Raw genomic sequence first — 57671 nt, 5'->3', positions numbered from 1 at the left:
CATTGGTGAAAATGGCCACACCCAGATGCTCCTCCGGTACCAGCATCACACGCGAGTAGAAGCCCTGTAGCGCGCCGCCGTGCATGGCAATCTTGCGGCCGTGGTAATCGCGTACATTGAAGCCGAGTGCATATGCATTGAAGCTAGGTTTGGTGGCCGCCAGCGCCGGCTTGGGATCGGTGATCTTGATCGGCGTCTGCTCACTGAAGATTTCGCGCAGCTGTTTAGCGCTCAGCACCTGCTTGCCGTCCGCCGACTTGCCCTCGTTGAGCAGCATATTCATCCACTTGGCGAAGTCTTCGGCATTGGTGTTGATGCCGATCGCACCGATGGCATTCTCCACCGGCATGTTCTTCACTACGCTGATTTTCTCGTTGATCTTGCTGTGCGGCGAAGAGTGATCGGCGGACTGGTACATCTGCGCCACGCTGGTGGTGGTGGTGGTCATGCCCAGTGGCGACAGGATGCGCTCGCGCACCGCCTCGCCCCAGCTCTTGCCGGTCTTTTGTGCGATGATCTTGCCCGCCACGATATACAGCAGGTTGTCGTAAGCGTAGGCGCTGCGGAAGCTGGTGGCCGGTTTCACATAGCGCAGGCGTTCAATGATTTCATCCGTGCTGAACGTTGTGGTCGGCCACCACATCAGATCACCGGCACCCAGACCCAGGCCGCTGCGGTGGGTCAGCAGATCGCGGATGGTCATCTCGCGCGTCACATACGAATCGTACATCGCGAAGTCCGGCAGATGCTTGATCACCGGATCGTCCCAGGACAGCTTGCCCTCATCCACCAGCATGGCCAGCGAAGCTGCCGTGAATGCCTTGGAGTTGGAAGCGATCTCGAACAGCGTCTTGTCCGTCACCGGCGCCGGATCACCCAGCTTGCGCACGCCGAAGCCCTTGGCCGCGATCACCTTGCCGTCCTTGACGATGGCGATGGCCATGCCAGGCACGTTGAAGGTTTTCAGGGCAGTGTTGACGTCGCGGTCCAGATCAAAGGCAGGCGCCGCGGCGGCAGCTGCAGAAACAATGGCTTCCGGCGCAGCGAAGGCAGGAAAGGACATGGCCGAGCAGGCCAGCATAACCAGCGCGGCAAGGGGCTTCTTCAGGTACATCAAGGTCTCCGGGTATTTCAGTTTTTCTTCATCAGCTTGTCCACCGACGCCTGGGTCTCAGGGTGGTAGCGCGGACGTGCCTTCAGGTAGAGCGATTTGCCCCACGAGGCTTCGGACGGGTTCTTCAGCATCGCGCCATACAGCGGCACCACGAACTTCTGGCGGCCCACATGCATCAGGAATACATTCAGCGGATCACGCACGTTGTAGCCCGCATGCACGGACGCCAGGTAGAAGCGGAACGCGATCTCATTGTTCTGCGATGTGCGCAGGCTATACGCTTCGTCCAGTTCCTTCAGCTGCGCGACATTGGCTTTCTGGTCGATGTCGTTCAGGAAGTGCATCCACTCCAGCGCGATCCAGTCCTTGGCGCCCAGTTCGATGGTCGGCAGCTCCCCCTTCAGCCACGCATCGCGCCTGGCGTCCAGCGCGGCCAGACGCGGCGAGGCAATGTGCTGGGCGCTGGCCGGAATGCCGGCGCCATACAGCCACTCATCCAGCTCGGCATCGCTCATCGCTTCCGGATGCTTCTCCAGCAGGTTCTTGCGCAGGTAAGTCACGAACTGCTCGGTGGTCGCGGACTGGAAGGCGTGCTGGTCGAACCAGCCGCGCAGGAATGGGTCGAACACGTCGCGGCCCACGCGGTCTTCCAGCGTGTGCAGCAGCCAGGCGCCTTTCGGATAAGCCAGGCCTTCGTCGGTGTAGTTGGCGGGGTTGGTGTCCGGATCACGCGTCAACAGCGACTGCTTGGCGGCCGGGATTTCCTTCAGCGAGGCCATGGCTTCTTCCTGCTCCACTTGCAGGTTCATGTCCGCCACTTCCTTGCCGTACAAGGCTTCCACGATGCGCGTGGTGACGTAGGTGGTGAAGCCTTCGTTCAGCCACCAGTGCTTCCACGATGCATTCGTCACCAGGTTGCCGGACCAGGAGTGCGCCAGTTCATGCGCGATCAGGTCGTTCAGGCTGCGGTCGCCGGCAATCATGGTCGGCGTGAGGAAGGTCATGCGCGGGTTTTCCATGCCGCCGATCGGGAAGGATGGCGGCAGCACCAGCATGTCGTAACGTCCCCAGCGATATGGGCCGTACAGGGATTCGGCAGCGGCCACCATTTTCTCGGTGTCCGCCAGCTCGTAGGCGGCAGCTTCAATGCGGCCTGGCTCCGCATACACGGCGGTGCGCGGCCCCAGATTGCGCAGTTCCAGTTCGCCGACGGCAATCGCCAGCAGATAGGATGGAATCGGCTGCGGCATGCGGAAATTCCAGCCGCCTGCGCCAGTCGCCTGCTGGTCGCCTTCAGCGCTCATCACCACGCGCATGCCTTGCGGCGCCTGGATGCGGGCGCTGTAGGTGAAGCGCACGGCCGGCGTATCCTGCACCGGCGCCCAGGAACGCGCATCGATCTGCTCCGACTGGCTGAACATGAAGGGGCGCTTGCCGGACAAGGTCTGCGCAGGCGTCAGCCATTGCAGTGCGCTCGCGGTAGGCGCGGTGTGATAATAGATGCGGACTTTTTCCGGCTGCGTCGCCAGCGCAATGCGCAGGGCCTGGCCCTTCTTCGCATCGGGACGATCCAGCATGTATGAGGCAGCACGCCAATGGCCGCTCGCATCCAGCGTCTGCACGCGCGCGATGCTCAGCTGGCGCGTATCCAGCACCAGGCTTTTGGCATTTTTATCAAGCCAGTTCAGGCTCAGTTCCGCATAACCATCGAGCGTCTTGCGCGCGAAATCGGCTTTCAGGTCGAGGTGCAGGTCGGTGGTGCGGACCTGGTCGTAACGCGCGTAGCTGAGCGGGTCCTGGGCCATTGCAGGCAAGGCCGCCACGCCGAGCAGCGCGGCGGCGATCGGGTTCAGTCTGAGCATGATTCCTCTTTTAGTAATGCGCCTGCTCCACGGCAGGCGCGGGAGAGGATAGCACAAAGCCCTCTCCTCAGCGGGGAACGCGGACCTCGACTTCGTGCTGGCCGTCGGTGGCTGTGAGCGGGATTTCAGCGGGCAGTATGCCGTCGCCGCGCACCACGCGGATCTTGTAGCTGGCGTTGCCGTGGCGGTAGCTGAGGGTGAAACCTTCCCAGTCGGCAGGGATGCGCGGCGACATCAGCAGCTTGTCCGGCTGGCGCGTCAGGCCCAGCAGGGATTCCACCATCAGGCGATACATCCAGCCGGAGGAGCCGGTGTACCAGCTCCAGCCGCCGCGGCCTACGTGCGGCGACACCGCATACACGTCGGCCGTCACGACGTAAGGCTCGACCTTGTAGAGATCCGGATGATCGCCGTGCTGCACGGGATTAATCATGCGCATCAACTCCCAGGCCTTCTCGATCTCGCCCAGCTTGGCGAAGGCCATCACGGTCCAGATGGCGGCGTGGGTGTACTGGCCACCGTTCTCGCGCACGCCCGGCACATATCCGCGGATATAGCCCGGATTCAGCGGCGATTTGTCGAACGGCGGATCGAGCAGCTGGATCAGGCCGAAGTCGCGCCGCACCAGGCGTTGGTCGACCTGCGCCATGGCGCCTTTCACGCGCTCCGGATCGGCAGCGCCGGACAGCACGCCCCAGCTCTGGGAAATCGAGTCGATCTGGCATTCCTCGTTCTCGTGCGAGCCGAGCGGCGTGCCATCGTCGAAATAGGCGCGGCGATACCATTGGCCGTCCCAGGCATTGGCTTCGATGTTCGCCGCTATCTTGTGCGCCTCCTCGCGGCATTCCTTGGCGAAGGCGTCGTCATGGCGCAGCTCCGCCACTTCAGCAAAGCGCTGCAGCACATCGATCAGGAACCAGGCCAGCCACACGCTCTCGCCCTTGCCTTCTTCGCCCACCTTGTCCATGCCATCGTTCCAGTCGCAGGAACCGATCAGCGGCAGGCCGTGTACGCCGAAACGCAGGCCGTTGCGGATGGCGCGCACACAATGCTCGTACAGGTCGCCCTGCTGCGCCGAGCGCGCCGGCATATCGTAATAAGAATCCTCTTCCGGTTTGACCGGACGGCCTTCCAGATAATGGGCTTTCTCGTCCAGCACCGACATATCGCCGGTGGTGGACACATAGCGCCATGCCGCCAGCGGCAGCCACAGATAGTCGTCCGAGCAGTGGGTGCGCACGCCGCGGTCCGATGGCGGGTGCCACCAGTGCTGCACATCGCCTTCCACGAACTGGTGGGCCGCGCACAGCAGCATGTGATCGCGCAGGATCTGCGGCTGGGTATGCACCATGGCCATCGCATCCTGCAGTTGGTCGCGGAAACCGAAGGCGCCGCCGGACTGGTAGTAGCCGCTGCGTGCCCACATGCGGCAGGCGATGGTCTGGTACATCAGCCAGCCGTTGGCGATCAGATCCAGCGCCGGTTCCGGCGTTTCCACCTGCACGGCGCTCAGCACCTTGTCCCAATGCGTGCGTACGGCATCCAGCGCGCCCACGGCCGCCTCGCGGCCGCCGTGGCGCGTGGCCATGGTCGATGCGTCTGCATTGCGGCGGCCGCCCATGCCCAGCACGAAGGCGATGGTGCGCTCTTCGCCCGGCAGCAGATCGAACGGCGCATTGATGGCTGCGCAGGAATCCAGGCCGGTACCCGCCTTGCCCGACAGACGTACGCGGCGCATGGCGGCCGGATTGGCCAGGCTGCCGTTGCGGCCGATGAACTCGGTGCGGTCGCAGGTCACGGTGCGCTGAGTAGCGTCCGCATTGAAGAAGGCGACGCGGCCGGAGAACTCGGTGTTGTAGGCGTTTCGCGCAAACAGCGCGCCGCTGACAGGGTCGATTTCGGTCACGAGGTGCATGCCCGATTTCGAACGCATATCGCCCAGCACCCACTCCACATAGCCAGTGACGGACAGGCGGCGCGGCACCGGCGACTCATTGCGCACGGTAACCAGGGTATAACGCACCGGCGCGTCCAGCGATACGAAGGTGGTCAGTTCGCTGGTGACGCCCGCCTCGCTGTGTTCGAACACGCTGTAGCCGAAACCGTGGCGCGTAACGTAGTCGCCCGTGCCGCGCGCCGGCAGCGCCATCGGCGACCAGAAGCGTCCACTCTGCTCGTCGCGGATGTAGAAGGCCTCGCCACTCAGGTCCGAGACAGGATCGTTATGCCATGGCGTGAGGCGGAATTCGTGGGCGTTCTCTTGCCAGGTGTAGGCCTGGCCGCTTTCCGAGATCACGGCGCCGAACTGCGGATTGGCGAGGATGTTGGACCATGGTGCCGGCGTGCGCTTGCCCTCGGCCGTTACGATCACATATTCGCGGCCGTCGGACGAGAAGCCGCCCAATCCATTCTCCAGCTGAAGCCCTTGCGGCAGGCGCGTCGACGGCCCTGCGTCCTCATACTCGCCGCGCGAATCCGACAGCAGCGGCGGCATGCGCAGCGGCGGCGCGGCGCCGCGTTTGAGCTGATCCGCCAGCGTGCCGCGTTCATCGCTCAGCACCGCACGTGCCACGGTCTGCAGCAGGATGCGGTCTTCCGGCGAGATGCCTTCCAGCGGACGCACGAAGATGCCGCCCGGTCGGTCGATCGATTGCGCATCGAGGCCGGAGGCGATCAGGCCCATGATCATGTCGTGCAGGGCCTGGCGATAACCGGAGACATCCTCGTACCAGATCACCAGATCGACCACCAGCCCTTTCAGGCGCCAGTATGCGTGGGCCTGCACCAGCTGGCGCGCCAGCTCAATGTTGCTGGAATCGCGGATGGTCATCAGCACGATCGGCAAGTCGCCAGAAATGGCGTAAGCCCACAGCCCGGACTGGCCACGCTGGTTGCGCGCCAGGATGGACGGTTCGGCGCGCAGCGCAGCATTCGGATAGATGACGTGATTGGCCAGGCGGCCATACAGCTGCGCATCCGACTCGGTTGCATTCAGCTGGCGCAGCACGACCTGGCTGTGGGTCCAGGCCAGTTCGAACACGCGGTCGGCCATGTGGCGGTCCTGATATTTATCGATCAGGTGCTGGGCGCCGTCGCGGTTGTCGGCCATGCCGGTGACGATGTCGGCAATCGCAGCCATGCCCGGCAGCAGCACGATGCGGTAGCGGATCGCCACCACCGGATCGAGCACCGAGCCTTCGCTATTGGACAGCGCGCCCGGTTCGCGCAAGGCCAGCGGCGCCTGCGCGGTATTGCCGCGGCCGATGAATCTGGCGCGGTCCGTTTCGTAAGACACTTCCTTGACCTGCGCATCGTGCATGGTCATCACGTGCACCAGGTAAGGCGTGGACTCGCCCTTGCCGCGCGGACGGCGGGTGCACAGGATGGCGCTTTCGTCTTCCACAATCTCGGTCTGCACAAACAGCTTGCTGAAGGCCGGGTGGGCGGCATCGGCAGCGGCGGGCGCCATTACCACTTCGGCAAAGCTGGTCAGTTCGATGGTGCGCGGATGGCTGGAATGGTTGGTGATGCGCGTGCGGCGCATTTCGATATCGTCTTCCGGCGACACCACGATTTCCGTGTAAAGCTCGATGTCGTTTTCGGTGCGGCGGAATTCGGCGCGGCCTTCCGAGAAGATCACTTCCATGCGCTTGGGTTCAGCCAGCGTTGGCTGCCAGGTGGTGGACCAGGTCTTGCCATCGTCTACATCCTGCACGTAGCAGAAGTTGCCCCAGTTGTCGCGCGTGCTGTCTTCGCGCCAGCGCGTCACGGACAGATCCTTCCAGCGGCTGTAGCTGCCGCCTGCATTGCTGACCATGACGTGGTAGCGGCCATTCGACAGCAGCTGGGTTTCCGGCACCGCCGTATTGGCCTGGTTCAGGATGCGCATCGGCGCCACCTGTTCCTGCGAGGTTGGGCGCAGCGCCGCCGCCTGCTCGGCGCTGGTCGAATAGAAGGCGCCGATGCGCGGGCTGCGTTCCTGCAGCACCAGCAAGGTCGATTGCAGCAGCGGGTCGGATTCGAAGCGGCGCTGCATCGGGCGGTCATTCAGCACATAGTTCAGGGCCAGCAGGCCCATGCCCTGGTGGTGCACCATGAAGGACTTGACGATGGCGTGGTTCTGCCCGCGCGGCAGACGCGCCGGCGTGTAGTCCACCGCCTCGTAGAAGCCATAGCGCCCCATGAAGCCGAGCGTCTGCATCTTCTGCAGGTTCTGGCAGGATGCATCCGGATCGACCATCAGTCCCAGCATGGTGGCATACGGTGCAATCACCAGGTCTTCACCCAGGCCACGCTTGAGGCCTATGCCCGGCACACCGAAGGCACGGTACTGGTAATTCAGATTGGCGTCAGTGGTGTTGTAGCCGGATTCGGAAATCCCCCACGGCACGCTGCGCTGTTTCGCATACTCGATCTGGGCCGCGACCACGGACTTGTAAGTCTGATCCAGCAAAGTGCTCGGATAAGTCGGCATCACCAGCAGCGGCATCAGGTATTCGAACATGGAGCCGGACCAGGACAGCAGCACTGGCTGGCCGTGCACGATGCACAGCTGGCGGCCCATGGCGAACCAGTGCTCCTGCGGCAGCTGGCCCTGGGCGATCGCGACAAAGCTGGCGAGGCGGATTTCGGAAGCCAGCAAATCGTAGCAAGCCGCATCAAGGCGGCGGTCCGTCAGGTTGTAGCCGATGGCCAGCAGCTTGGTGGTTGGATTGAACAGGAAGGCGTACTCCATGCGAGCAAACTCGCAAGCCTGGTGCGCCAGCTGGGCCAGATGCTCCAGCCGGTCGCGGGCTGTGGCAGCGCCCGGCTTCACCAGCACTTCCAGCTGCTGCTGGCGTTCGCGTTCCGCCGGGGCGAGATCCGACAGCGCCGCGCCTTGCAGCGGATAGCCCGCCAGCTCGCGCAGCGTGGGGACGCGGTCCAGGCTCGCATCCAGCACAGCACCCGGCGCCGCGGACAACCATGGCGCCAGCGCATTCAGCTCGTCCAGCGCGCAGCGGCACTGGGTCGCCAGGGCGCTGGCCCACATGCGCAGCGTAGCGTCGCTGTGCACACCGGCCTTGGGCAGGAAGGCTTCCGCCTCTGCGTGGGCGCGCTGTAGCCAGGCCTGCATGCCGGACAGGGTTGCCGGGACCGGCATCGGTACGCTGGTTGCCTCCAGCAGGGACGCCAGCGACTCCACCGGCGTGCTGCCGGATGGCGCCACCGATTCCGCCGCCTCCTGCAGCACGGCGCGGGTGGTGGCAATGCCCTGCAGGACTTGCGCGCCAACGATGGGGCGGTCGGCGATGTCGTGCAGGCCCGCCTGCAAGGTGAGCAAGTGCCCCGCCAGATTGCCGCTGTCCACCGTCGAAATATAGATGGGATGCAGGGGCTTCATCGACTGGGTGTCGTACCAGTTGTAGAAGTGGCCCAGGTGGCGTTCCAGCTGCCCCATGCTGCGTAGCGTGTTCTCGCAGCGCGAAATCAGCTGGCAGGTGGGGATATAGCCGAAGTCCCACGCCGTCAGGTTGGCCAGCAAGGCCATGCCGATATTGGTGGGCGAGGTGCGGTGCGCGACAACCTGCGTCGGATGTTCCTGCATATTATCGGGCGGCAGCCAGTTGTCTTCCGGGCCGACAAAGGTATCGAACCATGCCCAGGTGCGGCGTGCGACCTTGTGCAGGAAGAGATTCTGCTCTTCCTTGAGTTCTGCCGGAATGCGCGGAATGGGAAGACTGATCCACCATGCCACGATCGGCGATATCAGCCATGAAACGAGGAAGATCACGCCCGCCTGGAAGGCATGCGGATGCCAGCGTTCCAGCGCCACGCCGGCCACGATCGCGAGCAGCGGCGACACCCACATGGTGCGCCAGTTGCTGGCCATGCTGGTGCCGGATTGCGCCAGCGCCGACGCGCGCCATTGCAGCAGATGCTTGTGCGAGAACCACAGACGCCACAGGGTACGCACGACGGCGTCCAGGCTTACATAAGCCTCGTAAGGCAGGAACACCAGCGTCAGAAGCGCATGCGCGAAGTGCAGGCCGGTGCGGCGAATGGATGCCGGCAGGTGCTGGCTCCACAGCGTATCCGACGATTTGGCGACCAGGTCCCACAGGCCCGCCACAATCGGCGGCACGAACAGAATGGCCAGTACCGCGCAAGTCCAGAACCATGGATGCGGCAGGGCGATAAAGGCCAGCAGCAGCGATACCGTCAGCACCGGCGGCACCAGGCTGCGGCGCAGATTATCGAACAGCTTCCAGCGCGACAGCGCGGACAGGGGATTCGGCTCCTTGGCGCCAGACGCCAGCCTCACGCGCCCCTTGATCCAGGGCAGCAGCTGCCAGTCGCCGCGTATCCAGCGCTGGCGGCGGCCGACATCTTCGCGGTAGCGTGCCGGATAATTCTCGTAGAGCTGGGCGTCGCTCAGCAAGCCAGCCCGCAGATAGCAGCCTTCCAGCAGGTCGTGGCTGAGAATGCGGTTATCGGGGAAGCGCTGGCCCAGCACCTGTTCAAAGACGTCCACATCGTAAATGCCCTTGCCGATGAAGGAGCCTTCCGCGAACACGTCCTGGTACACATCGGACACGGTGCGGGTGTAAGGGTCGATGCCCGGCTCGCCGCCGCACAGGCGCTCATAGCGCGAGGCATCTTCGCTGGGCAGGCTGACCGACACGCGCGGCTGCAGGATGCCGTAGCCCTCCACCACGCGCTGCTTGCGCGGATCGACGTGCGGACGGTTCAGCGGGTGGCACATGGTCGCCACGAACTGACGAGCGGAATCACGCGGCAATTGCGTATCGGTATCCAGCGTGATCACATAGCGGAAGGTTTCCAGGTCGGCAGTCTCGCCCACCACCACACTGAAACAATCGCGTGCGCCGCCGCGCAGGTAGCGGTTCAGATCCGCCAGCTTGCCGCGCTTGCGCTCGTGGCCCATCCAGGCACGTTCGGAAGGATTCCAGCGGCGCGGACGGTGCAGCAACAGGAAAGGCGCAGCGCCGCCGTTGGTGTACTTCTGGTTCAACCGCTCGATACAGCCGCGTGCCTGCTCCAGCAGGACAGCATCGGCAGGCAGGATCTCTTCCTGCGCATCAGCGAAATCCGTCAGCAGACAGAATCGCAGATTCTCGTCGCGGTTGGCAAGGAAGCGCACTTCCAGTTGCTCGCACAACTCGTCCACATTATCGCGGCTGAAGAGCAAGGTCGGCACCACCACCAGCGCCCGCGCATTGGAGGGAATGCCGCTGCGGAAGTCCATACGCGGCAAGGGTTTCGGCCGCACCATCTGGGTCGCCGCCCAGTTGACCAGGGCCAGCGCCAGCTGGCTGCTGCCCATCAGGCCCAGTACGCCCACCACCACGAGTCCCCAGTCATCCAGCCCGCCGCGCACAGCGCGTTCCAGCATCAGGGCCGTCAGCACGATAGAGATTGCGCCTATCGCGCCCAGGTAGGACGACAGTGGCGCCGCGCGCAAGGTCTTGCGCATGGACGCCAGCACGGGCAAACGCACCTCCACCTTTTTCTCCAGCAGCATCAGCCCACTGCCGACCAGGTAGAAACCCACGTGGCTATGGCGCGGATCGCTGTTGCCGTGCACGCGCGCCAGCTCGATCGCCTGCTGCGCCACTTCCTGCTCGCTCAGCGCCGAATACTTGGCGAGCTTCTCGATCACGTGGCGGTACTGGTCGCGCGTGACGAAGTCCATGTCGCCATACACATCGGCAGGATCGAGGCGCAAGGTCTGCTCGACCGCGCTCATGGTTTCGACGAATTCCTGCCAATCCATGGTGCCGAGGAAGCGCAGGCTGCCGATACTGTTGGAGATCGATACCTGTTCGGCGGCCTGCATGTGGATCTCGGCCTGGATCTGGGCTTCGATGGTTTGTCCCGTTTCAGCCAGACGATAAGTGATCCAGTTCAGCGCCAGCGTCAGAACCGGGCTCTGGCCTTGCAGGCGGCGCGCCAGCTCGGCGACAAAGGCGCTGGTGATGGGCGGCTCGGAGCGCGCCATATCAGCCACCAGCAAAATCAGTCCGCTCGGATTCTTGTCCGCGATTTCCACCATCTGGTCGGCCCAGCTGTTGGCGAGATCGCGCTGGCGCCGGTTCTCCGCTACCCGCGCAGCGACGCGGCGCAGATTCTCGATCAGCGCCAAACGCAGCATGATCGGAATCGCCCACAACTCGCCCAGTTTCAGCGGTGCGACTTCCTGATAGGCCTCGACAAAGCGGCTCAGGCTTTCCGGATCGACGCGGCCATCGCCGTGGGCAATGATTTCCAGCGCGATCTGATAAACGCGCGGGGTGCCGGTCGGCGCGCCTTTCGCGAGACGCGGCAGCTCCTTGCTGTAATCCTTCGGCAGGTGGCGGCGGGCAATGCGGATCTGCTCTTCGATCAGGTAGTAATTGTCGAGCAGCCATTCGGAAGCGGGCGTGATCTGGCGGCCTTCCTTGACGGTGGCCGTCAGCTCCTCGCAGGTGTTGCTGATGACGGAAGCGTTCTCGCTCAGACGCGACAGCAAACGATCGCCGCCGCCACGCTCGCTCAGCTGATGATTCTTGGCCAGCGCGCGGCCATGACCGGCCATCTGCTGGGCGCTGAAGAGCTCACCACGCAGAGGCATTTCGGCGCTGTCTGGGTCGGTACTGCCGGAGAGATTTTCTTTGAAGCCGGCACGAGCCGCCGGCCAAAGATAGGGGTGCTCTTTCAAGGGAGGCCTCGCTGTTCTTATTGCCGCGCAATGCAGAAGTATGTCCCAAGCAATAGTAGTCAGGCGCACGGCTGGTGACTGTTCGCTAGCGTACATACCAGGCCGCAATGCGTGTATCCTTATGCCTCCGAGAAAAAAGCATTGCAATTGCACTAGATGAAGAAAAAGATTTTGCCCCTGTCCCTGCTGCTGGCGTTTGGCGCCGCGCAGGCTGCAGATGAAGCGCCGGCAGCCGCTGAAAAAGTGCTGCCCCAGGTTGAAGTGAAAGGCAGCGCCGCCCTCGAGGCGCGCCGCAACGACACCGCCACCAAGATCGTGGTGACGCAGGAAGAAATCCTGAAGAACGGCGACACCAGCATCGGCGAGGTGCTGAAGCGCCTGCCGGGCATCACCATCGGCGGCGTACAGGGCCGCGGCGGCGATATCCGCATGCGTGGCCTGGGCAGCGGCTACACCTCCATCATGCTGAACGGCGAACCGGCACCGCCGGGCTTCTCGCTCGATTCGCTGACGCCGGACATGATCGAGCGCATCGAAATCATGCGCGCGGCCACCGCCGAGTTCAGCACGCAGGCGATTGCGGGCGGCATCAATATCGTGCTGAAGCGTACCGTGCATACGGGGCAGACCGAGCTCAAGGCTGGCATGCAGTCGGAAAACGATCACCAGGGCGGCAGCGTGACCCTGCAGCTGTCCGATCGTAAAGGACCGTGGTCGTATGCGATTGGCGGCGGCGTGATCGATTCGCGTTTCAGCCGTCCAAGCCAGACGCTGACCGAAGGCGAGGATGCCAGCGGCAAATCCAATCTGCGCCGCGAAGGCCAGGACACCAGCTTTGGCAACTTCCGCCAGCTGAATCTGTCACCGCGCGTGAACTATGCGGTCGGGCCGGGCGACGTGATCACCTCGCAGACCTTCATCAACGTCAACCGCTTCAGCGTGGACAATGCTGAGCACATCGATACCGTGTATGGCGCGCTGCCGCCGTACAGCGCCACCACGGTGCACGTCGAATCGCGCTTTGAGCAATTCCGCGAAGACCTGAGCTGGGCGCGCAACCTGGGCGAAGGCCGCAAGCTGGACATGAAGCTGGGCGCCAACTACAACCACCGCTCGACCACGGCGCCCTCCGCGCAATACTGGGCGGACGGCACGCTGGCACTGGACCGGCTGATCTCGTCCGGCTCCACCGACAAGGGCTTCACCTCGACCGGCAAATACTCCACGCCGCTCTTCACCGGCCATTCGCTGGCCATGGGCTGGGACGTGGGCTACAGCAAGCGCAATGAAGCGCGCATCCAGCGCGAAAGCTCCACCGTGGGCGCGCGTGCGGAAAACCTGGACCAGTTCTACGATGCGGACGTGCGCCGCGCCGCCTTCTTCGCGCAGGACGAATGGAATGTGACGGACCGCTGGTCGGTGTACGTCGGCACGCGCTGGGAAGGCATCGAAGTGAAAAGCACGGGCAACGATTACGCGCCGGTGGACAACAAGTTCAATGTGCTGAGCCCACTGTTTCAAACGCTGTACAAGCTGGGCGAGCAGAAAAAAGACCAGGTGCGCCTGGGCGTGACGCGGACCTACAAAGCGCCGGGCGTAGGCGACCTGATTCCGCGCCGGTTTGCGTCGAACAACAACACGGCGACCTCGCCGGACCAGATGGGCAATCCGGACCTGAAGCCCGAACTGGCCTGGGGCCTGGACCTGGCATTCGAACACTACCTGGGCGACGGCGGCCTGCTAAGCGCATCGACCTTCATGCGCCGCATTGACGATATCACGCACCGCCGCGTGGATTTCATGAACGGGCTGTGGGTATCGCGGCCGGTGAACGATGGCGTGGCGAATACGCATGGCGTCGAACTGGAAGCCAAGTTGCCGCTGCGCGCGCTGATGAAGACCGCACCGGCGGTGGAGATGCGCGCGAACCTGTCGCGCAACTGGTCGACGCTGGATTCGGTGCCGGGTCCGAACAATCGCCTGGACCAGCAAACGCCGCTGAGTGGCACGGTGGGCGCGGACTGGAAACTGGACAAGCTGTCGCTGACGGCGGGCGGCAGTTTCAGCTTCCAATCGGGCGGGCCGGTGCGCATTTCGGACCAGCAGTACGCCTTCAGCTCCGCCAAGCGCGCGCTGGACTTGTACGCGCTGTGGAAGTTCACGCCGAAGCAGCAGCTGCGCGTATCGATGTCGAACGCCCTGCACCAGGATAACGTGGCCCAATCCAGCTACGCCGACACCTTCGGCGCGCTGCACGACACCACGATCACTCCCACCTTCGCCCAATTCCGCGCCCTCCTCGAAATCAAGCTCTAAAAGAAAAACCAAATAAAAAAAACGGCGGCACGAGGCCGCCGCGAACAGGATAGAACCGGTAACTCAGGCGGCCAGCGCCAGCGCGGGGCTGGCCAGGGCGAGGCCGCCGTTCAGGGTGTAGGCTTGGGCGTAGCCTAGGCGGCGCAGGCATTGCGCGGCTTTGGCGCTGCGGTTGCCGCTGCGGCAGAAGAAGACCAGCGGGACTTGCGGCTGGGCCGATAGCCACACCGGCAACTCGTCCGCCAGACGGCTGAGGGGGACACTCAAGGCCGAGCGTCCGCCGGGAATACAGGCCGCGTGCTCGAAGCGTTCGCGCACGTCAACCAGCAATGCATTCGGATGCGCCATCAGCAGCGCTTCCAGCGAGGCGCTGTCCAGCTGCATGCCGGCGAAGGAACCTCGCCCAGCCTGCGCTTCCGCACGCAGGCTGGTGCAGCAGGCATTCTGGGCTTCACGTGCGGGACACAGCAGCGTCTCCGGCGATACCCAGCGCGCCAGTTCGTGCGATGCCGCATCGCCCGTGAAGGCGTAGTTCACTTCCGATGCCGACAGACGTTCGCTGCCTTCGCCCAGCAGATAAGCCAGCTGGGTGTGATTCAACGCCACGCGCTGCAGCAGTTGTCCGCCGAGACGCAGGGCGTCGCCGTCCACCGGCCACGCTCCGCCATCGCGCGTGCTCAGACGCGCGGTCAGCGTGTAGCCGTGGCGGCGCAGCAGGCCATCCACGCGCGCCGCCAGTTCCGGCTGATGATCGATCACCACGCAGTGGCGCGATTCTTCGTCGCATACCAGCCAGGTGTGGACGCCGTCCGCAGTCAGCTGCAGTACGCCACCCAGGGTTTCAGTTTCGGCCGCGGCATCGGCCAGCAGGCCGGATGCGCTCAGCGCGTGGCCGCAGCGTTCGATGCGCGCACAGGCTTCAGCAATCGTGGCTTCATCGACCAGCGGACCAAAGGACATGCGCACCGCGCTCGCGCTGCGCCATTCCGGCAAACCCATGGCATCCAGCACATAGCTCGGCGCGGCCTTGGCGGCGGAGCATGCGCTGCCCGCGCTGACGCGCACGTTGGCGGCRTCGAATACGTCCAGCAGCTCCTTGCTCGACAGGCCAGGCACGGAGAAATTCAAAGTCGTCGGCAGCGCCTTGTCGAACGGCGCGTTGAAGACGATGCCCGGCAGCGCGCGTTTCAGACTGTCGGCCAGACGAGTACGGAAACCTTGCAGTTCACTGTGGGTGCGGAAGGTCCCGCCCTGTTCCAGCGCAGCCAGTACGGCGCCCAGCGCTGCGATACCAGCCATGTTTTCGGTGCCGGAGCGATTGCCCGATTCCTGTCCGCCGCCCATGATCAGCGGCGTGTACGGCGCGCCTTCGCGCACGTACAGCATGCCTATGCCTTTCGGTGCATACAGCTTGTGACCGGAGAACGGTGCGTAGTCGATGCGCGTGGCCTGCAGGTTCAGCGCCAGCTTGCCCAAGCCCTGCACGCAATCCACCATCCACAGCGCTTTCGAATCCTTCATCAGCGCTTCGATGCCGGCCAGGTCGGACGTCACGCCGGTTTCATTGTTCGCCGCCATGGTGCAGACGAAGGCCGCTTCCGGCAGCAGCTCGCGCAGCGCTTGCAGGTCGTGACGGCCTTCGCCGTCGACCGGCAGCCTGGCCAGTTCGAAATCCAGTCCGAGCAGACGGTTCCAGTGCTCCAGCGCCTGCGGCACGGCTTTGTGCTCGGTGGCGCCGTACACCAGCAGCGATCCGACCGGCTCACCGCGCTGACGCCGCTCACGCAATGCGCACAGGGCGGACAGCACCGCCGTCTGGATGCCCTCGGTGGCGCCGCTATTGAACATCAGGCGTCCGTTACCGGCACCGAGCAGGCGCACGGCGCGTTGACGCGCGGCGTCCATCATGGCCTTGGCTTTCAGGCCGGTGGCGTGGGTGCTGCTTGGATTGCCAAAACAATCACGCATCGCCGCCATCGCCGCTTCAATGGCGGCGGGCAGGACGCAGGTGGTGGCATTGCCGTCGAGGTAGATTTCCGTGCTCATAGGGATAGCTTAAGCGTTAGACCGGAAGTATTTATTCCAAATTCTCCCCATGCAACGTAATATTTAGCATATCCATGCTACTTTTGCGAGTTTAATAGAATGAGTGAACTTGACCGCTTTGATTACGCTATCCTGGGTGCCCTGCAGGTGGATGGCACTCTGTCCGTGGCTGACCTGGCGGAAAAGGTAGGTTTATCCTCGACGCCCTGCTGGAAACGCCTGAAACGACTGGAGGAGGAAGGCTATATCGACCGCCGCGTGGCCATCGTCAACCGACGCAAAGCGGGACTTCCGGTTACCGTTTTCGTCAGCGTGCGCACCAGCCAGCATGATGAGAAGTGGCTGGCCAGGTTTGCCGCTGGCGTGATCGCCCTGCCCGAGGTGCAGGAATTCCACCGCATGAGCGGCGATGTGGACTACTTGCTGAAGGTGGTCACGACCGACATCGAAGGCTACGACCGTTTTTACAAAAAGTTAATCAAAGTCGCTAACCTGACAGGCGTTTCCTCGGCGTTTTCAATGGAGCAAATCAAATATACAACCTCGCTGCCGCTGCACCTTGTCTCAACAGGCGTGGGATAATGGCGGGATGTTTAAAGCCTTCCTGCCCGTCAAAAATACCACCAGCCCTGTTGAAAGACTCCGCGCCTGTGGCGGCGCGCTGATTGGGCTTTTACTCACCGCCTTGTGTGCGCACTTCCTGCTGGGCGATCACGCCATCTGGCTGGTCGCGCCGATTGGTGCATCTTCCGTGCTGGTATTTGCCCTGCCTGCCAGCCCGATGGCGCAGCCGTGGGCGGTATTCGGCGGGAATGTGGTGTCCGGCCTCGCCGGCGCTGCCTGCGTGAAGTTCCTCGGCACCGATCCGTATGTTGGCGCAGCGGCTGCTGCGGCGGCGATTGCGTCGATGTTTGCGCTGCGCTGCCTGCATCCTCCGGGAGGTGCGGTGGCGCTGACCACCGTGATCGGCGGATCGGCCATTCATCAGATGGGTTTTGGTTTCGCACTGGGTCCGGTGGCGATCAACTGCGTGCTGCTGCTCGTGGCGGGCATCATCTACAACAACCTGACGGGCAAACGCTATCCGCACGCGCAGATTCTGACGCATCCCAATCCACACGCGACCAAGGACGACGTCCCCACTGTGCGCATGGGCTTCCGCCCGGAAGATCTGGATGCGGTACTGAAGCAGCACAACGAGGTACTGGACATCAGCCGCGATGACCTGGAAGAGATCTTCCTGAAAACGGAGATGCGCGCCTACCAGCGCCGCTTCGGCGCCATCAACTGCGGCGAGATCATGTCGAAGGATGTGGTGACGGCGGAATTCGCAACGCCGCTGGCACAAGCCTGGAAGGATATCCGCGGCCACCACATCGCCGCCCTGCCCGTGCTGAACCGCGCGCGCCGTGTGATCGGCATCGTGACCCAAAGCGATTTTCTCCAGCACGGCGGCCTGGATGACGGCTACAAGACCATGCGCGAGCGCCTGGCTCACTTCCTGCAGCCAAGCGGCACCACGCATTCGGAAAAGCCGGAAGTAGTGGGACAGATCATGGTCAAGCACCCGCGCATCGCCCGCACCGACACCCCGATCACCGAGCTGGTGCCACTGATGGCCGACGCGGGCTATCACCACATCCCGGTGGTCGATCAGGACAACCGCTTCGCCGGCATCGTCACGCAGTCGGACGTGGTGGCGGCACTCTACGAAAACCGCCTGGCTTAAATGGGGACGGCCCCCATTTAGTTTTTGCGGGTCAGCGTCATGGTGGTGCCGTCGCGGCGCATTTCGAAGTGATTGAGGAAGTTATTCCCTAGCAGGACCATCGGCAAGCCGCCGTCCATGATCACGGCTTCGATGTTGCTGATCTCGGTGTCCGCCACCTTCAGCTTGTCGACTTTCACCAGCCAGGTTTCCTGCAAGCCGCCCGCCGTTTTGGCGAAGCCACGCTTGCCCTTCAGGCGAAAGTCGATCCCCATGCGACGCGCTTCGAAGCCGGGAATGGACAGCATGGTCGCGCCTGTGTCGACCATCATGCGCGTCGGCACGCCGTTGATCTCGCCCGGTACAACGTAGTGGCCATTCGGGTCCGCGTAAAACACGAGATTAGGCGCGACAAGGGCCGCCGGTGCATTGGCGAACTGTCCCAGCTGCGCGGTGTAGCGTTTGCCGTTCTCCTCCAGCGTAACGCCGCTGCTGCTCACAGCCACCAGCTTGCTGCGGTCCGGCAGCGTGGCGCCGACCGGATAAACCTTGGCCGCCGCGCCATCCACCGACAGCAGCGCCTTTTCTTTCAGCACGCCGACCACGTTCACGTCCGCGTAGGCAGCGCCGCACAGCAGCGCCAGCATCGCGGCCAATATTGTTTTAAACATCCGCAAATCCCTTTCCGTCCGACAGAGGGTAAATCGTGACCTTGTTAGCAGGACATTATGCCAGTCCGGCGCGTGGCTCTCTCCTTTTGCCGCGATTGCTGCATCGCGCAAACAGGCGCACTGGCTGCTGAGACGGCGATCGCGTATCCTTGTCGCTTCTTCTTTCCTCGGGAACCAAAAAAGATGAAGCATGGTATGACTCTCGGCGCGATCGCCGCCGCTGTCCTGCTGGCCTGGGCGCCTGCCCAAGCCGCCACTCCAGCCGCCGCAAAAACGGCCAGCTTTGAGAACGCGCCCGCCAAAAGCGCGCCGCAAGCCCGCAAACAATTCCTGGTCCTGGCCGATGAATACTGGGACGCGGTCGCCAAGTTCGATCCGGTAAGCGCCACCCAGAACGGTGACAACCGCTTCGATGACCAGATCGGCATGGCCATTGCGCCGGCCGAGCGCGCCAAGCAGTTCGACCGCTACCGCGCCTTCAGCAAGCGTCTGCATGCGATTCAGCGCGCGCAGCTGAACCGCTCCGACCGCATCAGCTATGACGTGCTGGCTTTCGAGCTGAAGACCCTGCTGTCTTATGAGCCGTTCCCTGAGCACCTGCTGCCGATTAATCAGATGGACAGCATTCCCGTCACGCTGGCGAACTTCTCCAGTGGTGAAGCGTCGCAGCCGCTGACCAATGTGGCGCAGTACGACGCCTACCTGAGCCGGCTGAACCAGTTGCCGGGGTGGATCGACCAGGCTATCGCCAATATGAAGGAAGGCATGGCCAAGGGTATCGTGCAGCCGAAGGCGATCATGGTGTCCGCCCTGCCCCAGTTCCAGAAGCTGGTGAGCGAAGCGCCTGAGAACAGCATCTTCTATACGCCGGTGACCAAGTTCCCGGCGGAGTTCAGCGATGCGGACAAGCAGCGCCTGTCTACGGCGTATCACACTGCTATCGGCGAGAAGCTGAATCCTGCACTGGCCAAGCTGGCGGCCTTCCTGGAGAAGGAATACATTCCGGCCTGCCGCAGCAGCACCGGCCTGTCCGCCCTGCCGAACGGCGCGGCCTGGTACCAGGTGCGCGTGTCCGATTCCACTACCACCCAGATGACGCCGGACCAGATCCACAAGATCGGCCTGGAAGAAGTGGCGCGTATCCAGGGCGAATTCGCCAAGCTGGGTCCGAAGCTGGGCTATGACGGTCCCGCCGCCGGTCTGCCAGGCTGGGTGGCGCAGCAGCCGAAGTTCTTCCCCTTCAAAACCGAAGGCGAAGTGCAGGCTGTCTACCAGAAGCTGAACGGCGAACTGGATACCAAGCTGCCGGCCCTGTTCACCCTGGTGCCGAAGGCCAAGCTGGATCTGCGTCTGGAACCTGAACTGAGCCGCGATACCGCGTCCGACCATTACACCGCTCCGGCGCTGGATGGCTCGCGTCCTGGCGTGTTCTGGTCCGTAGTGACCGATCCAAGCAAGTACGGCAGCACCGGCATGACCACGCTGTTCCTGCACGAAGGCAAACCAGGCCACCACTTCCACATCGCCCTGATGCAGGAACTGGACATGCCGAAGTTCCGCAAGCTGGGCGGCAATACGGCCTTCACCGAGGGCTGGGCGCTGTATGCGGAAACCCTGGGCAAGGAGATGGGCCTGTTCGACGATCCGGCCCAATATTTCGGTCACTTGAACGACGAGCTGCTGCGCGCCACCCGCCTGGTTGTGGACACCGGCATGCACGCCAAGGGCTGGACCCGCGAGCAATCCATCCAGTACATGAAGGACACCCTGGGCTACGACCAGACTGCGAAAACTGAAACCGAACGCTACATGGCGTGGCCGGGTCAGGCGCTGGCGTACAAGGTCGGCGCGCTGAAAATCCAGGAACTGCGTCACCGCGCGGAGAAGGCACTGGGCGACAAGTTCAGCCTGCCGAAATTCCACGCCATCGTCCTCGGCGACGGCACCGTCCCGCTCGCCCTGCTGGAGCAGAAGGTCGATGCCTGGATTGCGGCTAATCGCAAGTAAGCTTCACGTCTCATAACGCTGCGAGGCTGATGAACTATCGGCCTTGCAGTGCCCACCCCGTGCACTCCTCACCCGCATCCTGTTGCAAGCCGGGGGCGTACATGTCTTGACTTGCTAAATTGATTTTTATCTGTCATGTTGGCACTTCTGAAGTCGTCAATTTCAACGGAGACTACGCTTGGAGCCCAGCCATGATCCTATGGCGATCAACCAGGTGGTGCTTCTCGTGGTGGGCTTATGGAGCGTCATGGCGTTGCTGATACCTGCCATCGTCGTTTTCTTCGCGCTTAAGCATTCACCTCAGATGTCCTAAGCACTCAGGCCGGGAGGCGCAACACCATGGAATCGAATCGCTCTATCCCTCAAGCGCGGATTATTCCGGAGCTTGCGTACCCAGACGTCAATGCCGCCGCCGAGTGGCTTGTGAAGGCCTTCGGTTTTTCAGTTCGCCTCCGCATCGCTAATCATCGTGTGCAGATGGAGTTTGGTACGGGCGCTGTCGTCGTTTGCGATGGCCCTGCTCCCAGTGCGGAAGCAAGTGCGTCTCACTCGATCATGGTCAGAGTGGCGAACGTTGACGAACACTATGCACGCGCAGTGGCAGCCGGCGCCAGGGTGTCGGGCGAACCTACCACCTATCCATACGGCGAGCGTCAATACGCGGTCCGCGATTTGGTGGGGCACCGCTGGGTCTTCTCGCAATCAGTAGAGGATGTTCATCCCAGCACGTGGGGCGGTGAGCTCGCCGGCGGCTAGTGTGCGGCCACGTGGTATTTAACGATACGCGAGCGGGGCTTCTGGTCACATGGTTACATCCAGATCGGAGCAAAGGCTCGGACGGATTGTGACAATGCGAGGAAATTCAAAGGGATTGGGATGATATTCTCCCAGCACCAAAGGAGAGCACTCATGCGCAAAGTCTTTGCTTCAACAATGATGACCTTCATGATGGCCAGCGCGTATGCCGCGCAGCCTGATGCTGACGCTGTCGAAAAAGCGCAGTTGGCCGCACAGAGCTGGCTTGCTTTGGTCGATGCGAGCCAATATGCCGCGACCTGGGATCAGGCGGCCAAGGTTTTCCAATCAGCGATCCCGAAAGCCAATTGGGAACAGGCGGTAGCTGCCGCCCGTTCGCCAGCGGGCGGTATGGAAAAGCGAGTTCTGGTCTCCGCCTCGTACACGGAGAAACTGCCGGGGGCACCTGCAGGCCAATACGTCGTCATTCAGTACAAGACCGACTTCGCGAACAAGCACTCGGCGATTGAAACGATTACGCCGATGAAGGATGCCGACGGAGTGTGGAGAGTTTCCGGCTACTTCATCAAATGACCCTGGCGTGGGACCTGCAGGCGAAAAGCGGCAGGTCCGCCGTAAGCATTACATCAGTTGTGCAGCTGCATGCAGCGCTGATTGGCCCGCCGCTACCATGCCATCGTTCAGTCCAGCGGAAATCCGACACGGAAAATAGCTGAGTTCACAGTCGTGGCGCGCACCACCAGACAAGCCAAGCAAAAAGTCAGGCAATATTTGCGCTCGGTGGGTCTTGAGGAAGCAGCAGACAATGATGTCGACGCCACAGACATCGGCAACGAAGTGCTGCGCGAACTGCCGCTGATCGTGTAAACGCAGCCGCCGCATGCAGCCGCGGCGGCCGCGCTCTGATTACTTCTTCATTTCGTAGCGTTTGATGCGCTTGATCACGATCTCGGGCAGGGCCGTGATTTGCTTCTGGTGGTTGGCAAAGACGATTTGCTGGCGTCCCACCGACACCTGGTGGCCGTCGGCGTAGAAGCGGAATTCAAGCCAGAACGAGCAGCGCTTCACGTCAAAGGTGTTCACTTCGCAGCGGATGTCCTGGAAGGGGAAAGTCTCTTGCAGGTAGTCCTGTTCAGCGTGTTTGGTGATGAACACGCCCTCTTTTTGCAGCATGTCGCGGGAAATGCAGTCGAAGAACCACTTTTCGCGGCAGATGCCTTGCCACTCGAAGTAGCGGGCGAAGTAGGTGTTGCCGTAGGCATTGGAATCCTTGAGGAAAATCGACAGTTGATGGTGGAAGGTCAGGTCGGCAATGACGACGGAATCGTTGGCTACGGCGGCGTGCATAAACATGTGATTTTCTCCTTATAAGTGGTGGTTGAACGGCAACTGGCCGGACATCGACACTTATTGCGGATTGGCATGAAGCACTGTTGACAAAGATCAATACTTCTTTAAAAACTGACTCTTAGTATGTTGATACTTAGACATTCATCAAGCGAACGCGATGTATTCGATCCTGCCTGCACTTGTTTCGGCGTTGTTTATCGCTTACGGCATTTACGTGCTGAGTTCGCGCGGGCCGAGTCGCGTCGCCCTCACCTTTTTCCTCGTCTGCACGACCACCTTCAGTTGGCAGGCCGCCTGGGCCGTGCTGTTCCAGCTGCGCGATGAAGCGCCGGCCATGGCGGTGGCCCGGCTCGGCTACCTGTTCATTCTCTTCCTGCCCACCACGCTCTACCATTTCATCACCGAGCTGACCGGCTCGAAAAACGAGCGGCCCCGGGTGTACGGCAGCTACACGCTGGCCTTCATGATGGGCATGCTGCTGCCCACGTCGGACATGGTGTTGGGCGGACTCAACCGCTACTTCTTCGGCTTCTATCCGCGCGCGGGACTGCTGCATCCCGTGCACCTGCTGCAAACGGTGGTGGTAGTGTGTCGCGGCCTGTGGCTGCTGTACCGCCGTCAGCAAGTGGCCGTGTCCACTGAACGGGTGCGGCTGCGCTACTGCCTGTTGAGTGTACTGATCTACTTTGCCGCAGCGGTGGATTATCTGTGCAACTACGGCTTCGCCTTTTATCCGCCCGGCGTGATTTTCATCGTTGCCAGCCTGGGACTGATCGCACAAGCCATGGTGCGCCACAATCTGCTGGCTGACCCGATGGCCGCGGCCGCCACCATTGCGCACGAGATGCGCACGCCGCTGGCGACCATCCGCAGCCAGACGCGCGTACTGGCGCGCAGCCTGCCTGAGCTGATCGCAGGCTATCAGCCCACGCCCGAATCGCCGCTCGGCGCAGCACAGCTGGCTTACCTGAGCGAGATCGCGCGCAGTATCGAAGCCGAGGTATCGCGCTCCAACTTCATTGTCGACATGCTGCTGGCTTCGGCCCGCGATGGCGTGTTCCACAGCGAAGGCTTCCGTCTGCACTCAATTCGGCAGTGCGTGGAGGAAGCGCTGTCCTGCTATCCCTTCGCGGGCGCCGAGCGCGACCAGGTGCGCGTGTACGTGCGCGCCGACTTCCGCTTCCACGGCTCGGACGTGCTGCTGATGTACGTGCTCTACAACCTGCTGAAAAATGCGCTGGTGGCAGTGAAGGCGGCGGGACGCGGTTCGGTCGAAGTGGAATGCTTCGCGCGCGAGCGCTGCAACTGGCTGGTGGTAACCGACACCGGCCAGGGCATCGCGGCCGACGTGCTGCCGCATGTGTTCGATCCCTACTACACCACGCGCCGCACGGGCGGCGGGACAGGCATGGGCCTGGCGTTCTGCCAGCGCGTGATCTCAGCGTTCGGCGGCACCATCCGCTGTGAATCGGAAGCGGGCTGCTACACCCGCATTTCGATCGGACTGCCGCCGGTACGCTTACCAGGCAATGCGTCCCGTGAGCATGTCGCGGAACATTACCCAGTCGCCCATGAGGCTAAATAGCGGGTATTTGAACGTCGCGGGACGGTTGTGTTCGAAGAAGAAATGGCCAACCCAGGCGAAGCCGTAGCCGACCACGGGCAGTAGCCACAGCAGGTTCCATTCCCTGGTGATGAGTGCAGCGGCGATTAGCGCCAGCACAATGGTCGAGCCGACGAAATGCAAGCGGCGGCAAGTCTGGTTGCGGTGTTCGTTCAGGTAGAACGGGTAAAACTCTTCAAAAGTCTGAAACCTCTTCTGCGTCGTGTCCATCGTCGGCCTCCGTCTGGGTTTCTTTGATGATGTTATCGAGATCGGTTTCGTCGCCCAATACGAAAACTTTGCGGTCTTCCAGCATTTTCAGGATGAATGGCTGCTGTTCGCGCAGGCGGCGCTGGAAATCGGGCACGGAATACAGATTGGGGTAAATCTTGCGGCGCAGGATGCGCTCCGCCACGGGAATGCGGCTCAGCAGTTCGCCATAGGTCGTGTTCTCGCCGATCAGCAGCAGTTCGATGGCATCGGTCGCGCCTTCCTGCTCGCGCGCCGTGGCGCCATAGACGAAAGCCACGTTGAGCTGCTTGCGCATGGGCGCCAGCGCGGAGTTCAGCACGCTGATGAGACTGAAGGTTTTTTTGACGATGCTGGCCAGCTCGTCATACACGAGATTATTCTTGTTTGGGCGGAATTGGCGGACGTTGCCAATGCGTTCGGAGACGATCAGTCCCGATTCATGCAAACGCTTGAGTTCCCGCTGAGCGGACGCGCTGCCCAGCCCGGTCAAGCGCATGATTTCATTGAGGTGGAATCCCTCATTCACGCGCACAAACAGCAAGCCCAGCAGTTTTTGCTGGGCGGGAGTAAACAAGGCCGAGGCGATCATAGACCAAATCTTAGCATGATCGACCCCGGCCCGGAATCAGGAATGACTCAGGATTTCAAACCGATCTTGGTGGTCGGACGCAAACGTGGCGCCGCATCCGATTGGCGGCGAATCAGCGAGAAATCCATCAGCAGATGCTCAGGCCCCTCTGGTGCGCCTTCCCGCTCGGCGCGGATCTGGCGTACCAGGAATTTCACGGCCGTCTCGGCCATATCGGCAATCGGCTGGCGCACGGTGGTCAGTTCCGGCCAGATGGTGGTGGCCAGCGCGGTATCGTCGAAGCCGGCCACGGTCAGGTCGCCTGGCACGTCCAGGCCCATGCGGTGGGCGATGGCGACGGTTGCCGCTGCCATATCGTCATTGCTGGCGAAGATGGCCGATGGACGATGCTCCTGTGACAGCAAAGTCTCTGCCGCGTCCAGGCCGGAGCGGTAGGTGAACAAGCCCTGCACGATCAGGTCCGGCGAGCTGGCGACGTTGCGGTCGGCAATGGCGGCCTTGAAGCCAGCCAGGCGGCGCGCCGATGCGGTCTGATTCGGATGGCCGATCACGAAGCCGATGCGCTGGTGGCCAAGCGAAATCAGGTGATTGGTCATGGCGTAGGCGGCCTGGTAGTCGTCGATGCTGACGGCGCTCACGCGCTTGTCCGGCAAGCCGCAGGCAACTGCAACGGCGGGCGTTCCGGCCTTGGCGATCAGGTTGATCAGGCCCGGCACATCGCACAGCGGCGGCGGCAGGATGATGCCGTCCACACCGTTGTCGATCAGGCGCTGGGTCTTTTCCTTCCACTGCTCGCCCTCGCACTTCTCGACCACCAGCTGCACATTGTTCAAGCTGGCCTGGTTCAGCAAGCCGACCAGGAATTCGGTCAGGTAGCCCGCGGACGGGTTACTGTACAAGAATCCAATGCGGATCGCACGCACGCCCGCGAGACGGCGCGCGGCCTGGTTCGGCACATAGTTCAGTGCTGCTACCGCTTCGTCCACTTTTTTGCGCGTGCTTTGACGCACATTCGGGTCGCCGTTCATCACGCGCGATACCGTCATCGGCGATACGCCCGCCAGTTTGGCTACGTCCGACATCGTCGGCGCTCCCGGCTTCGCGGCTGGCTCCACGTCCGGTTTACCCTGATTTCTCGCCATCTTACTTACGTATTGTTATAACAAAAGTGGACTCTACCACAGTGGTAATTAACCGTGGCCCGGGGCATACGGGAATCGCAGGGACTTGTAGTATTCCAGCGTCTGCGCGGGTGCTTTCACTCCCGGCGGCAGCGGCAGGCCGTTCACCGACTGGAAATAGGCGATCGACGCATCACGCCACCACTGCGCTTCCTTCAACTGCAGCGCAAGCCGCTGCGCGGTTTCTTCGTAACGCTGCTGGTCGATCATCGGCTTGAGTTTTTGCCAGCGCTGTTGCATGTCCGCGACTTGCGCCACGCCGTGGTCGTAGTGCGCAATCATGTCGGCCCATAGCGTGCGGCCGGACGGCATCTTGTAATCCCACGGCAGATGGTGGAACCACAGCAGATCGGCTTGCGGCGTGGTGTGCGGATCGGCGTACAGGCGGGCGATCTCCGGCGAATACTGGGCCAGCGCATTGCTGCCCGTCGCGCTGCGGTCGAAGCCGATTCCGTTCTTGTCGGCCTTGTGATAGTAGACCGGGTTCCAGTCCGGACGACCCAGGTTGTCCACCCACGGCGCCGGGCCGTGGTGGTGGCCCGTGCCCATCACGTGGTGCAGGCCCAGTGGCGTCATGTAATCGACGACGGCTTCGCGCGATTCAGCCATGATGTCGGTGATCGCATCGGCCGCTTGCGGAGTAAAGGTGAGGGAGGCCCACTCTTTCGCAATGTCGCGCGACGAGGCCTGCGGATTCCAGGCCAGGCGTCCGAAGGCGTACCAGTTGGCCTGATCGAAGTGCGAACCGCTCCAGTTGCGCGAGCTGCCGATGTTGGCCACGCCGGCCATGCCGGTCAGATGACCGCCGTCTTCCAGCACTTGCGCCACGGTCGGGCCTTTGCCCTTCATCCTGGTGTCGCTGTGCAGGGTTTCTTCAAACAGGGTGCCAAGGTAAGCCAGGTGCGTGGAGTAGCCCAGATATTCCTTGGTGATCTGGAATTCCATCATCAGCGGGGTCTTGTCCATCGCGCCGAACAGCGGATGGAACGGCTCGCGCGGCTGGAAGTCGATGGCGCCATTCTTCACCTGCACGATCACGTTGTCCGCGAATTTGCCGTCCAGTGGTTTGAATTCGCTGTATGCCTGTTTGGCGCGGTCGTCCGGCTTTTCTGCCGCGTAGACGAAAGCGCGCCACATCACGATGCCCTTATGCGGCGCCACTGCGGCGGCCAGCATATTGGCGCCGTCGGCGTGCGTGCGGTGGTAGTCCTGCGGGCCGGGCTGGCCTTCGGAGTTGGCCTTAACCAGGAAGCCGCCGAAGTCGGGGATGGCTTTGTAGATCTCGTCGGCCTTGGCTTTCCACCAGGCGGCGACTTGCGGGTCGAGCGGATCGGCGGTTTGCGTTTGCTTCAGCTCCAGCGGCGTCGAGAAGCGGGCCGACAGATAGACCTTGATGCCGTATGGGCGCAGGACGTCCGCCACCGCGGCGGCCTTGGCGATCCACGGCGCGGTCAGGATCTCTGGCTTGGAGTTCACGTTGTTCAGCACCGTGCCGTTGATGCCCAGCGAGGCGTTGGCGCGGGCGTAGTCGGTATAGCGGGCGTCGGTCACGTCCGGCAGATCCCACCAGTTCCAGATCGATTCGCCGGCGTAGCCGCGTTCGACCGTGCGGTCCAGATTGTCCCAATGGTTCAGCATACGCAGTTGCAACTTGGGCGCGCTTTTTTCATTCAGCGCGTCCAGCGGCTGGCCGAGGCGCGCGGCGCGCAGCCAGGCGAAGGCGCCGTACAGCAGGCCTTGGTCGCTGTTGGCGGCGATGATCGTCGCCTTTTTGCCGCCGTGTTTCGCCGCACGCAGCAGATAGCCCTCGGCGCCCAGCGCATCGAGGTCCGGTGCGGATACACCATCACGCAACGCTGCGTCGCGCGAGGCCAGCACGATTGCGCCATCCGTCTGCGCAGCGCGCGTGTCCGCAGCGCCGCGCGTCGTGACCGCTGGAGTCTTGCCGAGCATGCCCTGCAGGCCGCGCTGCAACTCGCTGACCGCCGCGTTCACGGTCGGCGACGACGCGGTATCGACCACGATGCCGCGCGCTTGAGGAGCGACGCGCGCGGCCGCAGCCTTGTCGAGAGGGTGGTAGCGAAGCCACAAATCGTAGCCATCCTCCGCCGCTGCCCGCCCCTGGCACAGCACTAGCAACAACAAGGGCAACAGCGCCCGCAGCACGAATTTCATGGTGTCTCCGTCTCAAAATTTCTTTGGTTGCGCAATCTTTTTGCTCGCAATCTATGTTAGCGTAACTTCATAACTAAATCCATCAGGAGACACAGATGAACCACACACGTCGCCGTTCCCTGCAGTTGCTGGCGGGGACCGCGGCCATTGCCGCCCTGCCGTCCGTACCGTTCGCGCAGGAAGAAACGCTGAAATCCCTGGCCTCCCGCAAGGGCATGCGCTTCGGGAACGCCCTTGGATACGGCAGCCGGAAGCCAGAATACCTGGCGCTGATGGCCCGCGAATGTGGCGTTATCGTGGCCGAAAATGAAACGAAGTGGCAGTCCGTTCAGCCCCGCCCGGGCGAGTTCCACTTCGACCGTGCCGACGAGATGTTTGCGTGGGCGCGGTCGCAGGGCATGCTGGTGCGGGGGCATACGCTGATCTGGCAGCCGTCGAAGTGGCTGCCGGAATGGGTCAACAAGCACGATTTCGGCGCGTCGCCGACGAAGGAAGCTGAGCGCCTGCTGCGCACACATATTTCCACGGTGTGCGATCACTTCGGGCGCGGTATCTATAGCTGGGACGTGGTGAACGAAGCAGTCGATCCGGATACCGGCGGCATGCGCAGCAATGTGTTCACCGAGCGCCTTGGCGCAGTAGAGCAGATCGACCTGGCCTTCCACGTGGCGCAGGAGCACGCGCCCAGCGCGCAGCTGGTCTACAACGACTACATGCGCTGGGATTCGGGCAGCGCGAAGCATCGTGCGGGCGTGCTTACTCTGCTCCATGCATTGAAGGGGCGCGGCACGCCGATTCAGGCCATAGGTATCCAGAGCCACATCGGTTCCTGGGACAATTCGAAAGACGCATCCAATGAGCTGCGCGAGTGGCGCAAGTTCCTGGACGAGGTGACGGCGATGGGGCTGGATTTGCTGATTACCGAGTTTGACGTGAACGACCGCCGTCTGCCGGCCGATATCGCGACGCGCGATGCCGGCGTGGCGGCGCTGGCGCGCGATTATCTGGATGTGACCTTGAGCTATCCGCGCTTGCGCGATTTCCTGTTGTGGGGAATGTCGGACAATATGAGCTGGCTGCAGGGGTGGGACGAGGCGCCGCGCAAGGACGGGCTGCCAATGCGGCCCTGCCCTTATGACGCTGAGCTCCGCGCCAAGCCGCTACGCGCGGCCATCGCCGATGCACTGCGCACGATGCCGCAGCGCGCCTGACGCGTAGCGCCGCAGCACGGCACGGCGCGGCGGATCAATGATCCGCCCTACACGACTCGATCACTTTGACGCAGTATCATAACCCGCGCCACATGCCCCGATCGCGTTGAGGCGGTGGGTCAATGATCCGCCGTCCATGGCGGGGGCGTAGGGCGGGTCATTGACCCGCCGTTTCCGGCGCGACCGGCGTCACAAACGGGGGCTCTCCTGTGGGCCGAGGTAACTTGGCCGCAGGCCACCCGCGTCGATGACCAGCTTTTGCAGCACCAATCCCGGGTCCACGGTCCAGAACTTCAGCACGTGCTTGCCCGGCGCCGTAATCGTGTGCTTGGTCTGGAACACGACCGCACCGTCAGACACCGACTTTTCCCAGAACTTCTGCGACTCGTCCGCATGCACGTTCACGATCTGCGGCGCCTCGTCGTCGATCGACACGGCATAGCGCAGTCCAGTACCAGGCTGGAATTTCAGCGTCGGCGCCAGCGTGGTATGCACGGTAACTGGGCCTGCCTTCTCCAGCTTCACATCGTATTCCAGGTGCATGCTGCCGCCGCCCGGCGTCACCGCAGGCGCCAGCACCGGCATCGCGGCCACCGCTGAGAGCGTGCGGCCATGGTCCGGAATCGTCAGCCAGTTGCGGCCTTCCGGCGCGATGGCGCGCGCGTAGTGTTCGGCCTCCATCGACACTACTCCGCCGGTTTCCACAAACCCATGCAGGGCGGACGCACTATGTGCCGCATCGGCGTGGCGGATCGGCACGTGCACCGGCATCCTCTGACCATCCGGCCCGGATATGGTCAGCGTCGCGCTGGTCGCACCGGCCGGCACATCGGCCCATCGCACATCAACGATAATGCGCTGTTCCGCGTCTACCGTGCCGGACGTCTTGCTGAGCACAACCCACGGCTGATCCGACTTCACGCTGAACGCAAACGGCTTTTGCCCGCGATTGAACACATCAAAGAAGCGCGCCTTACGCTCATAGCCATCCAGCGCCGGAACCGTCAGCTCATTGACTTGCCAGCGCGGCCACGCATATTCGTTGCCTTCCACCGCCACGCCCATATCGGCATTCTTCAGCAGACGCACTTCCGATACCGGCGGCATGACGTTGACGGTCGGCTGATTCCAGTAGGTATAGCCCAGGTGGGTCTGCGCCATGAAGTGATTCCACTTGCCGCCGCCCAGCGCGTGATACTGCGCGACCAGCGCCTCATCCTGCGCAAACAACTCGCGCGCACGCGCTGCCAGCGCATTGGTCGATGCGCGGCCTTGCACGGCGTACAGCTTGTTGCGCCCCGATGTGGCGTACAACTCGTTCACCACCGCGCCAGCTTTCACCGGATACAACACCAGCTGGAAGAACGCATCCTTTTGCGATGCAGGTAGCGTGACATACAGTTTCTCGGCACGGGCAGCCAGCGCTTTGTATTCAGCGACCACGCGCTCGGACTCGTCGTAGGTCACCAGGCTGTACGTCTCAGGTTCAAGCTGCTCCGGCTTGCGACGGCCGTTGTACTTGACGTACTTCGCCACCAGATCGGCGATTTCGTCGGCGTGCTGTGCGCCGAATTCGCGCATTGCCCACAGCTTCAGATATTCCGGCAGGCGCTCGGCAGGCCACGCGGAGGGATTCCATGCATAGGACAGGAAGAACTCGATCGGTACTTCCATCGGTTTCAGATCGCCCACGTTGACGATCCACATGCGGTCCGCCTTGTACTGCCAGGCCAGGTGCATCTGCTCCCAGATCTTGGGCAGCGGGGTGACGTTCAGCCATTTATAGGAACGCGGGCCGCCCACGTAATCGAAGTGGTAGTACACGCCCGCGCCACCAGGACGCTTGCGCTCTTCGGCCGTCGGCAGGCGGCGGATATTGCCCCAGTTATCGTCGCACCATAGCAGCAGCACGTCGTCCGGCACGCGCATGCCCTTCTCGTAGTATTCCTGGACCTCCTTGTACAGCGCCCACATTTGCGTCACGCCAGGCGATAGCATCGCGCGCTGGTCGGCGACGATTTTCTGTAGCAGCGCGACGTTCGATTCTTCGGACATCGGCTCGTCACCGTCGCCGCGCATGCCGATGGTCACGACTTTCTCGTAGTCCTTGCGGCTGTCGACGGCCTTCTTCCAGTAGTCCTTCAGCACGGCTTCATTGCGGTTGTAGTCCCAGGGGCCGCCGCCGTGGCGCGCCCATTCGCGCTGGGCGCGCGTCATTGGCTCGTGGTGGGAAGTGCCCATGACGACGCCGTATTCGTCGGCCAGTTTGCCGTTCAGGGGATCATCGTCGTAGAAGGCTGCGTCCCACATGGCGGGCCACAGGTAATTGCCGCGCAGGCGCAAGATCAGCTCGAATACCTTTTCGTAGAAGCCGTGCTTGTATCCACCGTATTTTTCCTTCACCCAGCCGGTCAGCGATGGGGCCTCATCGTTCAGGAAGATGCCGCGGTATTGCACGACCGGCGCGTCGCTGATGGCCTGTGCGGCGGCGGCGTACAGCGACTTGCTTTGTTTGACTGGCACGTCCGCCCACCAGTACCAGGGCGAGACGCCGATCTGCTCGGAGATTTCATAGATGCCGTAGATGGTGCCGCGCTTGTCGGCGCCTGCAATCACCAGGGCGCGGTCAACGCCCGGCATCGGGTTCGCTACCGTTTGCACCTGCCAGCCTTCCCATTTGCCTTTGATGGACGTGACATCCAGCTTGCCCGCTGCAACCAGCTTGTCGATCAGTGCGCTCTTGCCCAGTGTGCCGATGATGACCACGTCGCGTCCCTTCGGCGCCGCGTGTTCCAGCGCAGGCCGCGTGCCGGTCACGCGCTGAATGTCGCCCTGCAGGCTGGATGCAGCACGCAGCACACCCGCGTAGTCGGCGTCATCAACGAACAGCGTCGCGGTGCGGCCATTCTCGGCCAGCGTGAAGCTCGTAGCCGCAGGACGCTCAGCGCTGACGAAATGCTTTTGCCCCAGCGCATACGCCGGCGTTGCAGCGCAGAGCGCCATCGCAGCACCAGCAACAGCGCTCGCAAACGCGGCACGCAGCGCGCGAGCAACCGCGCGAACGCGGACGCGTTCCGGCGCGGGCACACGTCCCGACGCACGCGTGGCCGCGAACACAGCGCCCGCATCGCGCGCAGCGCCGACTGCGCACGCGGCGGCGACCGGAGTGGCGGCAGCCGCGCACGTGACGCCGGATTCAGGGGCGGCTGCGGCGGACGCAGGGGCGGTGAGCGCGAGCCCGCTGGCGTCTGTGGGCGCGGTGGCGACCAGGGGTCTGGCCGCGGCGGACTTGGCGGCGGACTTGGCGGCAGACTTGGCGGCGGAGGTGGCGGCAGACTTGGCGGCGGAGGTGGCGGCGGCGATGGCAGCGGACGTGGGGCAGCCGGCGGGGACGGCGACTGGCGGCTGGGTGGGGGTGGATGGGCGTGCCGGGGCACGCGGGGGATGGGTCATTGCTTGTCTCCTAAGGGTGCGCCGCCCGGTCTGGTGCCGGGCGTGCGTGGGGTGGCTTATTTGGCGGCGTTACATTGGCGCAGGGCCGAAAGCGGCACGGCGTTCGCCATTTCGCGGTAGCCGGCGATGGATGGATGCAGGCCGTCGTTGTCGACGTCGTGACGCAAGTGGTCCGGCGCGGCGGAATCGCGCAGCGCCGCGTCGAAATCGACGACGGCGTCGAAAACGCCCGAGCTGCGAATCCACTGATTCAAGGCCTTGCGATCCTCTTCGTTAGCGGCGGCCGGTTTGTAATAGCCGCTGCCGGAATAAGGCAGCACGGTGCCGCCAATCACGCACACCCCGCGGGCATGTGCGCGCTCGACCAGCTGGCGGTGCGCCGCTTTGAGATCGTCCATCAACTGCTTGCGCGCTTCCGGCGTGTCCTGGCCGTTGCGATGCAGGACGCCCATATCATTCACGCCAATCAGCACCAGCGCGTGCGTGACGCCGCTGCGGCCCAGCACATCGCGCTCAAAGCGCGACGCCATATTAGGGCCAAGGCCGTCCAGCAGCATGCGTCCACCGCCGATGCCGGTATTCACGAGGCCCATGTGTATGCCCTCTTTCGCCAGACGTGCGGCAAGGAAGTCCGTCCAGCGGTCGTTGCCATCGGTCGTCGTGCCGTAGCCGTCAGTGATGGAATCACCGATCGCCACCAGCGTGCCGACAGTGCGCGGCGCCTGGACTTCGATGTCGGTGACTGCGTACCAATGGGCGATTTTGCCGGCTTCAGGCCAGGCAGCAGCCATTTCCTGATGGCCCGGCAGCGTGAAACTGGTGGTGCGAGAGCCCGGATGGCCGGTCTGGCGTTCCGGCGCGTCCTTAAAATAAAGTGATATGGCCAGATCGGCGCCGGCAGGATGCTGCAGCGTCACCTGGTCGCTGTAATACTCGGCACCCGGCGGCACGATCACGGTCTTGCTGCCGCCAAAAGTCAGAGCACGCAATGTCGCCGAATCGACATCCGGCGTGCCCACTTTCAGCGCGCGGGCGATACTGGCGCCCTCAATGACCAGCGGCGTGTTGCCAAAAACATTACTGACGCGCACCCGCAACACGCTCCCACCTAAGGAAGAGCGCACGATCTGGCGCAGAGTGGACTCGCGCCATTGCGCGGCGGGCAGCTCATTCTGCGTCTCCACCGGTTGCTGCGCCGCTCCCCATGAAGCCACCCAGTGCAAGGGTGGAGCCGCTGTTGCAGTGCCGCATAAAACCAGCGCCAGAGCCGCTACTGACGCACACAACTTCTGTTGACTTGCCCGCATAAATACCTCACACTTGAGAAATGGTAGCGCTATTCATTTTAGGATAATCAAATGGTACACGCAACAATTCAGGGTAGCGGAGGCACTCCCCTGATTACGGAAATGCGCGTGATTCCCGTCGCGGGACACGACAGCATGCTGCTCAACCTGTGCGGCGCACATGCTCCTTATTTCATCCGCACCCTGGTTCTGCTGAAAGATAGCGCAGGAAACACCGGTATCGGCGAAGTGCCGGGCGGCGCGGGCATCAACAAAGCGCTGGAAAACGCCATCCCGCGCGTGGTCGGCACCGAGATCGGCCGCTACAACCGCACGCTGAACGCCGTGCGCGCATCCATCGGCGGCAATCGCGGCGGCATGCAGCACCAGGTGACGTCCGAAGCCGAAGCGGCAGTGCTGAAGCAGCCGCACGAAATCAATCTGCGCCTGGAAAATGTGGTGACGGCGATCGAAGCCGCCCTGCTCGACCTGCTGGGCCAGCACCTCAACGTGCCGGTGTGCGAACTGCTCGGCTCGGGCCAGCAACGCGACAGCGTGCCAATGCTCGCCTACCTGTTCTATATCGGCGACCGCAGCAAGACCGACCTGCCTTATCTGAGCGGCGAGGGTCAATCCGGCTGGTACGCCGCGCGCCATCGCGAAGCGATCACTCCTGAAGCGATCGCCGACCAGGCAGCAGAAGCGGCCCTGCGCTACGGCTTCCGCGACTTCAAGCTGAAGGGCGGCGTGATGCGCGGCCACGAAGAAATGGAAGCCATCAAGGCCATCAAGGCGCGCTTCCCTGAATCCCGCGTGACGCTGGACCCGAACGGCGCCTGGAGCCTGCGCGAAGCGATCGACGTTTGCCGCGGCCAGGGCAATGTGCTGGCCTACGCCGAAGACCCATGCGGTCCGGAAGACGGCTACTCCGGCCGCGAAATCATGGCCGAATTCAAGCGCGCCACCGGCATCCAGACCGCGACCAATATGGTGGCGACCGACTGGCGCCAGATGGCGCACTCCCACCTGCTGAATGCAGTCGATATTCCGCTGGCCGATCCGCACTTCTGGACCATGCAAGGCTCCGTGCGCCTGGCGCAGCTGTGCCAGGACTGGGGCATGACCTGGGGTTCGCACTCCAACAATCACTTCGACGTTTCGCTGGCCATGTTCACCCACGCTGCCGCCGCAGCACCGGGCAACATCACCGCCATCGACACCCACTGGATCTGGCAGGAAGGCAAAGAGCGCCTGACCAAGGAACCGCTGCAGATCGTAGGCGGCGAAGTCGCGGTGCCAGACAAACCGGGCCTGGGCATCGAGCCGGATATGGACCGCATCGAAGCGGCGCACGAATTGTTCAAGAAAGTCGGCACCGGCGCGCGTGATGACGCGATGGCCATGCAGTACCTGGTGCCGGGCTGGAAATACTCGCCCAAGCTGCCAAGCCTGGGCCGATAACAAGAAAACGCAACACCAAGGAGACATATGAAACCCGTAACCGCATCTTCCTGCCTGCCGCAGGATCTGGGCAGCGCTTTGCTCGTCGGCCGTATCTGGCGCGGCGGTGAAATCAATGGCCCGTGCGTCGTCGTCGTGCGTGAAGGCCAGGTGGTGGATATCACCGCCAAGGCGCCGATCATGGCTGACCTGCTGGACCGTCCCGACGTCGTGCAATTCGTGCGTACCGTGCAGGGTGAAGAACTGGGCAGCGTTACCGCGCTGATCGAAGCCAGCCTGCATCCGGAACCAAACGGCCCGCGCCTGCTGGCTCCCTGCGATGTGCAGGCCATCAAGGCTTGCGGCGTGACCTTCGCGGTCAGCCTGCTGGAACGCGTGATCGAAGAACAGGCTGGTGGTGACAAGGAGCGCGCCGAGAAGCTGCGCGCCGAACTGCTGTCCACCATCGGCGGTGACCTGTCCAGCATCGAGCCGGGTTCGGAAGCGGCTGAAAAGCTGAAGAAGGAATTCCAGGCGCGCGGCGCATGGTCGCAGTACATGGAAGTGGGCATTGGCCCTTACGCCGAAGTGTTCTCCAAGTCGCAGCCGATGTCCTCCGTGGGCTTTGGGGCGGACGTGGGCCTGCACCCGGCCTCCGAATGGAACAACCCTGAGCCGGAAATCGTGCTGGCCGTGAACAGCCGCCACGAGGCTGTCGGCGCCACGCTCGGCAACGACGTGAACCTGCGCGACATCGAAGGCCGCAGCGCCCTCCTGCTGGGCAAGGCCAAGGACAATAACGCGTCCTGCTCGATCGGTCCTTTCATCCGTCTGTTCGACGGCAGCTTCACCATCGACAACGTGCGCAACGCCGAAGTACGCCTCGCCATTGAAGGCGAAGACGACGGCTTCGTACTGGACGGCGTGAGCCGCATGGAAGAAATCAGCCGCAATCCGCTGGATCTGGTTTCCCAGACCGCCGGCGCGCATCACCAATATCCCGATGGCTTCATGCTCTTCCTCGGCACCATGTTCTCGCCGATCAAAGACCGTGGCGCCAAGGGCGCGGGCTTCACCCACCACATGGGTGACCGCGTTACCATCAGCAGCTCCGCACTGGGCTCCCTGATCAATCATGTCCAGCGCAGCGATAAAATCGCGCCGTGGACTTTCGGCGTTCGCGCCCTTTACCGCAATCTGGCACGCCGCGGCTTCGCGGCAGGAGAATAATTAACATGACCGCAGCAAGAAAACCAATGGTGTTCGCCACCTATCCTGACCTCGCGGACAAACGCGTCGTCATCACGGGCGGCGGTACCGGCATCGGCGCTGCCATCGTTGAGGCTTTCGTCAAGCAGGGCGCGCAAGTCGTATTCCTCGACATCCAGGACGAACCATCGCAAGCGCTGGCCGCCAGCCTGGCCAACGCCAAGCACGCACCGAAATATGTCCGCTGCGACCTGACCAATCTGGATATGCTGACTGCGGTATTCGCGCAGATCGAAAAGGACTACGGCGCGGCCGATATCCTGATCAACAATGCGGCCAACGACAACCGCCACGAAGTGCAGGACGTCACCGCAAAATACTGGGACGACAGCCTGGCCGTGAACCTGCGCCACCAGTTCTTCTGCGCACAGGCCGTAGCGCCGGGCATGAAGGCGGCAGGCGGCGGCGTGATCCTGAACTTCGGTTCCATCTCCTGGCACCTGGCGCTGGGCAACCTGACCCTGTACATGACCGCCAAGGCGGCGATCGAAGGCCTGACCCGTGGCCTGGCCCGCGATCTGGGCGGCGACGGCATCCGCGTCAACTGCATCGTTCCAGGCCAGATCCAGACCGCGCGCCAGATGGCCCTGTGGTACTCGCCGGAACAGGAAGCGCAGATCCTGGCCGCGCAATGCCTGCCGGAGCGCGTGCTGCCGGAAGACGTGGCCGCGCTGACGCTGTTCCTGGCATCCAGCAACGCCGCGCGCTGCTCCGGCCGCGATTACTTCGTAGACGCAGGCTGGTACGGCTCATGAGCGCCCCAAGCTGCATCTGGAACGTCGGCGCCAAACTGGCCGAAGGGCCGGTCTGGCATGCAGCCGACAACGCCTTCTACTTCGTGGACATCAAGGGCCAGCGCCTGCACCGCGTGAATGAAGACGGCAGCGGCCAGCAAAGCTCGGATGCGCCGGGCGAAATCGGCTTCGCGCTGCCGGTGCAAGGCGGCGGCTTCGTATGCGGCCTGCCCGGCCAGCTGATGCAGTTCACCCCGGAGCTGGGCTTCCGCCCCATGCTGGCACTGGAAACCGCCATCCCCGGCAACCGCTTGAACGATGGCGGCGTCGACGTGCAGGGCCGCCTCTGGTTCGGCTCCATGGACAACGCGGAGGAAGCGCCGACCGGCGCGCTGTACCGCCTGGACAAGCGCGGCCTGGTGCAGATCGACAGCGGCTACGTCATCACCAATGGTCCTTGCACCAGCCCGGACGGCAAGACCTTCTATCACACCGATACCCTGTCGAAGACTGTGTACGCCTTCGACAAGTCGGAAACGGGCAGTCTGTCCAACAAGCGCGTCTTCACGCGCATCGAGGGCAGCGGCTACCCGGACGGCAGCACCGTCGACTCGGAAGGCAATGTGTGGATCGCCCTGTTCTGTGGCAGCCGCATCGAGCGCTACACGCCGAGCGGCGAATTGTCCGCCACGATCCCCATGCCCTGCCCTAATATCACCAAGATCGCCTTTGGCGGCCAGGACCTGCGCACCGTCTTCGTCACCACGGCCTGGAAAGGCCTGACCGACGCCGAGCGCGCACAATATCCGCTGGCAGGCGGCGTGTTCACCTTCCGCGTGGACGTGCCAGGCCTGCCGCAACCCCTCTTCGACAGGAACGCAGTATGAGCAACACCCGCCGTTATCGCTCGCAGGATTGGTTCGACAATCCCGACCACATCGACATGACCGCGCTCTACCTGGAGCGCTTCATGAACTACGGCATTACGCCGGAAGAACTGCGCAGCGGCCGCCCGATTATCGGCATCGCGCAGTCGGGCAGCGACATCAGCCCGTGCAACCGCATCCACCTGGAACTGGCCAAGCGTGTGCGCGACGGCATCCGCGATGCGGGCGGCATCCCGATGGAATTCCCGCTGCATCCGATCTTCGAGAACTGCCGCCGTCCGACCGCGGCGATCGACCGTAACCTGGCGTATATGGGCCTGGTCGAGATCCTGCACGGTTATCCGATTGACGCCGTGGTGCTGACCACCGGCTGCGACAAGACCACGCCTTCGCAGCTGATGGCTGCGGCCACCATCGACATCCCGGCCATCGTGCTGTCCGGTGGTCCCATGCTGGACGGCTGGCTGGATGGTGAGCTGGTGGGCTCCGGCGCCGCGATCTGGAAAGGCCGCCGCCAGCTGGCTGCGGGCCAGATCGACAACGAGAAATTCCTGGAAATCGCTGCCGCGTCGGCGCCTTCTGCCGGCCACTGCAACACGATGGGCACCGCGTCGACCATGAACGCGATTGCCGAAGCGCTGGGCATGTCCCTCACCGGCTGCTCCGCGATTCCGGCGCCTTACCGCGAACGCGGCCAGATGGCTTACGAAACGGGCAAGCGCATCGTCGAGCTGACCAAGCAGGATGTACGTCCGTCCTCCATCCTGACGCGCGACGCCTTCCTGGACGCCATCGTGGTCAATGCGGCCATCGGCGGTTCCACCAACGCCCAGCAGCATATCATGGCGATGGCACGCCACGCCGGCGTCGAGATCAAGCAGGAAGACTGGATGGAATACGGCCACGACGTGCCGCTGCTGCTGAATATGCAGCCATCCGGTAAATACCTGGGCGAGCGCTTCCACCGCGCGGGCGGCGTGCCGGCCGTGATGTGGGAACTGGAACAGGCAGGCAAGCTGCGCTCCAAGCGCCTGACCGTCACCGGCAAGACCATGGCGGAAAACCTGCAGGGCCGCGAGAGCGCGGACCGCGAAATGATTACGCCGTTCGACAAGCCGCTGAAGGAAAAGGCCGGCTTCTTCGTCCTGAAGGGCAATCTGTTCAACTTCGCGATCATGAAGACTTCCGTGATTTCGGAAGAATTCCGCCAGCGCTATCTGAGCCGCCCTGGCAACGAGAACGTGTTCGAATGCCGCGCCGTGGTGTTCGACGGTTCCGGCGACTACCACGCACGCATCAACGATCCAGCGCTGAATATCGACGAAGACAGCATCCTGGTGATCCGCGGTGCGGGTCCGGTGGGCTGGCCTGGTTCGGCGGAAGTGGTGAACATGCAGCCGCCTGATCACCTGATCAAGCGCGGCATCAAGAACCTGCCGACGCTTGGCGACGGCCGCCAGTCCGGCACCTCGGACAGCCCGTCCATCCTGAACGCCTCGCCGGAGAGCGCGGTAGGCGGTGGCCTGGCTTACATCCGCACCGGCGACATGGTGCGCATCGACTTGAACAAGGGTGAATGTAATATGCTGGTCAGCGACGAAGAGCTGGCCAAGCGCAAGGCGGAAGGCATCCCAGCCGTGCCGCCAAGCCAGACGCCTTGGCAGGAGCTGTATCGTTCGACCGTAGGCCAGATGGAAACCGGGGCCTGCATGGAAATGGCGTTGAAGTACCGTGGGGTGGCAGAGGATATGCCGCGGCACAATCACTGACTCGGCATAAGCCAGAGCTGAAAACAAAAGGAGACATATGAACAGCGTTGCAATAGAAAGTACCGATTCCACCCATGAATCGGAAAACACCGGCCTCATTATCCTGATCAGCTGCATCGCCACCATTGGCGGCTTCCTGTTCGGCTTCGATAGTGGCGTGATCAACGGTACGGTCGATGGCCTGAAACAGGCCTTCCATTCGACTTCGGCCGGCATCGGCTTCGAAGTGGCCTCGATGCTGCTGGGCTGCGCAGCGGGCGCCTTCTTCGCAGGCCGCCTGGGCGACCTCTGGGGCCGCCGTTCGGTACTGATCATTTCCTCCGTGATGTTCCTGATGTCGGCGCTGGGCGCGGGTTTTGCGACCACCTCGGCAGTCTTTATCGCGGCACGCGTGCTGGGCGGCTTTGCCGTCGGTGCGGCCAGCGTGATGTCGCCTGCGTATATCGCCGAAGTCGCATCGGCGCGTTACCGCGGCCGTCTCGCCTCGGTGCAGCAGATCGCGATCATCAGCGGCCTGTTCTGCGCCTTCCTGAGCAATTACATGCTGGCGAAAGCAGCAGGCACTTCGACCGGCGTGCTGTGGCTCGGCCAGGAGGCGTGGCGCTGGATGTTCTGGATGATGGCGATTCCTTCCGTGCTGTTCCTGGTGCTGCTGCTGGCGATTCCGGAAAGCCCACGCTTCCTCGTGGTGAAGAAGCGCAAGGCCGAAGCGCTGGCCGTGCTGGAGCGCCTGTATGGCGCGGCGTCGGCCAAAGCCAAGTTTGACGCGATCGACGTTTCGCTGTCCGAAGACCACCACCGCCCACGCCTGTCCGACCTGATTAACAAGGCGACCGGCAAACTGCGCCCTATCGTCTGGGTCGGCATCGGCCTCGCCACCTTCCAGCAGCTGGTTGGCATCAACGTGGTGTTCTATTACGGCGCGGTGCTGTGGCAGGCCGTTGGCTTCTCGGAAAGCGATGCGCTGCTGATTAACGTACTCTCCGGCGCCCTGAGTATCGGCGCCTGCATCGTCACCGTGTTCCTGATCGACCGCATTGGCCGCAAGCCACTGCTGTGGATTGGCTCGCTCGGCATGGCGGTGACGCTTGGTCTGGTGACCTTCGCCTTTGCCAACGCGACGCTCGACGCGAGCGGCAAGCTGGTGCTGACCGGAGCGATGGGCGTGCTCGCCCTGGTTGCCGCGAATATCTACGTGATCTTCTTTAACGTGTCGTGGGGCCCGGTCATGTGGGTCATGCTGGGCGAGATGTTCCCGAACCAGATCCGCGGTTCCGGCCTGGCGGTCGCCGGTGCAGCGCAATGGACTTCGAACTTCATCATCACCGTGACCTTCCCGATTCTGCTCGCGAGCATCGGCCTGGCCGGCGCCTACGGCATCTACACCGTGGCCGCAGTGATTTCGCTGTTCTTCGTGATGCGCTATGTGTACGAAACGCGCGGCAAGGAACTTGAGCAGATGGAAGGCTGAACGCCAGTCAGTTCAAACATAAAAACAGGAGACAATACATGAAGCGCCGGCAGTTCCTCACCTCTCTATCCAGCGTCGCAGGCGTCAGCGCCCTCGGTGCGCCAGCCGCCATGGCTGCCGCCGCGACGCGGCCGCTTTACAAGGACCCTGCCGCTCCCGTGCCGGCGCGTGTAAAGGATCTGCTGGGCCGCATGACGCTGGAGGAGAAAGTCGCCCAGATGCTCTGCGTATGGCAGGACAAAAAAGTCATCGAAGAAGCAAACGGCAAGTTCTCCGGCGAGAAAGCCGCGCAAACCTATCCGCACGGGATCGGCATGGTTGGCCGCCCGTCCGACCGCCAGGGCCACGCCGAAGCAGGCGGCGCAGGCGATGCAGGCGACCACCAGAACCGCAACGCCGCCGAAACGGCGCGCTATGTCAACGCCGCACAGAAATGGGCGGTAGAGAACACACGCCTCGGCATCCCGATGTTCATGCACGAGGAATCGCTGCACGGCTACGCGGCGCGCGACGCCACCAGCTTCCCGCAGGCGATCGCGCTGGCGTCCTCCTTTGATCCGGCCATGGTGCGTAAGGTGTTCAGCGTGGCGGCACGCGAAATGCGCGCGCGCGGCGCGAACTTCGCGCTGGCGCCGGTGGTGGACGTGGCACGCGAGCCGCGCTGGGGCCGTATTGAAGAGACTTACGGCGAGGATCCGCATGTGTGCGCAGAGATCGGCAAGGCTGCCGTGCTGGGCTTCATGGGCGAAGACCGCAAGCTGGCCAAGGATAAGGTCCTCGTCACGCTGAAGCACATGACCGGCCACGGCCAGCCGGAAAGCGGCACCAATATCGGCCCTGCTGAAGTGAGCGAGCGCACCCTGCGCGAAGAATTCTTCCCGCCGTTCGAGCGCATCATCCGCGAGACGAACGCCAGCGCCGTGATGCCGTCCTATAACGAGATCGGCGGCCTGCCTTCGCACGCCAATAACTGGCTGCTGCACAAGGTGCTGCGCGAGGAATGGGGCTTCAAGGGTGTGACGGTGTCCGACTACTTCGGCATCAAGGAACTGATCACCCGCCATCATCTGGCGGACAATCCGAAGGACGCTGCCTACCGCGCCATCAAGGCCGGCGTGGATGTGGAAACGCCGGATGTCTTCGGCTACAAATTCCTGCCGGAGCTGGTGAAGGAGAAGAAGGTTTCCGTCGCGGAGATCGACACCGTCGTTGCGCGCATCCTCACGCTGAAGTTCGAAGCTGGCCTGTTCGAACAGCCTTTCGTCGACGCCGACCTGGCCGACAAGCTCACCGCCACGCCGGACGCAATTGCGCTGACGCGCGAAGCGGCTGTGCGCTCCGCGGTGCTGCTGAAGAACGACAAGGGTCTGCTGCCACTGAACCCGCAGAAAGTCGGCAAGGTGCTGCTGCTTGGTACGCACGCCAAGGATTGCCCGATCGGTGGCTACTCCGGCGTGCCGCGTCACGTGGTATCGCTGCACGAAGCGCTGGAAGCCGAGAGCAAGAAGCAGGGCTTCCCCTTCGCCTACTCGGAAGGTGTGCGCATCACCGAGCACCGCATCTGGGGCCAGGACGAAATCAAGTTCACGCCGCCGGAAGTGAATGCAAAGCTGATCGCGGACGCAGTGGCTGCGGCGAAGAACGCCGACACCATCATCATGGTCCTCGGCGATAACGAGCAGACCAGCCGCGAAGCCTGGGCCGATAACCACCTCGGCGACCGCCAGACGCTGGACATGCTGGGCCAGCAAAACGATCTGGCGAAAGCCATCTTCGATCTGGGCAAGCCGACCGTGGTGTTCCTGCTCAACGGCCGTCCATTGTCCGTGAACCTGCTGGCGGAGCGTGCCGACGCCCTGATCGAGGGCTGGTATCTCGGGCAGGAAACGGGCAACGCCGCGGCGGATCTGCTGTTCGGCCGCGCCAACCCAGGCGGCAAGCTGCCGGTATCCATCGCGCGCAATGTGGGCCAGCTGCCGATCTTCTACAACTACAAGCCATCCGCGCGCCGCGGCTACATCGATGGCACCACCAAACCGCTGTATCCCTTCGGCTTTGGCTTGAGCTACACCTCATTTACGATTTCCGAACCGCGTCTGTCTGCGGCGAAGATTGGCGTGGATGGGTCGACCAGGGTATCGGTCGATGTGGCCAACACCGGCAAGCTGGCGGGCGATGAAGTAGTGCAGCTCTACATTCGCGACGACATCAGCTCCGCGACCCGTCCCGTGAAAGAGCTGAAGGCCTTCCAGCGCGTGACGCTGCAGCCGGGCGAGCAGCGCACGGTCACCTTCGACATCAAGCCATCCGACCTGCGCTTCTACAACTTCGAAATGAAGCGCGTGGTGGAGCCAGGCAGCTTCACCATCTCGGTCGGCCCCAACAGCGTGGACCTGAAATCTGTAAAACTGATGGTCGCTTAACTGTCGGAAAATTTTACACTCTAGGGGCGGCCGCAGTCTGGGCCGCCCCTAACTATTTGATCCAATTCAATTTTAATTGCTTTTATACAACTTGCTTTACTTTGAATCATCATTGTTAAACTGAGTTTTTTGTTCATGCCAAACTTCCGCACCGCCCTCTTTGCCGCCGCTCTCGCCTTCTGCGCGCAAACCCAAGCTGCTGTCATCACCTTCAACAATCTGGCCGGCACCAACGTTCCAGGCAGCGTGTACGTCTACAGCAACCAGTACACGCAAATGCGCACCCAAAGCGCTACCGTCGACGGCTTCACCTTCGCGCCGACCGTCGATGATATTTTTATGCGTTCCGGTTATGCGAACGGCGGCGATACTGGCTACGACGCATATAACGGAACCGACTTCCTGATGACTTACTCGACCGTGACGATGCGCAACGTTACAGCCACGCCGTTCTCCGTGAACAGTCTGGATCTGGTCAACTGGTCAGGTTACGGCCTAACCGCGACCTTGAAAGGCACCCGCATGGATGGCACGACCATCACGCAGCTCATCAACCTGGACACGCGTCCTAACAATTCCAAGACCGTGGGCAATGACTTCACGAACTACGCGCTGTCCGGCTTCACCGGCCTGAAATCGTTCAGCATCGGTAGCGACAGCGGAAACTGGGTGGCATTGGACAATATCGCTGTCAATGCCGTACCGGAGCCTGCTTCCCTGGCCATCCTCGGCCTCGGCCTCGGCGCCCTCGCCATCGCCCGCCGCCGCAAAGCCTGATCTGGGGTCAGGCGCTAAACGGTACACGGCCTCAGCCGCTAAAAACGCCACCTTCGGGTGGCGTTTTTGTTTGCGCGAGCAGTGACTCACAGCACTGGCGGTAGCGTCTGCTGAGCGTTGATTCCCGGGCCGGGCCGCCACTCATCAAACAAATAAAAAAAGCCACCCGAAGGTGGCTTTTTTGCAGCGGGGCGAAGCTTACGCTTCGTCGCTGTGGTGCGGTTCGTCCGCTGGCAGTTCGGCCACGATGGCGGCGCGTTCGGCGTCGAGCAGGGCTTTGCGCTCTTCGGCTTCCCACACTTCCTTCTCCTTGCGGGCGCGGTGGAAGGCCAGACCGGTACCGCCTGGGATCAGACGGCCGACGATGACGTTTTCCTTCAGGCCGCGCAGACCATCGCGCTTGCCCATGATCGCCGCTTCGGTCAGCACGCGGGTGGTTTCCTGGAACGATGCGGCCGAGATGAAGGAGTCGGTCGACAGCGATGCCTTGGTAATACCCAGCAGCACGTTTTCGTAGGTCGCTGGCAGCTTGCCCAGTGCGATGACCTTGTCGTTTTCTTCCAGCAGCTCGGAGCGCTCCACCTGCTCGCCGACGATGTAGTCGGTGTCGCCAGCCTGAACGATCTGAACACGGCGCAGCATCTGGCGAACGATCACCTCGATGTGCTTGTCGTTAATCTTCACGCCCTGCAGACGGTACACGTCCTGCACTTCGTCAACGATGTAGCGGGCCAGCGCTTCAATACCCAGCAGGCGCAGGATGTCTTGCGGATCGGCCGGTCCGTCCACGATCATCTCGCCCTTGTTCACCACCTGGCCGTCGTGCACCAGCACTTGCTTGTCCTTGGTAATCAGGAACTCGTGCTTGTTGCCGTCCATGTCGGTGATTTCCAGACGCTGCTTGCCCTTGGTTTCCTTACCGAAGGCCACAGTACCGGTCACTTCCGCCAGCATGCCCGCGTCTTTCGGCGAACGTGCTTCGAACAGTTCCGCAACGCGTGGCAGACCACCGGTAATGTCACGGGTCTTCTGCGATTCGGTCGGGATACGCGCCAGAACCTCACCCACGGACACTTGCTGGCCATCTTTCACCATGATCAGCGCGCCAACCTGGAAGCCGATCGCCACTGCGTGTTCAGTGCCGGCGATCTTCACTTCCTGACCGTCTTCGTTCAGCAGTTTCACCTGCGGACGCATGGCCTTGCCCGGCGAGCCGCGACGCTTGGCGTCGATCACCACCAGGGTTGCCAGACCGGTCACCTCGTCCACCTGACGGGCCACGGTCACGCCTTCTTCGACGTTCTCGAAACGCACCGTACCGGCGTACTCGGTAATGATCGGACGGGTCAGCGGGTCCCACGTTGCCAGAGGAGCGCCAGCCTTCACGGTCATGCCATCCTTGACGATCAGGGTCGCGCCGTAAGGCACCTTGTGACGCTCGCGCTCACGGCCGTGGTCGTCGGTAATCAGCACTTCGCCGGAACGGGAAATGACGATCTGAGCGCCCTTGCCGTTGGTAACGTAACGCATGGTCGCGGTGAAGCGGATGATACCGTTCGACTTCGCTTCCACCGAGGAGGCCACTGCTGCACGCGACGCCGCACCACCGATGTGGAAGGTACGCATGGTCAGCTGGGTACCCGGCTCACCGATCGACTGTGCTGCCACAACACCCACTGCTTCGCCGGAGTTCACCAGCATGCCGCGGCCCAGGTCGCGGCCGTAGCACTTGGCGCACAGGCCGTAGCGGGTTTCGCAGGTCAGCGGGGTGCGGACTTTGACTTCGTCCACGCCCATGCGCTCGATCTCTTCCACCATGTCTTCGTCCAGCAGCGTGCCGGCTTCGAACGCGGTTTCCTGGGTTTCAGGATTGACGATGTCGGTGCCGGCCACGCGGCCGAGGATACGGTCGCGCAGGGCTTCGATCACTTCACCGCCTTCGACCATCGCCTTCATCAGCGTGCCGTTGGAAGTGCCGCAATCGTCCTCGGTCACCACCAGATCCTGGGTCACGTCCACCAGACGGCGGGTCAGGTAACCGGAGTTCGCGGTCTTCAGTGCCGTATCCGCCAGACCTTTACGAGCGCCGTGGGTCGAGATGAAGTACTGCAGAACGTTCAGGCCTTCGCGGAAGTTCGCGGTAATCGGCGTTTCGATAATCGAGCCGTCCGGCTTCGCCATCAGACCACGCATACCGGCCAGCTGACGGATCTGGGCAGCGGAACCACGGGCGCCCGAGTCGGCCATCATGTAAATCGCGTTGAACGATTCCTGGGTCGACTTGGTGCCGTCGCGGCGGATCACGTCTTCCACCTTCAGGTGGTCCATCATCGCCTTGCCGACTTCATCGGAGGTCTTGCCCCAGATGTCGACGACCTTGTTGTAGCGCTCGCCCGCGGTCACCAGACCGGAAGCGTACTGCTGCTCGATCTGCTTGACTTCGGATTCGGCGGTGGCGATCAGGGTCTTCTTCACTTCCGGCACCAGCATGTCGTCCACGCAGATGGAGATACCGGCGCGGGTCGCCAGGCGGAAGCCCGACTGCATCAGCTGGTCGGCAAACACCACGGTCGCGCGCAGGCCGCATTTGCGGAAGGAAGTGTTGATCAGCTTCGAGATTTCCTTCTTCTTCAGCGCGCGGTTCAGCACGGAGAATGGCAGGCCCTTCGGCAGGATCTCGGACAGGATGGCACGGCCAACGGTGGTCTCGTAACGGGTCAGGGTACGCACGAACTCGCCGGTCGCCGGATCTTTTGGATTCTCGACGATACGTACGGTAATGCGGGTGGCCAGTTCAACTTCCTTGTTGTCGTAGGCGCGGATCACTTCCGACACGTCCGGGAACAGCATGCCTTCGCCCTTGGCGTTGACTGCTTCGCGGGTCGCGTAGTACAGACCCAGCACGATATCCTGGGACGGCACGATCGACGGTTCGCCGTTGGACGGGAACAGGATGTTGTTCGAGGCCAGCATCAGGGTGCGGGCTTCCATCTGTGCTTCGATGGACAGCGGCACGTGAACTGCCATCTGGTCACCGTCGAAGTCAGCGTTGAACGCCGCGCAGACCAGCGGGTGCAGCTGAATGGCCTTGCCTTCGATCAGCACCGGCTCGAACGCCTGGATACCCAGACGGTGCAGGGTCGGCGCACGGTTCAGCATGATCGGATGTTCGCGGATCACTTCTTCCAGGATGTCCCAAACCACTGGTTCCTGTTGCTCAACCAGTTTCTTGGCAGCCTTGATGGTGGTGGCCAAGCCCATCAACTCCAGTTTATTGAAGATGAATGGCTTGAACAGTTCCAGGGCCATCAGCTTCGGCAGACCGCACTGGTGCAGTTTCAGCTGTGGACCCACCACGATCACGGAACGGCCGGAGTAGTCGACGCGCTTACCCAGCAGGTTCTGACGGAAGCGGCCGCCCTTACCTTTGATCATTTCAGCCAGCGACTTCAGCGGACGCTTGTTGGCGCCGGTCATCGCCTTGCCGCGACGGCCGTTGTCCAGCAGCGAGTCCACTGCTTCCTGCAGCATGCGCTTTTCGTTGCGCGTGATGATCTCTGGAGCACGCAGCTCCATCAGGCGCTTCAGACGGTTGTTACGGTTGATGACGCGGCGATACAGGTCGTTCAGGTCGGAGGTCGCAAAGCGGCCGCCATCCAGCGGGACCAGTGGGCGCAGTTCCGGCGGCAGCACCGGCAGCACTTCCATGATCATCCAGTCCGGCTTGATGCCGGAACGCTGGAACGCTTCCAGCACTTTCAGGCGCTTGGCGTACTTCTTGATCTTCGCTTCGGACTTCGATTCCTTCAGCTCCACGCGCAGGGCTTCGGCATCGCGGTGGATGTCGATCGAGCGCAGCAGTTCACGGATACCTTCCGCGCCCATGAAGGCGGTGAAGTCATCGCCGTACTCTTCGTACTTGGCGGCGTAATCGTCTTCCGACATGATCTGGCACTTCTTCAGCGGGGTCATGCCTGGATCGGTCACCACGTATGCTTCGAAGTACAGCACGCGTTCGATATCGCGCAGGGTCATGTCCAAGACCATACCCAGACGCGACGGCAGCGATTTCAGGAACCAGATGTGGGCGACCGGCGAAGCCAGTTCGATGTGGCCCATGCGCTCACGGCGCACTTTGGCCAGGGTCACTTCAACGCCGCACTTTTCGCAGATGACACCGCGGTGCTTCAGGCGCTTGTACTTGCCGCACAGGCATTCGTAGTCCTTGATCGGGCCAAAGATCTTGGCGCAGAACAGACCATCGCGCTCTGGCTTGAAGGTACGGTAGTTGATGGTCTCAGGCTTTTTAACTTCGCCGTAAGACCAGGAACGAATTTTTTCAGGCGAGGCCAGACCGATCTTGATCGCGTCGAAGGACTCGTTTTGCTGTACTTGCTTGAACAGGTCGAGCAGGGCTTTCATGTATCACTCCAGGTAGTGATGAATTCTAAATTTGCGTGTTGGTGAACTGCTTGAAACCCGAGGCGGAAACCTGGTGGCTGCCACGCCGTGGCTGCCACCTGTTTTCGGCCGTAGGCTTTAGCCGCGTTCCAGGTCGATATCGATACCCAGGGAACGGATTTCCTTCACCAGCACGTTGAACGATTCCGGCATGCCGGCATCGATCACGTGGTCGCCCTTGACGAGGTTTTCGTACACTTTGGTACGGCCGTTCACGTCGTCGGACTTCACGGTCAGCATTTCTTGCAGCACGTAGGAGGCGCCGTATGCTTCCAGCGCCCACACTTCCATCTCACCGAAGCGCTGGCCGCCGAACTGCGCCTTACCGCCCAGAGGCTGCTGGGTCACCAGCGAGTAAGGACCGGTCGAACGTGCGTGCATCTTGTCGTCCACCAGGTGGTGCAGCTTCAGCATGTGCATCACGCCCACGGTAACCTTGCGTTCGAAGGCTTCGCCGGTGCGGCCGTCGTACATGGTGACCTGGTTCTTCGATTCGGTCATGCCCAGCTTGGTTGCGATCTCGTCCGGGTACGCCAGGTCCAGCATGCGGCGGATTTCGGATTCGTGCGCACCGTCGAACACTGGGGTTGCGAACGGAACACCCTTCTTCAGGTTGGCCGCCAGCGACATGATTTCGTCGTCGCTGAAGTTGGCGATGTCTTCCTTCGAACCGGTCTCGTTGTACACGGTGGTCAGGTACTTGCGCATCTCTTCGACCTTGATCTGCGCTTGCAGCATTTCGCCGATACGGATGCCCAGGCCCTTCGCTGCCCAGCCCAGGTGGGTTTCCAGGATCTGACCCACGTTCATACGGGACGGAACACCCAGCGGGTTCAGCACCACGTCGGCCGGAGTACCGTCCGCCATGTAAGGCATGTCTTCCACCGGAACGATACGCGAGACCACACCCTTGTTACCGTGGCGGCCTGCCATCTTGTCGCCGGACTGCAGGCGGCGCTTAACGGCCAGGTAAACCTTGACCATCTTCTGCACGCCAGGCTGCAGCTCGTCGCCCTGGGTCAGCTTCTTGCGCTTCTCTTCGAAGGCCAGGTCGAACTGGTGGCGCTTCTCGTTGATCGATTCCTTGATGGCTTCCAGTGCGGCGGCCAGGCTGTCTTCCGCAGGGCGGATGTCGAACCAGTGGAACTTGTCCAGATCATCCAGGTATTCCTTGGTGATCTTGGCGCCTTTCGCCAGCTTCTTCGGACCGCCGTTGACCACCTGGCCAATCAGGGTCTTTTCCAGACGCTGGAAGGCGTCGCCTTCCACGATACGCATCTGGTCGTTCAGGTCCAGACGGAAGCGCTTCAGTTCATCGTCGATGATCTGCTGGGCGCGCTTGTCGCGTGGGATGCCTTCGCGGGTGAACACTTGCACGTCGATCACGGTACCAACCATGCCAGACGGCACGCGCAGCGAGGTGTCCTTCACGTCGGACGCTTTTTCGCCGAAGATCGCGCGCAGCAGCTTCTCCTCCGGGGTCAGCTGGGTTTCGCCTTTCGGGGTCACCTTACCAACCAGGGTGTCGCCGGCCTGCACTTCAGCGCCGATGTACACGATGCCGGATTCGTCCAGACGCGCCAGCTGGTTCTCAGCCAGGTTGGAGATATCGCGGGTGATTTCTTCAGGGCCCAGCTTGGTGTCACGCGCAACTACGCTCAGTTCTTCGATGTGGATCGAGGTGTAGCGGTCGTCTTTCACGACGTTTTCGCTGATCAGGATCGAGTCTTCGAAGTTCAGACCATTCCATGGCATGAAGGCCACGGTCATGTTCTGGCCCAGTGCCAGTTCGCCCAGGTCGGTCGATGCGCCGTCGGCGATCACGTCGCCTTTGGCCACACGGTCGCCCACTTTGACGATCGGACGCTGGTTGATGTTGGTGTTCTGGTTGGAACGGGTGTACTTGATCAGGTTGTAGATGTCCACACCGACTTCGCCAGCCTGTGCTTCTTCATCGTTCACGCGGATCACGACGCGGCCCGCATCGATGTAGTCCACCACGCCGCCGCGCAGTGCCTGCACGGTGGTGCCGGAGTCGACTGCCACGGTGCGCTCGATGCCGGTACCGACCAGCGCCTTTTCAGGACGCAGGCAAGGCACAGCCTGACGCTGCATGTTGGCGCCCATCAGTGCACGGTTCGCGTCATCGTGCTCCAGGAATGGAATCAGCGATGCTGCCACGGACACGATCTGGCCTGGGGCCACGTCCATGTACTGCACGCGCTCTGGGGAAACCAGGATGGTTTCGCCGGCTTCACGGGACGATACCAGTTCGTCGACCAGCTGGCCCTGCTCATTCACCTTGGCGTTTGCCTGGGCGATGATGTAGCGGCCTTCTTCGATCGCGGACAGGTAATCGATCTTGTCGGTCACCTTGGAGCCTTCGACCTTGCGGTACGGGGTTTCCAGGAAGCCGTATTCGTTCAGGCGGGCGTACAGTGCCAGCGAGTTGATCAGACCGATGTTCGGGCCTTCAGGCGTTTCGATCGGGCATACGCGGCCGTAGTGGGTCGGGTGCACGTCGCGCACCTCGAAGCCGGCGCGTTCGCGGGTCAGACCGCCAGGGCCCAGTGCGGAAACACGGCGCTTGTGGGTGATCTCGGACAGCGGGTTGGTCTGGTCCATGAACTGCGACAGCTGGGACGAACCGAAGAACTCGCGGATGGCAGCCGAAATCGGCTTGGAGTTGATCAGGTCGTGCGGCATCAGGTTGTCGGCTTCCGCCTGGCCCAGACGCTCTTTCACGGCGCGCTCGACGCGCACCAGGCCGGCGCGGAACTGGTTCTCGGCCAGCTCGCCCACGCAACGCACGCGACGGTTACCCAGGTGGTCGATATCGTCCACTTCGCCGCGGCCATTGCGCAGCTCAACCAGGATCTTGATCACGGCCAGGATGTCTTCGTTCGACAGGGTCATGGCGCCGGTCAGTTCGTCACGGCCGATACGGCGGTTGAACTTCATGCGGCCCACGGCCGACAGGTCGTAGCGCTCAGGGCTGTAGAACAGGCCGTTGAACAGGGCTTCCACCGACTCTTCGGTTGGCGGTTCGCCAGGACGCATCATGCGGTAGATCGCGATACGGGCCGCGGTCTGGTCGGCGGTGTCGTCGATACGCAGGGTCTGGGAGATGTAGCCGCCCTGGTCCAGATCGTTGGTGTACAGCGTCTGGATGGCGTTGATGTTGGCGTCGCGCAGCTTGCCCAGGGTTTCTTCGGTCAGCTCGTCGTTGGCCAGGGCCACGATTTCGCCGGTTTCCGGATCAACGATGTTCTTGGCCAGCACGCGGCCCAGCAGGTAGTCTTCCGGCACGGAGATGTGCTGGATGCCGGCCTGCTCGATTTCGCGCACGTGCTTGGCGTTGATACGCTTGTCCTTGACCACGATGGTCTTGCCCGACTTCGGATCGACGATGTCGAAGCGCGCGACTTCGCCGCGCAGGCGTTCGGACACGAACTCCATCTCGGCGCCTTCCGAACGCAGGTTGAAGTTGTCGAAGACGAAGAAGTTCGCCAGGATCTGTTCCGGGGTCATGCCGATCGCCTTCAGCAGGATCGATACCGGCATCTTGCGGCGGCGGTCGACGCGGAAGTACAGGATGTCTTTCGGGTCGAACTCGAAGTCCAGCCAGGAACCGCGGTAAGGAATGATACGGGCCGAGAACAGCAGCTTGCCGGACGAGTGGGTCTTGCCGCGGTCGTGCTCGAAGAACACGCCCGGGGAGCGATGCAGCTGAGAAACGATCACACGCTCAGTACCGTTGATCACGAACGAACCGGTGCTGGTCATCAGGGGCAGTTCGCCCATGTAGACTTCCTGCTCCTTCATTTCCTTCACGACGGGCTTGGTTGGCGATTCCTTGTCCAGGATCACCAGACGCACCTTGGCGCGCAGCGGCGACGCGAAGGTCAGGCCGCGCAGCTGGCATTCCTTGACGTCGAAGGCGGGGTCGCCCAGTACGTAGGACAGGAATTCCAGACGGGCAAAGCCGTTATGGGAAACAATAGGGAAGATCGAGGTGAAGGCGGACTGCAGGCCTTCGTTCTTGCGCGTTGCAACCGGAGTGTGCTCCTGCAAGAAGTTTTCGTACGACTCGAGCTGGGTAGCCAGCAGGAACGGAACGTTGTGGACGTTGGCGCGTTTCGCAAAAGACTTGCGAATGCGTTTCTTCTCAGTAAATGAGTAGTGCATGGACACTCCGTGAGTGACAGGAAAGGATAGAGGCTTCAGGTTTTGACTGGCACACGCCAGCCAAAACCTCAAGCCACTGCGTTAAATCACACTGCTAAACAACATCAAAACAACAACATCAACAACACAGACGACAAAGGAGCCAAAGGCGGACCCCTCTTCCGAGGAGATCCGCCGATTGGCTTCCCACGTTTAGCGGGTTGCCCCGCCTTACGCAAATTACTTCAGATCGGCCTTGGCGCCAGCTTCTTCCAGCTTCTTCTTAGCGGCTTCAGCGTCAGCTTTCGACAGGGCTTCTTTCACGGTCTTCGGTGCGCCGTCAACCAGGTCCTTGGCTTCTTTCAGGCCCAGACCGGTGATTTCGCGAACTGCCTTAATCACGCCAACTTTGTTCGCGCCCACTTCGGACAGAACCAGGTTGAATTCGGTCTGCTCTTCAGCAGCAGCTGCACCGGCAGCGGCGCCGCCAGCAGCCGGAGCTGCCATTGCAGCGGCGGACACGCCGAACTTTTCTTCGAAAGCCTTAACCAGTTCGTTCAGGTCCATTACGGACATTTCGGACACTGCGTTCAGGATGTCGTCTTTGGAAATTGCCATTTGAAACTCCTAATTTGTTTGTAATACTACAGAATTGGTATTGACTAAGAAACTAAGCCAGCGATTAAGCGGCTTCGGTTTCTTTCTTGGCTGCCAGAGCAGCCAGACCACGTGCAAAGCCCGACACCGGAGCCAGCATAACGCCCAACAGCTGCGAGATGAGGACTTCACGGCTTGGAATGCTCGCCAGTGCGGTAACGCCAGCTACGTCGAGCTGTTTACCGGCAAAGTTACCAGCCTTCACAACCAGTTTGTCGTTGGTCTTGGCGAAGTCGGCGACGACTTTCGCTGCAGCAACGGCATCATCCGAGATCGAATAGATCAGCGGACCGGTCATGGAATCGGCCAGAGGGGCGAACTGCGTGCCTTCTACTGCACGGCGTGCCAGGGTGTTCTTCAGAACACGAATGTACACGCCTTGCGCACGCGCTTTAGCACGGAGTTGAGTCAAGTGACCAACCTGGATGCCACGGTATTCGGCCACGACGATAGTTTGCGCAGTTGCTACTTTTGCGGAAACTTCGGCGACGACGGCCTTTTTGTCATTCAGATTGAGACCCACGGTCAACCTCCTTAAATGATGCTTGGCTTGCGCCGCACATCGGTTCGAACAACGGCGTCCGAGGTTTAGGAGTCCAATGGACTACAGAAACTTGTTCGGGTACACCATCTGCGTTGGGCGCCTTCCGGCGATTAACCCCATGCCTGCTTGATGCATCGAGCCCAACGGTCTTTGAAGGCCTGACAGGGTTGCCCCTGCCAGCCCAAAGATCCGCCCCACCTTTCGGCGGGGACTTAATTCATTACGCTGCCAGGGTAGCGTGGTCAACACGCACGCCAGCGCCCATGGTCGAGGAAATCGACACTTTGCGCAGGTACACGCCTTTGGACGAAGCAGGCTTGGCCTTGTTCAGCGCGTCGATCAGAGCAACCAGGTTGGTCTTCAGATCAGCGTCGGTGAACGACTTGCGGCCGATGGTCGCGTGGATGATACCTGCCTTGTCGGTACGGTACTGAACCTGACCGGCCTTGGCGTTCTTCACGGCGCCAGCCACGTCCGGGGTTACGGTGCCAACTTTCGGGTTAGGCATCAGGCCGCGTGGGCCCAGGATCTGGCCCAGGGTACCAACGATACGCATGGTGTCTGGGGAAGCGATGACCACGTCGAACGGCATGTCGCCGGCTTTGACGCGCTCGGCCAGGTCTTCCATACCTACCACGTCGGCGCCAGCGGCTTTCGCTGCTTCAGCCTTGTCGCCGGAAGCGAACACGGCAACGCGAACGGTCTTGCCGGTGCCTGCTGGCAGAACCACGGAGCCACGCACCACCTGGTCGGACTTCTTCGGGTCCACGCCCAGCTGGACGGACACGTCGATGGATTCGTTGAACTTGGCGGTGGCCAGTTCTTTCACCAGGGACACTGCGTTGTCGAAGGCGTACACTTTGGTACGGTCTACTTTAGCCTTGATGGCTTGAGCGCGCTTGGACAGTTTTGCCATGATCAGATGCCCTCTACGGTGATGCCCATGGAGCGTGCGGAACCAGCGATGGTGCGCACAGCCGCTTCCAGATCGGCAGCGGTCAGGTCCGGGGTCTTCAGTTTAGCGATTTCTTCCGCTTGAGCGCGGGTCAGCTTGCCGACCTTGTCGGTGTGCGGCTTGGAGGAGCCTTTTTGCACGCCGGAGTGCTTCTTGATCAGGTAGGTCGCTGGCGGGGTCTTCATCACGAAGGTGAAGGACTTGTCCGCGAAGGCGGTGATGATCACAGGGATCGGCATGCCTGGTTCCATACCTTGGGTCTGCGCGTTGAACGCTTTGCAGAATTCCATGATGTTCAGACCGCGCTGACCCAGAGCCGGGCCGATCGGAGGGGATGGGTTTGCCTTACCAGCTGGCACTTGCAGCTTGATAAAGCCAATGATTTTCTTTGCCATTTGGGCACTTCCTATCGTTGGATTGAGTAGTAGCGCCCCGCACGCGGCGGGGCTCCTCTTGGTGGCGGATTAAACGCTCCGCCGCGGCGTTAAACTTTTTCGACCTGGCCGAATTCGAGTTCGACAGGGGTTGCGCGGCCGAAGATGGTGACCGATACACGCACCTTGGACTTCTCGTAATTGACTTCTTCGACATTGCCGTTGAAGTCGGTGAACGGACCATCCTTGATGCGGACTTGCTCGCCCACTTCGTACAGCACTTTTGGACGCGGCTTTTCCACACCCTCCTGCATCTGCTGCATGATCTTGTCGATCTCGCGCGCAGGAATCGGGGTCGGCTTGTTCGACTTGCCGCCAATGAAACCGGTCACTTTGCTGGTGTTCTTCACCAGGTGCCAGGTTTCGTCCGTCATTTCCATTTCCACCAGGACGTAGCCCGGGAAGAAACGGCGCTCGGTAACGGACTTCTGGCCGTTGCGCACTTCAACGACCTCTTCAGTCGGAACCAGGATCTGGCCGAACTGCTCTTGCATGCCGGCGCGCTCAACGCGCTCCATCAGGGCTCGCTGTACGCTCTTCTCCATACCGGAGTAGGCGTGGACGACGTACCAGCGCTTGTTGCTGACCGGCGTGGAAACCGCCTGCTCAGGCTCTTCCTTGCCCGGCTCGTCTTGCACAATTTCGCTCATTATTTCTTCCAACCCAGGATGACGTCGTACAACAGGAATTCCAGAATCTTATCCGTACCCCACAGGAACACCGCCATCACCAGCACGAAGCCGAAGACGATCAGGGTGATCTGGGTTGCCTCCTTGCGGGTTGGCCATACCACTTTCTTAGTCTCGCGAACGGACTCTTTCGCGAAATTCATGAATTCGCGACCAGTGGTCGAGGTGTACGCGATGCCGGCGGAAACGAGCAAACCAACCACAAGCGCGATCGCTCGCACCAGGGTTGGTTGACCTGCCAGGTAGAAGAACCCGACTACGCCCGCAACCAGCGCAACCACTGCCAGCACGACTTTGAACTTATCGTTCGTCGTGCTAACGGTTTGCACGGATTGATTAGACATTTACTTTTTACTTTCGGTGCCCTGCACCATATTCGGTGGCAGGGGCGGAGGGCATCGAACCCCCAACCTTCGGTTTTGGAGACCGACGCTCTGCCAATTGAGCTACGCCCCTACGTGTAAAACTTTATCAGTGGAATCCGTAATTCTAGCACCCATCAGAGACGGGCGCTAGTCTTGGCTCGGATTCAGATCGCTCTTAGTCGATGATCTTGGCAACMACGCCGGCGCCAACGGTACGGCCGCCTTCGCGGATTGCGAAGCGCAGACCTTCTTCCATAGCGATCGGGGAGATCAGCTTGACGGTGATCGACACGTTATCGCCAGGCATAACCATTTCCTTGTCCTTCGGCAGCTCGATGGAGCCGGTGT

Annotated in this window: 38 protein-coding genes and 1 tRNA gene (1 of these 39 running past the window's edge); 17 read left to right on the top strand and 22 right to left on the bottom strand. The window is 62.1% G+C overall.

Annotation, left to right across the window (positions count from 1 at the left end):
• The 3 genes from AB4Z19_RS17100 to AB4Z19_RS17090 all read right to left on the bottom strand — a co-directional run.
• Positions 1 to 1114 carry the 5' portion of a serine hydrolase gene (locus AB4Z19_RS17100; RefSeq protein ID WP_442026151.1) on the bottom strand. Its footprint begins 503 nt before the window's first position, so the window shows 1114 of its 1617 coding nt (coding positions 1-1114); it begins with the start codon at positions 1112 to 1114; its stop codon lies beyond the left edge, outside the window.
• 17 nt (positions 1115 to 1131) lie between these two features.
• Positions 1132 to 2976: a M1 family metallopeptidase gene (locus AB4Z19_RS17095; protein ID WP_442035674.1), complete on the bottom strand. Its 1845-nt coding sequence runs from the start codon at positions 2974 to 2976 to the stop codon at positions 1132 to 1134.
• 67 nt (positions 2977 to 3043) lie between these two features.
• Positions 3044 to 11677: a GH36-type glycosyl hydrolase domain-containing protein gene (locus AB4Z19_RS17090; protein WP_442035673.1), complete on the bottom strand. Its 8634-nt coding sequence runs from the start codon at positions 11675 to 11677 to the stop codon at positions 3044 to 3046.
• 156 nt (positions 11678 to 11833) lie between these two features.
• Between AB4Z19_RS17090 and AB4Z19_RS17085 the strand changes: the two genes are divergently transcribed.
• Entirely contained in the window at positions 11834 to 13993 is a 2160-nt protein-coding gene (locus tag AB4Z19_RS17085; protein WP_442035672.1) for a TonB-dependent receptor plug domain-containing protein, read from the top strand.
• Between the two features lie 63 nt (positions 13994 to 14056).
• On the opposite strand, the gene AB4Z19_RS17080 is transcribed toward AB4Z19_RS17085, so the two are convergent.
• A complete protein-coding gene (locus tag AB4Z19_RS17080; RefSeq protein WP_442024074.1) occupies positions 14057 to 16039 on the bottom strand; it encodes an aminotransferase class V-fold PLP-dependent enzyme in 1983 nt (660 codons plus the stop codon).
• 99 nt (positions 16040 to 16138) lie between these two features.
• On the opposite strand from AB4Z19_RS17080, the gene AB4Z19_RS17075 reads away from it, so the two are divergent.
• Positions 16139 to 16621 (top strand): Lrp/AsnC family transcriptional regulator, encoded by a 483-nt coding sequence (locus AB4Z19_RS17075; RefSeq protein WP_442024072.1) that lies wholly within the window; start codon positions 16139 to 16141, stop codon positions 16619 to 16621.
• Positions 16622 to 16628: 7 nt separating this feature from the next.
• The gene (locus AB4Z19_RS17070) at positions 16629 to 17768 is read left to right on the top strand and encodes an HPP family protein (protein ID WP_442024070.1); all 1140 of its coding nucleotides are present in this window, start codon (positions 16629 to 16631) and stop codon (positions 17766 to 17768) included.
• 17 nt (positions 17769 to 17785) lie between these two features.
• Here AB4Z19_RS17070 and AB4Z19_RS17065 read toward each other — a convergent pair whose 3' ends face one another.
• Positions 17786 to 18418: a retropepsin-like aspartic protease family protein gene (locus AB4Z19_RS17065; RefSeq protein WP_442024068.1), complete on the bottom strand. Its 633-nt coding sequence runs from the start codon at positions 18416 to 18418 to the stop codon at positions 17786 to 17788.
• 195 nt (positions 18419 to 18613) lie between these two features.
• On the opposite strand from AB4Z19_RS17065, the gene AB4Z19_RS17060 reads away from it, so the two are divergent.
• The 4 genes from AB4Z19_RS17060 to AB4Z19_RS17045 all read left to right on the top strand — a co-directional run bounded on the left by AB4Z19_RS17060 (position 18614) and on the right by AB4Z19_RS17045 (position 22048).
• Complete coding sequence (locus AB4Z19_RS17060) at positions 18614 to 20425, top strand: DUF885 domain-containing protein (protein ID WP_442035671.1); 1812 nt, start codon at positions 18614 to 18616, stop codon at positions 20423 to 20425.
• Positions 20426 to 20764: 339 nt separating this feature from the next.
• Complete coding sequence (locus AB4Z19_RS17055) at positions 20765 to 21181, top strand: VOC family protein (protein ID WP_442024064.1); 417 nt, start codon at positions 20765 to 20767, stop codon at positions 21179 to 21181.
• 153 nt (positions 21182 to 21334) lie between these two features.
• Complete coding sequence (locus AB4Z19_RS17050) at positions 21335 to 21754, top strand: DUF4019 domain-containing protein (protein ID WP_442035670.1); 420 nt, start codon at positions 21335 to 21337, stop codon at positions 21752 to 21754.
• Between the two features lie 81 nt (positions 21755 to 21835).
• Complete coding sequence (locus AB4Z19_RS17045) at positions 21836 to 22048, top strand: hypothetical protein (protein ID WP_442024060.1); 213 nt, start codon at positions 21836 to 21838, stop codon at positions 22046 to 22048.
• A gap of 39 nt (positions 22049 to 22087) precedes the next feature.
• Here the strand turns inward: AB4Z19_RS17045 and AB4Z19_RS17040 are convergent, their stop codons facing one another.
• Positions 22088 to 22534: an acyl-CoA thioesterase gene (locus AB4Z19_RS17040; RefSeq protein ID WP_442024058.1), complete on the bottom strand. Its 447-nt coding sequence runs from the start codon at positions 22532 to 22534 to the stop codon at positions 22088 to 22090.
• Positions 22535 to 22688: 154 nt separating this feature from the next.
• Here AB4Z19_RS17040 and AB4Z19_RS17035 point away from each other — a divergent pair, with 154 nt between their 5' ends.
• A complete protein-coding gene (locus tag AB4Z19_RS17035) occupies positions 22689 to 24116 on the top strand; it encodes an ATP-binding protein (RefSeq protein ID WP_442024056.1) in 1428 nt (475 codons plus the stop codon).
• Here the strand turns inward: AB4Z19_RS17035 and AB4Z19_RS17030 are convergent.
• The 4 genes from AB4Z19_RS17030 to AB4Z19_RS17015 all read right to left on the bottom strand — a co-directional run bounded on the left by AB4Z19_RS17030 (position 24051) and on the right by AB4Z19_RS17015 (position 28331).
• Positions 24051 to 24365, bottom strand: coding sequence for an Mpo1-like protein (locus AB4Z19_RS17030; protein ID WP_442035669.1), 315 nt, complete (start codon positions 24363 to 24365; stop codon positions 24051 to 24053). The genes AB4Z19_RS17035 and AB4Z19_RS17030 overlap by 66 nt on opposite strands.
• Positions 24331 to 24975 carry an ArsR family transcriptional regulator gene (locus AB4Z19_RS17025; protein WP_442024052.1) on the bottom strand — a complete coding sequence of 215 codons (645 nt, stop codon included), beginning with the start codon at positions 24973 to 24975 and terminating at the stop codon, positions 24331 to 24333. Before AB4Z19_RS17025 ends, AB4Z19_RS17030 begins: the two co-directional genes overlap by 35 nt.
• Before the next feature lie 47 nt (positions 24976 to 25022).
• On the bottom strand, positions 25023 to 26057 hold the full coding sequence (locus AB4Z19_RS17020) for a LacI family DNA-binding transcriptional regulator (protein ID WP_442035668.1): 1035 nt from the start codon (positions 26055 to 26057) through the stop codon (positions 25023 to 25025).
• Positions 26058 to 26165: 108 nt separating this feature from the next.
• Entirely contained in the window at positions 26166 to 28331 is a 2166-nt protein-coding gene (locus AB4Z19_RS17015) for an alpha-glucuronidase family glycosyl hydrolase (protein ID WP_442035667.1), read from the bottom strand.
• Between the two features lie 95 nt (positions 28332 to 28426).
• Here AB4Z19_RS17015 and AB4Z19_RS17010 point away from each other — a divergent pair, with 95 nt between their 5' ends.
• Positions 28427 to 29542, top strand: coding sequence for an endo-1,4-beta-xylanase (locus AB4Z19_RS17010; protein ID WP_442027560.1), 1116 nt, complete (start codon positions 28427 to 28429; stop codon positions 29540 to 29542).
• Positions 29543 to 29731: 189 nt separating this feature from the next.
• On the opposite strand, the gene AB4Z19_RS17005 is transcribed toward AB4Z19_RS17010, so the two are convergent.
• Together AB4Z19_RS17005 and AB4Z19_RS17000 are read right to left on the bottom strand one after the other, a co-directional pair.
• A complete protein-coding gene (locus tag AB4Z19_RS17005) occupies positions 29732 to 32995 on the bottom strand; it encodes a glycosyl hydrolase 115 family protein (protein ID WP_442035666.1) in 3264 nt (1087 codons plus the stop codon).
• A gap of 56 nt (positions 32996 to 33051) precedes the next feature.
• Positions 33052 to 34179, bottom strand: coding sequence for an SGNH/GDSL hydrolase family protein (locus AB4Z19_RS17000; protein WP_442023974.1), 1128 nt, complete (start codon positions 34177 to 34179; stop codon positions 33052 to 33054).
• Positions 34180 to 34353: 174 nt separating this feature from the next.
• Here AB4Z19_RS17000 and AB4Z19_RS16995 point away from each other — a divergent pair, with 174 nt between their 5' ends.
• The 8 genes from AB4Z19_RS16995 to AB4Z19_RS16960 all read left to right on the top strand — a co-directional run bounded on the left by AB4Z19_RS16995 (position 34354) and on the right by AB4Z19_RS16960 (position 45051).
• Positions 34354 to 35742, top strand: a complete 1389-nt coding sequence (locus AB4Z19_RS16995) for an enolase C-terminal domain-like protein (protein ID WP_442023972.1) — start codon at positions 34354 to 34356, stop codon at positions 35740 to 35742.
• Between the two features lie 27 nt (positions 35743 to 35769).
• Positions 35770 to 36951, top strand: coding sequence for a fumarylacetoacetate hydrolase family protein (locus AB4Z19_RS16990; protein ID WP_442023970.1), 1182 nt, complete (start codon positions 35770 to 35772; stop codon positions 36949 to 36951).
• Between the two features lie 26 nt (positions 36952 to 36977).
• Positions 36978 to 37745, top strand: a complete 768-nt coding sequence (locus AB4Z19_RS16985) for an SDR family NAD(P)-dependent oxidoreductase (RefSeq protein WP_442023976.1) — start codon at positions 36978 to 36980, stop codon at positions 37743 to 37745.
• Positions 37742 to 38611 carry an SMP-30/gluconolactonase/LRE family protein gene (locus AB4Z19_RS16980; RefSeq protein WP_442023968.1) on the top strand — a complete coding sequence of 290 codons (870 nt, stop codon included), beginning with the start codon at positions 37742 to 37744 and terminating at the stop codon, positions 38609 to 38611. Before AB4Z19_RS16985 ends, AB4Z19_RS16980 begins: the two co-directional genes overlap by 4 nt.
• A complete protein-coding gene (locus AB4Z19_RS16975; RefSeq protein WP_442023966.1) occupies positions 38608 to 40380 on the top strand; it encodes an IlvD/Edd family dehydratase in 1773 nt (590 codons plus the stop codon). Before AB4Z19_RS16980 ends, AB4Z19_RS16975 begins: the two co-directional genes overlap by 4 nt.
• A 37-nt stretch (positions 40381 to 40417) precedes the next feature.
• Positions 40418 to 41851 carry a sugar porter family MFS transporter gene (locus AB4Z19_RS16970; RefSeq protein WP_442023964.1) on the top strand — a complete coding sequence of 478 codons (1434 nt, stop codon included), beginning with the start codon at positions 40418 to 40420 and terminating at the stop codon, positions 41849 to 41851.
• Between the two features lie 38 nt (positions 41852 to 41889).
• The gene (locus AB4Z19_RS16965) at positions 41890 to 44274 is read left to right on the top strand and encodes a glycoside hydrolase family 3 N-terminal domain-containing protein (protein WP_442023962.1); all 2385 of its coding nucleotides are present in this window, start codon (positions 41890 to 41892) and stop codon (positions 44272 to 44274) included.
• A gap of 135 nt (positions 44275 to 44409) precedes the next feature.
• Positions 44410 to 45051, top strand: a complete 642-nt coding sequence (locus AB4Z19_RS16960) for a PEP-CTERM sorting domain-containing protein (protein ID WP_442023960.1) — start codon at positions 44410 to 44412, stop codon at positions 45049 to 45051.
• 198 nt (positions 45052 to 45249) lie between these two features.
• Here AB4Z19_RS16960 and rpoC read toward each other — a convergent pair whose 3' ends face one another.
• The 10 genes from rpoC to AB4Z19_RS16910 all read right to left on the bottom strand — a co-directional run.
• Positions 45250 to 49473, bottom strand: coding sequence for a DNA-directed RNA polymerase subunit beta' (gene rpoC, locus AB4Z19_RS16955; protein ID WP_442035665.1), 4224 nt, complete (start codon positions 49471 to 49473; stop codon positions 45250 to 45252).
• Between the two features lie 117 nt (positions 49474 to 49590).
• Positions 49591 to 53700 (bottom strand): DNA-directed RNA polymerase subunit beta, encoded by a 4110-nt coding sequence (gene rpoB, locus AB4Z19_RS16950; protein WP_442025849.1) that lies wholly within the window; start codon positions 53698 to 53700, stop codon positions 49591 to 49593.
• Positions 53701 to 53919: 219 nt separating this feature from the next.
• On the bottom strand, positions 53920 to 54297 hold the full coding sequence (rplL, locus tag AB4Z19_RS16945) for a 50S ribosomal protein L7/L12 (protein WP_395403418.1): 378 nt from the start codon (positions 54295 to 54297) through the stop codon (positions 53920 to 53922).
• 64 nt (positions 54298 to 54361) lie between these two features.
• The gene (gene rplJ / locus AB4Z19_RS16940) at positions 54362 to 54859 is read right to left on the bottom strand and encodes a 50S ribosomal protein L10 (RefSeq protein WP_442025848.1); all 498 of its coding nucleotides are present in this window, start codon (positions 54857 to 54859) and stop codon (positions 54362 to 54364) included.
• Positions 54860 to 55100: 241 nt separating this feature from the next.
• Complete coding sequence (rplA, locus tag AB4Z19_RS16935; protein ID WP_442025847.1) at positions 55101 to 55796, bottom strand: 50S ribosomal protein L1; 696 nt, start codon at positions 55794 to 55796, stop codon at positions 55101 to 55103.
• 2 nt (positions 55797 to 55798) lie between these two features.
• Positions 55799 to 56230, bottom strand: coding sequence for a 50S ribosomal protein L11 (gene rplK / locus AB4Z19_RS16930; RefSeq protein WP_442025846.1), 432 nt, complete (start codon positions 56228 to 56230; stop codon positions 55799 to 55801).
• A gap of 89 nt (positions 56231 to 56319) precedes the next feature.
• Positions 56320 to 56919 carry a transcription termination/antitermination protein NusG gene (nusG, locus tag AB4Z19_RS16925; RefSeq protein WP_442025845.1) on the bottom strand — a complete coding sequence of 200 codons (600 nt, stop codon included), beginning with the start codon at positions 56917 to 56919 and terminating at the stop codon, positions 56320 to 56322.
• Complete coding sequence (gene secE / locus AB4Z19_RS16920) at positions 56919 to 57302, bottom strand: preprotein translocase subunit SecE (RefSeq protein ID WP_442025844.1); 384 nt, start codon at positions 57300 to 57302, stop codon at positions 56919 to 56921. Before secE ends, nusG begins: the two co-directional genes overlap by 1 nt.
• A 36-nt stretch (positions 57303 to 57338) precedes the next feature.
• Positions 57339 to 57414, bottom strand: a tRNA-Trp gene (locus AB4Z19_RS16915).
• An 84-nt stretch (positions 57415 to 57498) separates the two neighbouring features.
• Positions 57499 to 57671, bottom strand: a 173-nt coding sequence (locus AB4Z19_RS16910) for an elongation factor Tu (RefSeq protein ID WP_442025850.1), incomplete at its 5' end; no start/stop codon positions are given.

This window comes from Pseudoduganella sp. RAF19, assembly GCF_052114165.1.
GTDB lineage: Bacteria > Pseudomonadota > Gammaproteobacteria > Burkholderiales > Burkholderiaceae_D > Rugamonas.
Note: the sequence above shows the minus strand (reverse complement) of the source record. Positions and strands in the feature narration are given on the sequence as shown.

Excerpts from the sequence above, each read along its gene's own strand:
- AB4Z19_RS17020 (WP_442035668.1), bottom strand. The coding sequence starts at position 26,057 with ATGTCGGACGTAGCCAAACTGGCGGGCGTATCGCCGATGACGGTATCG.
- AB4Z19_RS17035 (WP_442024056.1), top strand. The coding sequence starts at position 22,689 with ATGTATTCGATCCTGCCTGCACTTGTTTCGGCGTTGTTTATCGCTTAC.
- AB4Z19_RS16980 (WP_442023968.1), top strand. The coding sequence starts at position 37,742 with ATGAGCGCCCCAAGCTGCATCTGGAACGTCGGCGCCAAACTGGCCGAA.
- AB4Z19_RS17070 (WP_442024070.1), top strand. The coding sequence starts at position 16,629 with ATGTTTAAAGCCTTCCTGCCCGTCAAAAATACCACCAGCCCTGTTGAA.
- AB4Z19_RS17015 (WP_442035667.1), bottom strand. The coding sequence starts at position 28,331 with ATGAAATTCGTGCTGCGGGCGCTGTTGCCCTTGTTGTTGCTAGTGCTG.
- AB4Z19_RS17040 (WP_442024058.1), bottom strand. The coding sequence starts at position 22,534 with ATGTTTATGCACGCCGCCGTAGCCAACGATTCCGTCGTCATTGCCGAC.
- AB4Z19_RS16990 (WP_442023970.1), top strand. The coding sequence starts at position 35,770 with ATGAAACCCGTAACCGCATCTTCCTGCCTGCCGCAGGATCTGGGCAGC.
- AB4Z19_RS16985 (WP_442023976.1), top strand. The coding sequence starts at position 36,978 with ATGGTGTTCGCCACCTATCCTGACCTCGCGGACAAACGCGTCGTCATC.
- AB4Z19_RS17010 (WP_442027560.1), top strand. The coding sequence starts at position 28,427 with ATGAACCACACACGTCGCCGTTCCCTGCAGTTGCTGGCGGGGACCGCG.
- AB4Z19_RS17005 (WP_442035666.1), bottom strand. The coding sequence starts at position 32,995 with ATGACCCATCCCCCGCGTGCCCCGGCACGCCCATCCACCCCCACCCAG.
- rpoC (WP_442035665.1), bottom strand. The coding sequence starts at position 49,473 with ATGAAAGCCCTGCTCGACCTGTTCAAGCAAGTACAGCAAAACGAGTCC.
- AB4Z19_RS17075 (WP_442024072.1), top strand. The coding sequence starts at position 16,139 with ATGAGTGAACTTGACCGCTTTGATTACGCTATCCTGGGTGCCCTGCAG.
- AB4Z19_RS17095 (WP_442035674.1), bottom strand. The coding sequence starts at position 2,976 with ATGCTCAGACTGAACCCGATCGCCGCCGCGCTGCTCGGCGTGGCGGCC.
- AB4Z19_RS16995 (WP_442023972.1), top strand. The coding sequence starts at position 34,354 with ATGGTACACGCAACAATTCAGGGTAGCGGAGGCACTCCCCTGATTACG.
- AB4Z19_RS16965 (WP_442023962.1), top strand. The coding sequence starts at position 41,890 with ATGAAGCGCCGGCAGTTCCTCACCTCTCTATCCAGCGTCGCAGGCGTC.
- rplA (WP_442025847.1), bottom strand. The coding sequence starts at position 55,796 with ATGGCAAAACTGTCCAAGCGCGCTCAAGCCATCAAGGCTAAAGTAGAC.
- secE (WP_442025844.1), bottom strand. The coding sequence starts at position 57,302 with ATGTCTAATCAATCCGTGCAAACCGTTAGCACGACGAACGATAAGTTC.
- nusG (WP_442025845.1), bottom strand. The coding sequence starts at position 56,919 with ATGAGCGAAATTGTGCAAGACGAGCCGGGCAAGGAAGAGCCTGAGCAG.
- rpoB (WP_442025849.1), bottom strand. The coding sequence starts at position 53,700 with ATGCACTACTCATTTACTGAGAAGAAACGCATTCGCAAGTCTTTTGCG.
- rplL (WP_395403418.1), bottom strand. The coding sequence starts at position 54,297 with ATGGCAATTTCCAAAGACGACATCCTGAACGCAGTGTCCGAAATGTCC.
- AB4Z19_RS17030 (WP_442035669.1), bottom strand. The coding sequence starts at position 24,365 with ATGGACACGACGCAGAAGAGGTTTCAGACTTTTGAAGAGTTTTACCCG.
- AB4Z19_RS17065 (WP_442024068.1), bottom strand. The coding sequence starts at position 18,418 with ATGTTTAAAACAATATTGGCCGCGATGCTGGCGCTGCTGTGCGGCGCT.
- AB4Z19_RS17085 (WP_442035672.1), top strand. The coding sequence starts at position 11,834 with ATGAAGAAAAAGATTTTGCCCCTGTCCCTGCTGCTGGCGTTTGGCGCC.
- AB4Z19_RS17060 (WP_442035671.1), top strand. The coding sequence starts at position 18,614 with ATGACTCTCGGCGCGATCGCCGCCGCTGTCCTGCTGGCCTGGGCGCCT.
- AB4Z19_RS16970 (WP_442023964.1), top strand. The coding sequence starts at position 40,418 with ATGAACAGCGTTGCAATAGAAAGTACCGATTCCACCCATGAATCGGAA.
- AB4Z19_RS17055 (WP_442024064.1), top strand. The coding sequence starts at position 20,765 with ATGGAATCGAATCGCTCTATCCCTCAAGCGCGGATTATTCCGGAGCTT.
- AB4Z19_RS16960 (WP_442023960.1), top strand. The coding sequence starts at position 44,410 with ATGCCAAACTTCCGCACCGCCCTCTTTGCCGCCGCTCTCGCCTTCTGC.
- AB4Z19_RS16975 (WP_442023966.1), top strand. The coding sequence starts at position 38,608 with ATGAGCAACACCCGCCGTTATCGCTCGCAGGATTGGTTCGACAATCCC.
- rplK (WP_442025846.1), bottom strand. The coding sequence starts at position 56,230 with ATGGCAAAGAAAATCATTGGCTTTATCAAGCTGCAAGTGCCAGCTGGT.
- AB4Z19_RS17050 (WP_442035670.1), top strand. The coding sequence starts at position 21,335 with ATGCGCAAAGTCTTTGCTTCAACAATGATGACCTTCATGATGGCCAGC.
- AB4Z19_RS17025 (WP_442024052.1), bottom strand. The coding sequence starts at position 24,975 with ATGATCGCCTCGGCCTTGTTTACTCCCGCCCAGCAAAAACTGCTGGGC.